Here is a 56,526-nt window from a genome sequence, read left to right on the forward strand (position 1 = left end):
AGGGAAGACCGGGTGCGCGCTGCACCCGCGGTCTCGCGTGCGGTTTGCACAAAACAAAATGCACACGAGCATACAGGTCCAGCGGAGAACACCCGGCCTTCCCTGCGCAATGGCTTTACGGCTTATATCGTGCTCTCCCTGGTGAACGGGCTTTCTTGCCACCATTGCCCGCAAGAAGCGTTTGGCTCCTCACGGACGTGACGCCAGCAACGGGGCGCCAGGACCACACGACTTCGCCGTACGCGTCAGTGCCGTTCGTCGCCAGCACATCAGCGTCCACCGCGACCCGCCCAACGTCCGTGACGACGGCCGACGCCCTCTGAGTGGGACGGGATGGGCAGATATATGACCCTGATTTGCCTTCGGGAAAAGCGAAATATTTTTTATTCTCGGGCTTGACACGATTTCCGGAAAACCGAATTGATTTGCCCGTCGGGTTAGTTTGTCGCACGCGGAATTGAAGATTGCGCTTGCGTGCGGGGCGACGCAGTTTGCAGGGCATAGCGGGATGCGGGCTGAACTCATAAATTCAAGCCGCCGATGGACGGACACGCTATTCAAAGCAGAGAGTGCGCCAACGCAGCCGAGATGGAGAACATTATGCGCCGCTTTAATTTCATTTTGGCTTTTTTGCTTGCCGCCGCGCCCGCGTTTGCACACGACACCAAAGGTCTCAACGGTGGCCGCGTTAAGGATCTTGGGCCGTTCCACGCCGAACTAACCGCCAAAGGCAGCACGGTTGAACTCTACGTGACTGATACGAAGAACAACGCTGTAGCCGTGGACGGATATAAGGGGCTCGCTATCCTGGCGATTGGCGGCAAGAGTGAACGCATCGACCTCGCACCTGCTCGCGGGAATAAGCTGACCGGAACATCAACTGTAGCCATTCCGCCGAATGTAAAGGCGTCGTGCGGCTAAACGGGCCTGACGGTAAGACAAGCCAGGCTAAGTTCGACTGAACGGCACAGAGTAATCTTGCCATTTGTCACGGCCGTGCTGCCAGCATGGATTATGCAAAGCCAGTGAGGCTAACGACGCTGGATCCCGAGTAGATCATTGAGAATCACCTTCAAAAGTCCAGTTTGGATTGAATCGCATCTATTCCTGCCTTGGCGCACGCTTCGTCGGCATCGCCTCCGGGCGCTCCCGAGACGCCAATCGCGCCAACCAGCGATCCGCCCGCCTCGACGACGAGTCCGCCTCCAATAACAACCACGCCCGGAAGATTGCGAATTCCCGCCTGCATCATGCCGGGCTGACTGACGGTGAACAGATTACTGGTGCTGCTGCGGAAGGTTGCCGCAGTCCACGCCTTACCCGATGCAGTCGCGGGCGTATGAGCCCCAGCATAGCGGTCGCGCAGTATCACTTGTGTTACGCCGAAGCGGTCGACAACGGCTATCGCGACCTGGTAGCCGCGTTGCTGACAATTCGCGAGTGCGGATTGCGCTAGTTCGAGGGCGATTCCGGGCGCCAAGGATTTGTAGGTAACGAGCGAGTCCTGTGCCGGACACGGCGTCGAAATCAGCAGAGCGAAACTTGCCAGCAGATGTACAAGGCTTTTGCTGTCCATAACTGATCCTGTTCAGTCGGCCGGGGCCGCTGCTTGATGTTGCATTTGTTGCCCTGTTGAATTACCAAGTGCCTAGGGGAAGTACAGTCTCCCCTTGAGGCTTCGGTCCAAGAACTGTGCAGCACTCGACTCGTCGAGGCGACATGCACGTGGACGGAATGCCTCCATTTTCCCAAAACGAACGCAATCTGCAGCCTGCTTCTGGCCGGATATCAGCCGTCGTCGGTTCCGCGCGCGTTGAGCTTACCGTGGCGCGATTCAGAGAGGCCATCATTGCGGCCACGCTTTTCCTCATGGGAGTGAATGATATGTCAAACCACGCGATAGGTTTCGAAGGCACCCCGATCGGTGTTGCGCCCGAGGGCTGGACGGTCACCCTGACAGGATCAGGCGATCCAAAATGGACGGTCGAAAGCGACGACACGGCACCGTCAAAATCGAAGGTGCTCAAGCAATCCGGCCGGGCGACCTATCCGCTGCTGCTGAAGAACGACACCAGCATCAAGGACGGCTTTGTCGAGATAAAATTCAAGGCCATCGCGGGATCGCAGGATCGCGCCGCCGGCATTGTCTGGCGGGCGAAGGACGCGAACAACTACTACGTGATGCGGGCCAATGCGCTTGAGGACAATGTCGTTCTCTACAAGACCCTCAATGGCGTCCGAAGCCCGCTCGACATTGTCGGCCGCAAGGGAGGTTACGGAACGGATGTCAAGGTTCCGGCCAACACCTGGCATAGCTTGCGTATTGACTTCAGAGGCTCGCGCTTCGGCGTATCCTTCAACGGCAAACAATTGTTCGAAGTCGAGGATTCCACGTTCGCCGATGCCGGCAAGGTGGGGCTATGGACCAAGGCAGACAGCGTCACCCTGTTTGACGAGGTAACCTACGGCGAGGCGAGATAGCTTGAAGGAACAGGGCACACAGCGTCGTGATACCGGATCGAGCTGCGGCTCTTGCGTGTGCATCGCACTCTCCTTAGAAACGGCTTCGGGGAAATGCAGACTCCCCATCAGACGGTCCCCGTCCAAGATCTGCGCAACGCTCGATTTGTCGAGAGGATTGCGCATGGACGACCGAAAACTGCCAATTTCTCTAACTTCTCTTTGTGGACAGACCGACGCCGACCCGGCGCCGATCGATTCCGTCCGCGAGGGCTCGTCCGTCATTTATTTCTGCAGTGCGGAGGAAATCAGCGAAGGCTTCGCCATTGCGTTACGCGCGATGGGATTCGAAACCGAAATTCTCCTGTCAGATATTATTCCGCAATCTGACACCCCCTCAAACCCGAAGGAGAGATAGATGAGTCTCAAACTTTGGCTCGTGGCTTCGATCTTCGCAGCCTCCCTCACGAACGCGGCAACCGCCCAGGAAATCGACTGGAAGAAGGTCGATGACACGTTCGGAAGAAAGCCCGCGGTTTCGGGTGACGTGCACCGCTACGGCTTTCCCCGCACCGATCTGACCGTGACGCTTGACGGCGTCACCATCAAACCGGCTCTGGCGCTCGGCGGCTGGGTCGCGTTCAAGCCAATGCACGGGGAGGCCATGGTGATGGGCGACCTCGTGCTGCTGGAGACTGAAATCAATCCGGTCATGCTCAAGATGATTGAAGGCGGGCTTGAGATCACCGCCGTCCACAATCATCTGCTGCGCGCCAGCCCGGCCACGTTCTACATGCATGTCGGAGGCCACGGCGATCCCGCAAAGATGGCTACCGTCATTCGCGATGCTCTGGCGGCGAGCAAGACCCCGCTCGCGACGCCTTCCGCAGCGCCTCCACCAGCGGTCGAACTCGATACGGCACAGCTAGATCAGATCATCGGCGTCAAGGGACAGGCGAACGGCGGCGTCTATCAATTCGCCGTGCCGCGCCGCGATCCGGTGACGGAAAACGGCATGCAGCTGAGCCCGGTCGGGCCGATGGGCGTGGCGATAGCCATCGGCTTTCAGCCCACCGGCAGCGGCAAGGCAGCAATCACCGGAGATTTCGTCCTCTCCGGTGACGAGGTGAATCCGGTGATCAGGGCATTGCGATCGAACGGCATCGACGTAACCGCCGTTCACAGCCATATGCTGGACGAACAGCCGCGGCTGTTCTTCCTTCATTTCTGGGCCAATGACGACGCGTTGAAACTTGCCCGCGGACTTCGCGCTGCACTCGACAAGACCGCCAGTACGAAGAGCTAGCAGGATTGAGGCTTTCATCGTGAGGTCGACATGCCGTTGAAAACCATCGGAACCATCGCCATACCAGAAGCCGCGGGCAGCGAGTTTGACCACGCCGCCTTCGATGCCAAGAGCCGGCGTGTCTTCATCGCACACACCGCGCGCAATTGCGTTGAGGTGATCGACCACGACGCCGGCAGGCATATCGCGACGCTGCCGGGATTTCCGGGCGTGGCCGGCGCTGTCGCTGACGACGGACAGATTTTGGCAACCAACCGCGGCAGCGCCAGCGTCGCCTTGCTCGATGCTGTCACGCTGGAAACCCGCGCCACCTTCAGGTCCGGCGCGCGACCGAACGGCGCTGTGATCGTGGCCCGGTCCAGCCTCGGGATCGCCGCCTGCATCGGCGACGACAAGGAAGCGCCGACGCTGCACATTTACGGATTGAGTGACCACAAACAGATGTCAATCGAGCTGCCGGGACGGCCGCGCTGGTGCGTCACCGATGCCGCCGCCGAACGGCTGTTCCTCTGCATCCGCGAGCCCTCAATGGTACTGGTGGCCCGCCTGCCCGACCTTGGCACGGTGACGCATTGGAAGATCCCGTCATCGGGTGCCCATGGTCTCGACATCGATCATTCCAGGGAACGACTTTACGTTGCCTGCGATGACTCAACTCTGGTTGAGATGAACAGCACCTCGGGCGAGGTCATCAAAGTCTGGCCGATCGGAGGTCCGCCCGATGTCACGTTTTTCAACCCGGCGACCGGTCTGGTTCACGTCGCCATCGGAGATCCCGGGCTTGTCGATTCCATTGATCCGCGCAGCGGCCATGCCATGCGGACAGTCACCGGCGCGGGCGCACATACGACGGCGCTGGTGGCGCCGGACCGGCTTTACGTCATTTCACCCGCGCATGGCGGAGTTCTCGTCCTCTCGGACGCCTGATAGGAGGCTCAGCATGAAATGGATCACCCGCGAAAACGTCAAAGTCGATCGCGTCGCATGCCCGTGGCTCATCAAGAAATTCGTCGATAAGGACGCCGAGTTCGTTTTTGTGCCGGGGGAGACGGTGATGGTTGAGGCTAAGCGCCTGGACGCCATTCCCTACGATGTCAAAGACGTCGAGCTTGGTCATCACGGCAAGGAATGCTCGTTCGAAGCAATCCTGAAGAAGTACAAACTGACCAGTGATCCAGCGCTGGTACTGCTGGGGCGGATCGTCAACGGAGCTGACACCGATAACACGCTGTATCATCAACCCGAGGGTCCCGGCCTCGAAGCCGTCGCCGAAGGCTTCCGGCATCTTGGGTTCAAGGACGATCACGAACACAATGCAGCAGAGTGGATCGTCTACGACGCGCTCTATGCGTATTGCCGCGAGATGGTAAAGCGCGGCAAGCCGCACGGCGACTTCATGCGTTGATGCTCGCTTGCCATCGCTTGAAGATTAGAGATGGGCATGGTACAGAAATCACTCGGGCCGTGACAACCGCCCGATGAGCTCCCGCAGCCAAGCGTTGTTTCGCTCCATTATGGAGGTGAAACCATGTCTTGCGGCAGCACTACCTGCAATTCAACCAATCCTCTCGACGCAGTCTCCCCCTCCTTTCCGGGCCTTGGATGGTCTTGGAGAATCCCGCTCGCGTGGCTGGATGAAATAGCACTGAGGTGGGAACGACGTCGCCAGTACGGGCAACTTCTCGAACTTGATGACCGGCTGCTCGCCGATATGGGCCTATCGAGGACGATCATTAAAGAAGTGCGCACGTCCCCCTTGTACGTCATCACGTGGCCCGACAGTTGTTAACGTTTCGATGCCTGCGATGGGGCAGATTGTAATTTAGCGAAGCGTGGGCGAAGGTGGTTAGTAGCCGTCGCCCGCGCAACACGTCTGATGCGGTTAGCCACCGCAAGCTTTGAACCATCGTCGGATCGCTGCCATTGCCAATCCGAAGCCAAATCCAATAGAGTATTGCCTGGGGACGTCGCAGCCTCCCCGTGAAGTGGGTGACCCCATGCAAGCGCTGCTCGCTTTCCTATGGAGCGAGCAACATGGATGGAAACCTTTTACTTCTCTTTATTCTTGCAACATTTCTTGGCGGCTTCGTCAGCGGGTTTTCCGGGTTTGCGATGGGCCTGGTCGTGTCCGGCATATGGCTGCACATTATCACGCCGATTCAGACCGCCGCGCTGATTGCCGGCTACGGGCTGCTCACGCAAGGTTACGGCATCGCGAAGCTGCGCCATGAGTTGAGCTGGCAAGACATTTGGCCGCTGACGCTCGGTACGGCAATCGGCATTCCAATCGGCGTGATGCTGCTGACACATTTCAACCCGACTTATTTGCGTTTTGGCGTCGGAGTGCTGCTCGTCCTCCACGCGACATACAGCCTTGCGCGCCCACCCATAAAGCCAGTGAAGATCGGGACGCCGGCCGACATTGCCATCGGCATTTCCAACGGATTGCTCGGAGGTCTCACCGGTCTCGGCGGCATCATCTCCACCATCTCCTGCCAGTGGCGCGGCTGGTCCAAGGACAAGCAACGATCCGTGTTTCAACCGGTGCTGTTTGCGGCATTTGTGATCATCTCGATCGCGCAACTCGTCGCAGGGTCGTACACGGTTGAAACCGTCAAATTGTACGGCATCGGGCTTCCTTTCATGGTTGCCGGCATATGGATCGGCTTCAAACTCTACGGGACCATCAACGACGAAACGTTTCGCAAGGCAGTGTTGATACTGGTTCTCCTGGCGGGCGCGTCACTGATCGCTTCGACGTCGGGGCTTATGCCTGTCTCCCAAAGTCGAAACTGAAGGAGATTTTCCATTGTGATCACAACGATACTTCACCTCCGCCCGGAAACGACAAAGCGATCGATCCGAAGTCGGTCCTGGCTGAGCCCGCCGCCGGTCTGATCGCGATAATCGACGGTTCGCGAATGTCGTTTATGCCGACAGCCGTCGCTCCAACGGCCCGCAGTTGGTGCGCTCGATTTTGCCTGACGGGCTGAAACGAAAATGCGCCCGCACCAGACTGGCTTTGTTGTTCCGATAATCAACCCAAATGCCGTCTTCCGTCACCGTGAGATCGTCGAGGGTAAAGGCAGTCGGGAGCTGGTTTTGCAGTTTGCCGGTCCAGTAAGCCGACAAGGACTCTCGTCCGGTCAGGCCCACACCCTCGCAATCGCATTCGAGCGTGGCGCGCTCGTCGTAGAGATCGAGCAAAGCGCTCAGGTCGCCTGATCGACATGCGTCGAGCCAGTCAATAACAACGGCCAGCGGATCGAAGTCATCAGGAGCAAGCGACATAACGGTCCCGTCATAAACAGTCTGCCGCCCCCGGCGCTGAATAGGCGGTTCATGATGAATGCACCTTGAACGGCCCAAGCCTCGCACCCCGTAGAAATACGGTGTGCCCCCTCTCCTCTTCCTAATGCGAAGTCTTCACCGCGCCGCGAACGAAGCCGTGTTTGTGCGTGCGCGCAGGAGAAGCGATGACTGGCCAATGCCGCTCTGGCCAAAAGCAGACTGCGCCCAACGCAAGGCTTGTTCCCCAGGGAACAGCGCGGGGCGGCAGACGGGGGCATTGTCCTGCTCACCGATGAAACGGAGCGATGATCGCCCCGGTCGGACACGAAGGAGCAAACCGATGACCAGCAATACCGGACTTCTGAACGACACCGAGCTTGCGACCGCTTCAGGTGGCGTCACTTCCTTGATTGGCACCAGCACCATTGCGCATCCGCACATTCCCCGGAATCACGACCTGCTGACGCCGCAGCAGATCGCGAAGCTGCTTTCGTTCAACGGCGGCTTCAGCCCGCCGATCCCCCGCAGCTGATTTCAGCAAGCCGAGAGCTGAATTGCCTGATCTCGCCTCCCGTGGCCAAGGAGGCGAGGTCTTTCCTGGCCCGCAGATGGCGCGGGAGCCCCACATCGAGAAGTTGGCTGCCGCGACTGGCCGCTTCAGAACCTCACCTCGCGGCCGCTTGCTTCGTGTCGCGCGTCAGGAATGGCTTGAGCGGACGCTTGATCGCGCCCGCGCAGGCACGGGTGACGGTCTTGCCGCCGCCGCTCCAGGTCTGCGTACCCTTCAGCCTGGCGCTGCGCCGCACGAAGCTGCCGCCGTATTTCGCCTGGTACTCACGGCTGCCGCTTTTCCAGGTGCCCTGAAGGTCGATTTTCTGGCCGTCGATTTTTCCGGTGCCCTGCTCGGCGGTTGCCTCGACGGCGGCGTTGCGCAGCCGCACCACATGCGTGTAGCGCGCGGCGCCGCCGCTGATCGCGACCTCGATGGCCTCGCGCATCTTGTCGCTGGTAAACGGCAGCTTGTCGCATACCATGGTGCCGCGATAGGTGGCGTCGAGCACTTCCGCCGCGACGGGTGTGCCCATCGCCGCCATCATCGCCGCCGCCAGCACCGCATGTTCCAGCCGCACCATTGCCGCCCCTTGTGAAATCCCCTTGGCCACCGAGCGGTCTTCCGCCGCTTCGTTCAATCCGCATCGTACTGCCCAACCGGGGACGTCGATAGGGGTTGAGTCCCGCTTCGCTGCTGCAACATGGCCGCGCAAACCGAGACCCGGGATGGGCGAAAAAAGCCAGGAGCGGAAGCGCCGAAAGGCAAAGGGGGTGCGTACCTCTCAACCCTCCGGCAGTCAGCCTTGGCCTGGTCTGGTGTCGGTCGCGATGAGGTTATGCTGCGACCGTTGGTCCCGCGAAATCAAGTTTGACCGCTGGGCCGCCATGGAACAAACTGTCCTTTCTTGATCACTTTTTAAATGGGAGGCGGACATGAAGAAACTCGTTGCGGCGGCAGCCATTTCGTTCTTTGCCCTTGGATCGTCATTGGCGTTGGCTCAGACCACGCCAATGATGATCGGAAAAGACACCAGCAAGACAGGCGCCACTCCACCCAACTCGGGCGGCAGTGCGCCCATCGCGGTTGATCCAAAAGCCAAGAAACCGGCTCCTCTGCCAGGCGCCGACACCAGCAAAGCAGGCGCCACTCCGCCCAACGCAGGCGCCAGTGCGCCCGTCGCGGCGGCCGCGCCCGCGCCCAAAGGAAAGAAGTAAGAAGAGAGCAGTTTTTGTGCGTCTGAAGGCCCCGTCCCCACGGGGCCTTCTTCGTTTGCTGTGAGGTGCTCGCTGCCGCGCCAGTCCAGCTTTCCGGCGGCGCAAAATGGACATCGGTCAGCTCGGCGTGACTGGCGAGTTGAACAGCAGAAAATATTTTTCCGGCCTCTCCGGCCCTATGACACGACGCGCGCCAGCCCCTTCCAGTCGAAGGTAATGCCATGGCCAGGTCGCGTCGGCGCCAATGCCATGCCCTGTTCGAGGACGAGCGGCTGCTCGATGTAGCGGTCGAGCCCGAAACCGTGCGCCTCTAGATAGGAGCGGTTTGAGCAGGCCGCGAGCAGGTGGACGGTAATGTCGTGTGCGCCGTGGCTGGTGACCGGAAGATTGAACGCTTCCGCGAGCCGCGCGATCTTCATAAAGACTGTGACGCCGCCGCAATTGGTGACATCGGGCTCGGGATACGACACCGCACCGGCCGCGATATAGTTCTTGAACTCCCACAGCGAGCGCAGGTTTTCGCCCGCCGCGATCGGCACGCCGCCGGCGGACATGATGCGGGCGTGACCGGCAACATCATCGGGAATGATCGGCTCCTCAAGCCAGGTCAGGTCGCAGGGTTGCAGGGCGCGCGCGGCGCGGATCGCCTCCTCGACCGTCCATTTCATGTTGGCATCCGCCATCAGCGGAAAGCCGTCTCCAAGATGCTTGCGCATCGCCTGCACGCGCGTGACATCGGAGGCGAGATCGGGCCGGCCGACCTTCATCTTGATGGCGCGAAAGCCCTTGGCGAGATTGTCGTCCGTTTGCCGCAGCAGTGCCTCCACGGAAAGATCGAGGTCGATGCCGCCGGCGTAACAGGGCACCCGCGCGTCGAAGCCGCCGAGCAGACGAAACAGCGGTACCTTGGCGCGGCGCGCCTTGAGGTCCCACAGCGCGATATCAAGCGCCGACAGCGCGAGCACGGGCGGCCCGCCGCGGCCGCCATAGTGCAACGCCCACCAGACATGATGCCAGATCGCCTCCGTGTCGTCCGCCTCGCGGCCCTCGATCAGTCCGGGAATTTCCCGCCGGAGCGTATCGGCAATCGCGCCGCCATTGCGGCCGACCGTGTAGGTATAGCCGACACCTTCGGCCCCCTCGGAATCGCGGACGCGGCAAGTTATCAGTTCGAAGGCGTCGATTTGGCCGTGCGTGCTGTCGGAGAGGCTAACGGTCAGCGGGATCCGATAGAGCCCGGTGTCGATCGTCCTGATAAGCGCCATGGTCCGCCCTTTTTTGGCCATCCTAGGCTGAGCCCATGAGCAGAGCAATTGCTTCGGCATTTCATGATAACCACCGGGCTCATTCAGCTTCCTTCATCCAGCGCACAATCCCGGGCCAATACTCTTCAAGCGTGCGCCTCCCCATGAACAGACTTAGATGGCCGCACGGGGCGACCGCGTGGCGCAGAAATTCCGCCGGCGTTCCAACGAGCCGTTGCACTGCAAGCAATTGTTCCGGGGCGACCACGTCGTCGGCGCTCCCGGCCAGAAGATACATCGGAAGCAGCAGCCGCGAGAGGTCGATCTCTTGTCCCAGGGCGACGAAGTTTCCACTGGCGAGCGCGTTGCATTTGTACAGTTTGTCGACAACTTCGAGATAGTATTTTCCGGGAACGTCGATCGTCCAGGAATTCCAGTTCTTGAAGATGGCTTCGAGTCGCGTGAATTCCGGCGAGCCGATCGGCTGCACAGTCTGCAGAGAGTTTCTGATATCGTTCGGGTCAGTCTCGCTCCCCCAGAACGGCGCGACGTTGCGGCCGATGACGAGACCATCGCCTGACTTGACCAGGCTCTCAAACACGAACCGCGGGGTCGCCTCGGCGATAACAGACAAACCGGATTGCTGCGCGGCAATATCAATCGGCGCGCCGGCCATCACAAGCTTGCGTACCTTGGCCGGGAATCGTCCCGCATAGACCAGGGATAACCACCCGCCCTGGCAAAGCCCCACGAGATCGACCAGGCCGCCGAGATGATCGACAAGGACATTGAGATCGGCAAGATATTCGTCGATTCCGAGAAATCGCATGTCAACGCTGGCAGAGCGCCAATCGGCCATGAACAGCCGTTCGATTCCAGCGCCACGGAGGGCAGCAACGAGACTGTGGCCGGCTGCAAGGTCGGCGATAGCGGCTCCATGCAGCGCGAGCGGTGGGCACAGCAGGGCGGGAACGCCGCTTCCGCCCACAGTAAAGTCACGAAGCCGGACGGCATGCAGCTCCAGCGCGATCGTGCTTGGCGTGGCTCCTTCCGGCTCCTGCGCAGGACCGGCGCCACCAGCATCGGCGGACAATCCAAGAAGCTGCGCCGCGACGGACGAGGCGGTTTCAGCGGCCGATGCAGCGACGATCGCGGGCCAGAAGAACGCCGCATAAGGGAATTGATCGCCTGGATACCGATCCATTTGATAGATGTCCGGTGCGCCCCCACGCGATAACCTAGCACTTTTCGCCGGGCATCGAGCCGGGAAATGCCGTAACCGGGCTCGGCTATTGAGCCATGACTTCTCCTGGCGCAGTGCGGGACAGCGGGACATTCACCGAAAAGGCTGACGAAGCAACCGCCACCTGCGAGCGGCTACACGGCCGATCGCGCAACGGTCCAACAAAGCAAAACCGGACAGCCGGTCAGATTTGAATTTGAGCGGACAATATCCGTCAGGCAATCGACCGCTTTGCGGTGCGTCAACGTTAACCATGCGGGAGCGTGATTTCGCACGGGATGCACGCTTAATGAGCGCTTAACGCTTTTGCGCAACAGATAATTCCTCAGCAGTAAAATCAAGAAGTTGCGGCAAGAGTGCAATGGGAATTCCGCCCTCGAGGAGGGGAATTGCATGGGACTGCTTTTCATTGGCGTACTGGCTGGGCTCCTTATCGGCTATGGGCTTGGCCCGTCGCAGGCAAGCCTAAAGGAGTGCGCGCCACAAGGCTGCCTCGACGGAGCCCCGACCGGTCCGCCGATGGCGCAGAAGTCAACGGCGCTCAGGCCTGCAACAGCTGGAGCGAAGTCCGCTGCGGTCAAGTCCAGGAAACCATCATCGGCCGGGTCCCGCGGACGCGCCCACGTCGTCAAAACCGCGCACGCGCCGTCGAGGACCCCCGCCCCGCCAACCAATCGATCCGCCGAAAGCCCGGATCCCGTCCTGAACAAGGCAAAGATCTCAGTCGCAGCAAAGATGGAGGATCCGGCGTCCGCCGAGTTCGGCGACATGAAGCGGGCCATCAGACTGAATATGTGGGGGCGTCCGGTGGACACCATCTGCGGTCACGTCAGAGGGAAGAATGCGTACGGTTCAGATACCGGAGATAGGCCGTTTCTATATCTCGTGAAGGAGGATGATGCATACGTCGTCGCTGGCAAGGCAGATTCAGCGGCGGCGATCGCGTATCGTAACATCTGCAACTAAGGCATGATCCGGGATTGCGGATACCGGTTCTATCATGCTCAATCAGAAGCCAGAATGCGCGCGGTGCGATGAAATCGCATCGTGCCCGGCAGTGAAATTGTGTGGAAAGAATTTCCTCCTGCAACTGCAGCGTCATGGATATCCCTGAGACCCTTGAGCACCGATTGCTGAATCGGGCATCTCTCATGGACATGGCGCCAGGCGATTATGATCGGTGGAAATTTGGAATTAGTGGGGTGGCCCAACAGCTTTTTGAATTCGGGGTTATTATGGACCAAGTCGTCAACCACGCAGAACGGCTCAATGGATCGCCGCAAATGCCGGCCCTGGTGATCATCGAGCCTCTCACTTTAACGCGTACCTGCATTCTAAGCATTCTCCGGCGGGAATTGCCCGGGTTCGAAATCGTCGAGATGGCGACCACGGACGGTCTGAATCTCGTGTCGGGACGAGATGTTTGCCTGGTGGCGCTGAGTACCGGGGACAAGTCCATCGCCGATCCATCTGTCGAGGACGATCTTGCTCTCCTCGTGGACTACTGCCCCAATGCCTCCATCGCGCTCTTGTCGAACCGTGATGACGAGGCCACGGCATTGGCCGCAATGCACAGGGGAGTACGAGGCTTCTTCCCGACCTCGATCCCGGTCGAGGTCGCGGTTGCCGGCCTGCGTCTTGTTCTCGCCGGCGGGGTCTACAGACCACTTCCGATCATCGCGCAAAATGGCACGACAGCGCCGGAATTGCTCTCTGCCGCCGAGTTGCCGTCGGGATACTTGGCCGCTGACGCTGCGAAAGACGCGCCAGAAAAACACCTGATCGATTTCACGCCTCGCGAGCAGCACGTGCTTGCGGAACTGGAGCTCGGTCTTCCCAACAAGTTGATTGCGGCTAAACTGAATCTTTCGGAAAACACCGTTAAAATGCATATTCATCATATCATGCGGAAGTGTGCCGCTCGCAACCGCACTGAGGCGGTGCTCCGCTGGAGCGGCCGGCTGTCGGGTCATGAACGCGATACCAGCACAGGCGCATCTTGAGGCAACTCGTAGCTCAATCCTCCTTGAACGCGCCGTTGAAGCTGTCGAGCAGGGGCCTCAGGGCGTAGAGTGCCACGGTGCTGCGCCCGGTTGTGATAAACACCTGTGCCGGCATTCCGGGGATGATCCGGATGTCGTGCTCGGCGATCCGCGCATCCTGCACGCGAATTTTGGTTGCGTAGTAGGGCTGCTCGGTACGCTTGTCGACGAGGCGGTCGGCGGATACGTGCGTCACTGTCCCACTGAGACGCGGTGCGCGGCGCTGATTGTAGGGCAGCAATTGCACGTCGGCATTCAGTCCTGGATGAACTACATCGATGTCCTCGGGCTTGATGCGCGCGGTCACGATGAGGCGATCCTGCCGGGGCACCATATCCATAAGCGGGGCACCGGCCCCGATCACGCCGCCGGGGGTATGAATCCGCAGGTCGGTTACCACACCGTCCTCGGGAGCCTTGACCTCGGTTCGCGACAGCTGGTCCTCGGCCGCCCGCAATCGCTCGCGTAGCTGAAATATCTGGTTTTGTGCCTCGCGCAGCGACTGCGCGATTTCGTTTTGCCGGTCGTTCTCGAGCTTGAGCAGCGTCGCCTGCGATTCGCTAATGACCTGCTCGGCGCGCGAAATATGCGCGGCGATCTCGCCCCGCCGCCCCTGTATTTCAGCCACTTCCCGTTCGAGGTTCAGAAGGCGGGGCCGCCGTTCGAGCCCCTTGCTGACGAGGGTGGCCACCATGTCCAGTTCCTCGCGGGCGATTGCGGCCCGCTGCGCGACGGCGGTTTCCTGCGCCTTGAGGCCCAGGATTTCCTTGTCGACCTGGAGGCTTTTCTCCCGGACGACGGCGAGCTGAGACCGGAAGACCTGCCGGCGCGTTTCAAAGATGTTTCGCTGCGCGGTGAGGACATCTGCGGCCGATGAATTCTCTTTCCCCGCAGTCGCCATCCTGGCCGGAAACGACACATGCTCGTGCCCTTGCATCTCGGCCTGGAGCCTTGCTTCACGTGCCGTTGCGTCCCACAATTGGCCCTGAAGGCTCTGCACCTCGGCGCGGGCCCTGGTGTCGTCCAGCCAGATCAGCACCTGCCCGGCACGCACTGCGTCGCCGTCGGCAACCAGAATTTCCCTGACGATGCCGCCCTCAAGGTGTTGAATCGTCTTCCGGCTCGATTCCGTTTCCACGACGCCGGAAGCGATCGCGGCACTCTCGAGTGGCGCAAAGCCCGACCAGATTCCCAGGCCCAGCACAAAGCAGACGACCAGCAGATTGCCTGCCCAGGTGAAGCCGCGGAGTGCGGCGCGAGGTGAGGCTGGCGTCGGGGCCGTCCACCATGCAAACTCCAGAGGCTCGATATCGTCGATCGCGGTAATCACGACCTTGGTTCGCCGCTCCGGGACGAGGGAAGACGAATGCGGCGGCTTGTCTGGAGCGTCGGTCACGGGACAACTCGCTGCAGTGATACGTTGGCGGCTGCGGGCGTACTCTCGGGCAACGTGACCTGTGATGTGACTTGGGATCGGCTCAAATACCTCTCGAAAATCTCCTCGCTCTCGCCACATGCCGTGACGGCGCCGCCCTGCATGATGGCAATTCTGTTCGTGGCCGCGAGAATACCCATTCGATGGGTGATGATGATCACCGTGATGTTGGCCTTCTTCAGCTGCTCGATGGCATCGAACAGCACGCGCTCGCCCACGTAATCGAGGCTGGCGTTCGGCTCGTCGAGCACGACAAGGCGCGGGTCATCGAAGAAAGCCCGCGCAAGGCCGAGACGCTGGCGATACCCGCGCGAAAAAGCACAGCCGCCGCCGGGAATGACGGTGTCATACCCCTGTGGCAGCCCCACTATGGTGTCATGGATTCCGGCGAGCTTCGCGGCTGCGATGACCTTCTGCGGATCGCTATCATCCAGCCCTGCGATGACATCCGTTATTGTCTCCCCAAACAGGTTGATGTCCTGCGGCAGATATCCGAGGTGACGATCGCCCCCTGCCTCACGCAAGACCGAAACGTCGACGTTGTCGAGCAGGACGCGCCCCTGAGTTGGCGTCGCGATTCCGGCAATGATCTGGCCGAGCATTGATTTGCCGGAGCCGGACGGACCGATAATGCCAAGGCATTCACCAGGCGCGAGGCTGAACGAGACTTCTCTCAAAAGGAACCCGCCGGAGCCTGGCAGTACCACGCCGACATTTTCGACGACGAGACGGCCCCGGTTCGACGCAATGCCCGCGCTCTCCGGGACAGCGGGGACGACGACAAGGACGTCCGTGAGCCGCCGATAGGCGCTCAAGGCCGACGCGAAAGCTTTCCAGCCAGCAATGGCACCCTCGACGGGTGCGAGCGCGCGGCTGAACAGCAGTGTCGAGGCAAAGATAATGGCGGGGCTTCTGTTGTAGTCGAGTACCAGCCACGCGGCAGCTCCCATGATCAGGACCTGCGCCAATGCGCGTGCCGGCTTTGCGACAAGCATGATGATCTCGTATCGCCGCTGCGCCTCGTCGTGCTCGCTTCGCGCGTCCTGCGCGGCCTGGCAGATCAGGCGCGCGGCGCGGTCGCGCATCCCCATGGCCTGGATCAATTGAACATTATCGACAGCCGTCGCGAACCGGCTATGGCTTCTGGCCCAGGCAGTTCCGGACCTGGCCTGCGCATCCTCGGTGAGGACATCGCCGACAAGAGCGAGGCCGAACAGGAAGAGCACGCTGCAGGCTCCTATCACTCCCAGCAAAGGATGTACGAGAAAAAGCACACTTAGAAACAAAGGTACCCAGAGCGCGTCGAACAGTATCGGGCATGCATTGGATTCGACGAACTGACGCAGAACAGTGAGATCCCGATACGCCTGCGATGCCTGCGCCGGGTTGCCGCGGTTGGCGCATTCGAGGCTGGCCGAGAGCACGGAGGGACGAAGGCGATCTTCGAGCCAAGCCCCGAGCCGCCCCAACACGGCGCGGCGCAGCGCGTCAAGTACGCCACCAACCACAACGGTGAGCGCGACGATCAGGGTGAGCATCAGAAGCGTGTGGCCGCTCCGGCTCGACAAGACCCGGTCATAGATCTGAAGCAGGTAGATGGACGGAGCGAAGAGCAGCAGATTGTAGCTGCAACTGTATGCGAACACGATGCCAAGCGTGCCGGCGCAGGCCCAGAGCGCCGCCTGCAGCCTTGTCTGTGGCTGTGCTGCGAGGTGTAATCGGAGGGGCGGCATCAGCATTGTCGTCACCGCCAGAGCCCTGAGGATTCGACCTTCTCGTTCCACCGTCAGTCCAGCGTGGCGCCGGTTTGATCGGCGGCGAGTCGTGGACCGGCGGCCGATGCCGCCGGTCTTGCCAATCGGACAAGCTGCCGATCAGAAGGAAGTATCGAAATCGAAGTGGACGTCTCCACCCAGCGCGATGTTGCCGTTTCCACCGTCGCCGCCGATACCAGCCACCACTTCCTGATGCATGTCCGCCTTCAGCGAGTTTGACTGCTGCGCCGTCGTGTCGGCGTATACCTTGGAGGTATTATGGCCGCTGTCGGAGTCCTGGTTTCCGTTCGACGTGGCCTTTCCTCCCGCGGCCTTCGCAAACCACGAAGCCTTTCCGTTTGCGCCCCCGGCATCCCATTCCGCCTTTTGATTGACGTGATCGCCGGTTTTCACGTCCACGCTGGCGCCGCTCGCCTTGTTGTATGGATCGAAGCTGATGCTCGGTTGGTTGACGATTTTTCCCGAGAAGCTGCCGTCGCCGCCATTTCCGGCGTTGTTGCCCCCGGTGTTGATCGATTTGAATTCGATGGAGTCGGAAACGTTGATCAGTCCTTTTGTCTTGGCCATCATATCAGCCTCCGTCCTGTGTTTAGTTTCACGCACCATCCGTCCGGATCAAGATAGCGGATGTGTCAACAACTCTGGCCCCCACTTGCGTGAGCCGGATAGATGGCAAATGGAGTGCCATCCTGTTCGGTAGGCGTTACACACGAAAGGATTACATGCCTTGGCGCCTCTCGATGGCGACGCATCATGGTGAAGCTGCGAGCGCTCCTGGTCGATCAGCGGGACGCGAGCGGCTTCGGCCTCACCATCGGAGCCGGCAACGAATTCTCGCCCTATCCTATCAAATGAAGTTCAGACAGAAGATGCGTGGCGACATCGCCACCCAGCGCAAGATTGCCGTGGCCGCCGTACCCGCCGATTCCCGCGATCTGGACCGCGCTCTGGTCGAACATCACATTGTTGATCTGGTCCGCTTCGGCCGTCGAATTGGGGCCAGCGATCGCAATGTTGATCGGCGCATAAATCGCGATGCTGACATCAATCATGCTGCCCGTGAACTGGCCGCTGCCACCGTTGCCGGCAGCGTTGTCCCCGGTTGCGATGGCGTTGGAGCCACCTCCGAAGCCGGAGAAGACGTTTCCGCCCGCTGCGGCATTGCCGTTGCCCCCATTTCCTCCGAGGCCGGCCATCTGAAAGGAGAACTGATCCAGTTGCACGTTGTTTGCCTGGAAGGCATGCGCGTTGGAATTATACCCAGCCACCGCAATGTTGACCGGGTTATATATCGCGAAGGATGCGTGGACGAGGCCTCCATAAAAGTAACCGTCGCCGCCATTGCCCGCATGGTCGCCGCCAGTATGTATGAGCGAGTCAGTCCCGCCGTAGCCCGATCCGGAAGTGTGTCCGAGCATCGATACGTTGCCGCCGCCTGCTGCATTTCCGTTACCGCCATTGCCGCCGACACCGGCGATCTGGACCGCGGATTGATCGATCTCAACCGTATTGGACTGCGTAGCCTCGGCCGTGCCTCCAGCGCCGGCGACGGCAATATTTACTGGATGGTAGATAACGACAGGAGCGTTCACCAGGCTCCCGAAGAAGTAGCCGTCGCCACCATTGCCGGCGCCATTGCCGCCGGTCGCGATCAGGTCGGCGCCAGAAGAAGAACTGCCCACGTTTCCGCCCGATGCGGCGTTGCCATTGCCGCCGTTTCCCCCGACGCCGGCGATCTGAACGGCTGATTGATCGATACTCACATTGTTGGTTTGTTCAGCGTGGGCGCTGGAGCCATATCCAACCGCCACCGCGATGTTGATCGGCTGATAAATGAGCAAGGAGGCGTGGATGACGCCTCCATAAGAATATCCATCTCCGCCGTTGCCGGCCTGATTGGCCCCGCTCTGGATCATGATGGAATCAAGCCAGCTATAACCTGAGCCGGAACCGGAATGGAGGGCGGATACATCTCCGCCAGCCGTCGCGTTGTGGCTTCCACCATTACCGCCGGTGCCCGCCACCTGGCCGGCGTGTTGATTGGAGTGCACCGCATTGGACTGTTGGGTATCGGCCTTGCTCTGAATATCCCCGTGTCCGGCGTCAAGCCGATCAAAACTCGCGACAGGCGGGTGCATCTCCGCGCCGACGAAGGAGCCATAGCCGCCGTCGCCAGCGCCATTGTAACAGGTGCCGATCGCGGAATTCAGTGACGGATCCAGCCATGCCACGTCGCGAACGCCTTGGCCATCGTACCCGTCATGGTGAGGGGGCTGCTGATGATGCAGCCGGATTCCGTCGGACATCTGCCAAAAATTCATGGTCGCCTCCCTCGTCGCAATCGCACTGCACAACTCGACGGGACTCTCCCGACCTCGACAAGGAATGTCACCCTGCGCCAGTCAAAAGCCGAGTCGTCAATTCGGATTGCAGCGCTTCGGGTGATAGACGTCATAACGGCTATACCCTTTCGGGCGGAGGGTCCGCTCCAATAGCGGCGCGCGTCATTGCTGATCGAAGCGCCATATCCAGGAATGGGCTGGGTGCACGCGGGAACGCCGGTTGTTCAGGCATTGCTTGCGATACACGCAACCGGCTCTGTACCCGAATGTCAGCGCGGGACCGAGGCTAAATTCCAGCCCCCGGATAGTTACCGCCCATAGCCAACGTCTGCTCTTGGCGCACATTCGTTGCAAGCTTCAAGAACGCATCAGCAATCGTACGCTTCAGCCCGCAATTGCGATGCAGCAGGCCATCCATTAGACGCCAGATGCAAAAAAGCTTACGGTCTTGATCGGCGATTGGCGCAGCCCTTCGCTGGAAAACAACATGCGGGAGGGACCGATGGCTTCGATGATTATCCATCACAGAGTCCGCGACTACGCAGCATGGCGTCCGGGCTACGACGCCCACGAATCGAGCCGGACCGCGGCTGGAGTCACTAACTGCCGCGTCTACCGCAACACGGAAGACGCCAACGACCTTGTAATCGTTGCCAACGTGTCGGACCTGGCCAAGGCGCGCGCCTGGACGGCGAGTGATGATTTGAAGACTGCGATGCAAAAGGCCGGTGTGGAGGGCGCGCCGACAATTCATCTGATCGGCTGATACTCTCGGTAAGGCGACATCGGCGGGCGGTTAACCCTGTCGGCAAAGACCCTGTGCGCGGGTCAGGTTTTCACGCGGGCCGCCGCCAAGTTGCCCCATTAAATCGGAGAATTTGCACCGGCACTATAATGGCCGGAGAAGCATCATGATGAGAATGGTGTTGTTGGGCCTCCTCATCCCATTGGGCATAGGAGCACTAGCGGCGATGGAACTCAGAACTCCGCCGCGTACTGCAGCAGCGGTCGTTCAGCCTCTTGCCGAAACAACCGTCGACATTTCCGATTCACATGGTGCGTTGGCGAAGGCTGATAAGCTTGAAGTTAACTATGCGAAAACCGAGACGCCAGCGCAGCCTGCTCTGGTCAACGAACGCGCTCCTCCTTCGCCTCCTTCGGAAGCCACCGCCATACGGCCTTCGGAGGCCCCGAGGATTAACCGCCACCGGCACGATCCCAAAGCAAAGAAGGTCACTACCACTGCCCTTCCCAAGCCGAAGGCGAAGGCCACCGATATCAGGCGAACTACCGATATCAGGCGGACTACCAGTTCCGAGCGTTCAAAAGCCGCCGCCAGCGAGCCCCTGCACTGTCGGCTAAGCGCGTTTGGTGGCTTGCGTAAGGCCTTGAATACAGCCGGCTGCGAAATCTAGTTCAGCGAGCCGGCAATCCCCGCGGCGCCGGCGATCAGTTCGAAGGAGCGCAGCCGCTTGGCGTGATCGTAGACATCGGACACGATCATGAGTTCGTCGGCACCGGTTTCCGTAACGAGCGCATCGATGCCGGCGCGAACCGCATCGGGCGAGCCGATGATGGAGCGTGCGAGCATGCCCATCGCCTGCTGCTTTTCCGCCGGCGACCAATAGCTCTCGATATCGTCGATCGGAGGCTGGCTGAGGCCGCGCGCGCCGCGGAAGATGTTGGTAAAGGCCATCTGCTGCGTCGTCGCCAGCCGGCGCGCTTCGTCATCGCTGCCGGCGGCGATGATGTTGACGCCGACCATCGCGTAGGGACGGTCGAGCTGCTCGGACGGTTTGAAGCGGCTGCGGTAGATCTGCAGCGCCGGTATCAGGAGCTCGGGCGCAAAGTGCGAGGCGAAGGCATAGGGAAGCCCGAGTTCGCCCGCCAGCATCGCGCCAAAATTGCTGGATCCCAGAATCCATAGCGGCACTTCCGTCCCTGCCGCCGGCACCGCCCGGATGCGCTGATTGGGACCGGCCGGCGCCAGGAAGGCCTGCACCTCCAGAACGTCCTGCGGGAAGTTTTCGGCGGCTTCGGGCGTGCGGCGCAAGGCGCGCAGCGTGAGCTGGTCGGTCCCGGGGGCGCGGCCGAGCCCAAGGTCGATGCGGCCGGGAAACAGCCGCGCCAGCGTGCCGAACTGTTCGGCGATGACGTAGGGTGCATGGTTCGGGAGCATGATGCCGCCCGCGCCGACCCGGATGGTCTTTGTTCCAGCTGCAATATGGCCGATCACGACCGAGGTCGCGGCGCTCGCGATGCCGGCCATGTTGTGGTGCTCCGCCACCCAGATGCGGCGATAGCCCCAGGCCTCGGCATGAACCGCGACATCGCGGGCGTTATAGAGCGCGCCGCGCGCATCGGTCTCTTCGGTGACGCGGACGAGATCGAGGATAGACAGTGCAGTCATGAAAACTCCCGAACGAAACCATTGAAATGACGCCGCCCGAGCTACAAGGCCGCATGCGTGCTAGTCCGAAACGGCAGGCTTCATCCGATTCTTGCTTCCCATATGGATATTGTCGCCGTGCCGGTCAATCTGCTGAAATCGAATGGCGACCAACCGCCAGCGCCGGGCGCGGCGCCGACGACCGCTAAAGCGGCCGCTCAGTAAATGCGGTGCTATTGATTCCGGCGGGCCGCGACGACATCGCGATACAGGGCGGCGTAGCGGCTCGCCCGATTGCGCCATGATACATCCGTCGACAGGCCATTGTACTGCAACCTTCGCCAGGCTTGCTGGTCGTGCCACAGCATATTGGCTCGTTGCAGGGCGCCAGCGAGGGCTTCGGCCGTGACGGGCCCAAACTTCAAGCCGGTTGCAGCGCCACCGGCCTCACCTACGTCAATGACGGTATCCGCAAGGCCGCCGACCTGCGATACGATCGGAACAGCGCCATATCGCAAGGCGCAAAGCTGGGTCAGGCCGCATGGTTCGAAGCGTGACGGCACGACGAGGGCGTCCGCGCCGGCTTGAATGAAATGGGCGACAGCTTCGTCGTAGCCGATCAGAACCGCTATCCGGCCCGGGTGCGCTTTTGCGGCGGCCTGATAAGCATGCTGGAGACCCGCCTCTCCGCTTCCGAGCAAGACGAGCTGCATCCCTTCGCCGAGGATGGTCGGGAGGTTCTCGAGGAGGATATCCAGTCCCTTTTGCCAGGACAGCCGACTCACCACCCCGAGCAGCAGGGCGTTTGGGGATTGATCGAGACCAAACCGGCGCTGCAGGGCCAGTTTATTCACCGCACGGGGATCCAGCTCGTTCGCGCTGAAACGCGCGGCGATGTCGGGGTCGGTTTCCGGGTTCCAGACCGACATATCGATGCCGTTGAGGATGCCGCTCAGGACCTGTGACCGTTCACGCAGCAAGCCACCCAGCCCCATACCTCCCTCGTCTGTCTGAATCTCGCGCGCATAGGTCGGCGAAACTGTGGTGATGCGATCGGAGAATTGCAGGCCCGCTTTCAGGAAGCTGATCTCACCGTAATATTCGACGCCGTGAATCGAGAAAGACGCGGGCGGCAGGCCGAACACATCGAGCATGTGGTGCGGAAACTTGCCCTGGTAGGCCAGATTGTGGACCGTCATCACGGTGGCGGGCCGGCGCTGATGCGTAAGGTGCAAATAGGCAGGCGCGAGGCCAGCCTGCCAGTCATGGGCATGCACCACATCAGGCACGAACGACGGAATGGCGCCCTGGCCGATTTCGGCCGCCATCTTCGAAAGCGCGGCAAAGCGCACGCCGTTATCAGGCCAGTCCTTGCCATCAGGGGTGACGTAGGGGTTGCCGGGCCGCGCAAACAGATGCGGCGCGTCGAGCACGAGCAAGTTGAGGTTGCCATGCACGCGACCGAGCAGGCGGGCCGGTCCGCCAAAAAACTCCGGCACATGGAGGAACTCCTCCGCGACCGCAAGCGCCTTGATGACATCGGGATATCCCGGCACCAGGGTCCGCGTTTCGATGCCATACGCTTGTAGCGCAACCGGGAGCGCGCCGACGACGTCGGCAAGACCTCCTGTCTTGACGATCGGATAGATTTCAGAGGCGACCGCAAGGACGCGAAGCTCGCTCATGCATCGAGCCTGTCGATCATCGGCTGCGTGATCAGCGTGATACCCTGCGCCGTGGTTCGAAACCGTTTCGCATCGAATTCGGGATCTTCGCCGACCACGAGACCTTCCGGGATTCGAACGCCGCGATCGATCACGACATTCTTCAACCGCGCATGCCGGCCCACATTCACGTAAGGCATGACGACGGCATTTTCCATGTTTGCATAGGAATTGACGTGCACCCCGGTGAACAGCAGGGAGCGGCGCAATGCGGCGCCGGATATGATGCATCCTCCGGAGACCAGCGAAGTCACCGCCTGGCCGCGCCGGTCGTCCTCATCGTGAACAAATTTGGCGGGAGGCGTGATCTCGGCATGGGTCCAGATCGGCCATGCACGGTCGAAAAGATCCAGCTCCGGGACGACGTCGGTGAGATCGATGTTGGCGGCCCAGTAGGCGTCGACGGTCCCGACATCCCGCCAATAGGCCCGCGGATCATCGCCGGACCTGACGCAGGAGGTGGAGAATTGGTGCGCCACCGCCCGGCCGTTCTTGACGAGGTAGGGAATCACGTCCTTGCCGAAATCGTGGCTCGAATTCGGGTCGTTCGCGTCACGCCGCAACTCGTCGAACAGGAATTTGGAATCGAATACATAGATCCCCATGCTGGCCAATGAGGTGTCAGGCTTGCCGGGCATCGGCGGCGGGTCGGCCGGCTTCTCGAGGAAGGATTTGACGATGCCCTCGTCGTCCACGTGTATGATCCCGAAGCCGCTGGATTCCGCGCGCGGCATCTCGAGGCAGCCGATGGTGACGTCGGCGCGTTGCTCGACATGCTGCTTGAGCATGCGCTCGTAGTCCATCTTGTAGATGTGATCTCCGGCGAGCAGCACGATGAATTTGGCATCGTGCGATTCGATGATGTCGATGTTCTGATAAACCGCGTCCGCCGTTCCGAGGTACCAGTTCGTCTCCGAGACGCGCTGGCTCGCCGGCAGGATATCGAAACTCTCGTTGCGCTCCGGACGAAAGAAGTTCCAGCCCATTTGCAGATGCCTGATCAGGCTGTGGGCCTTGTACTGGGTTGCAACCGCGATCCGGCGAATTCCGGAGTTCACCGCGTTGGAGAGGGCAAAATCGATGATGCGCGATTTTCCGCCGAAATAGACCGCCGGCTTGGCGCGCCGGTCGGTGAGCTCCAGGAGGCGGCTTCCACGACCGCCCGCAAGAACGAAGGCGAGCGCATGGCGTGAAAGCGGTTCGTTGACGATGGCCATTTTTGTCCTCCCTGGGAACCACAACGCATGCCCCCGACGCCTTCTCTTGTCCGGAGGGCAGATCGAGGGCCACGGGGCCGATAGTAGCGGGACGATTGGTTGATCGGAAAGTGGTATGTAAAACGGCCGGGTTCTGAAGTTTGTTCCTTCCACGGAAGTCGGAGGTTCGGCGTTCCACCGGGCCGAATGGCCGGCTGCTGGCTGCCATGAACGGACATGCGCACACTGAAATGAAGGCATCAGCGACCGGAGCGTATTACGGTCTGGGCCCACTTCTCATGGATGCCAGTCAGCCACCGAACGCACCATATGCCATCCCAACATATCAAGAGCGGCGGTCATGTCCCGGAATTTGGGCCGCGTGTTGGTAAACGCGGACCAGCAAAAATCGCTATTTGTTCGTACAGAAAGGGTTTCTGTTCCAGGCAACGAACCGCCATGCCACCAATTATTGGCCGAATTAACGAACAGGCCTTTGGCATAACGGGGATTTGCGGCGGTAGGGGTGCTCATTGTACGGAGCGTGTCGTCGGTCAGCAGTTGTTTCGTAGTCTTGAACCCATCGATATGAACGAAGAACGTTGTCATCTCGCTCGGTGTCGCAATCCAACCACCGTGAGAATCCATTCGGGCGACGTTCATCCCGTAAGGATCGCCCCCGGCCGGACTATAGTATTTTACCTCGTTGATCGCTCGGTCCGTCAACCTGTTTCCGGCAATCTGCATGTCGGTTATTCCACAGCGCTTCAGAATGTTTTCCTTGATGAATTGTTCGTAGGTCTGACCAGTAAGTTTCTCAATCACGCGCCCAAGTAGGCAGTAGCCGAAATTGGAATAGGCAAAGGATGTCCCTGGAGGGACGGCAAGAGGCATCTGCTTCAATGTCCAGGTAATTAATTCCCGATGGTTCAGTTCCTTGTTCAAAAACATTGGATCGCGAGCATCGTTTTTCCAGCCACCGGTGGTGTGAGTTAGCAGATGCTCAATTGTAATTCGTGTTTCAGATCCATCGGCCGACCACGGGTAATCATCATCAAAAATGGAATTTGGTCCAAAAATGCGCTGATCCAGCTGCAATTTTCCTGCTTCGACGAGTGTGAAAATTCCGGTGGACGTGATCGGCTTCGATATGCTCGCTACGCGAAATCGATGTTGCGGCGTTAATGCTTCGCCGGTGTCACGATCTGCAACGCCGAACGCCTCAACGTAGGCTGGCTTTCCCTTGATTGCGATCGCAATCGAGAGACCCGGAACCTCATAGGTTTCCATGAAAGCGGCGGCCAACCGAGCCAACCTCTTGCGCTCATCCGGCGTCGGTGCCGGGGCGGGCTCCTGAGAAAGAGCCGGGGACGATCCGTGGACCATTCCTGCGGCACAAAGTAACGAAGTCTGAAGCAACTGCCTGCGTGAAATGGACATCGCGGCCTTTCTCAACGGAGAGCGGTGTCCCTAGCGTAGATTGTTTTTTTGTACTTTGCACCTGGTCCCAAAACAGCGTGAAGTCTCCAGGGTCAAAAAGGACCAGAGGGGACGTCTGCTGCCGGCGCGCCCGGCGGGCGTTCGCTGCAGCAATCAAGGCGCATCATGAATCGCACGATGGCGAGGAGTTCGGCGCGCCGCGCGATGAAAAGAAAAAGGCCGGCGGGCATTACGCCGCCGACCTTGTCTTGCAACTGCCGGCTCGGGGGTCCGGTTCCGTTGCTTTGCATTCCGTCGTGCTGGATTGGTAGCGCGGCGCGTCGGCGGACACCATTGCACGCGGGTATGGTTCGGCCGTCCCGAGGTAGCTTCCCCCTACGCAATTGGGATGGAGCGGGCTATCCCTTGGTTTAAGGCGCATATCGTGCGAACCGGACTGACATCGTCATTTCCGGCGGGGGTCGCCTCGCCGCTGGTTCTGGAATAACCGCTCCGGGCTCCAAGCGGCCGTTCGTCGCTGACCCGTTACGGGCCGCCCGCCTTCAACACTTCGAACACCGCGGCCGTATCCTGATCGCCCAATCCCATCGCCATGGCCTGGGTGTAAACCGGCTGCGTCATTGCAAAGAGCGGCGTTTCACAGCCGACCTCGCTGGCGAACTCCGCGATAATGGCCATGTCCTTTTTCCAGGTCGAAATCCGCATCGTTGCCGGTTCATAGCTGCGGCTTACCATCATCGGGGCCCGCATCTGAAACATCCGCGAACCGCCCGCGCCGGGAGCAATCATCTCGATCACCTGATTCAAGTCGAGGCCGGCCCGTTCCGCGAGCAGCATCGCTTCCGCCGAGGCGACGTTGTGAATGGCGACCAGGTGATTGGCGACGAACTTCATCCGGCTGCCATTGCCGTAATCGCCGAGATCGGCACTTTGCTTGGCAAAGTCGGCAAACAGACCGCCACAGCGCGCGATCGCGGCTTTATCGCCGCTCGCATAGACGACGAGGTCCCGGACCACGGCCTGGGCGCCGGTGCCGCTGAGCGGACAGTCGAGCGCGATATGACCTGCAGCCTCGAGAATTTGCTTGAAACGCACCTTGTCGGCGATGGTGAACGTGCTGAGTTCGACGACGATGCGCTCACCCTGCGCACAGGCGGCGATTTCCATCGCGACGGCATGGGCAGCCCCGGCGTTGGGCAAGCTCGTCATAATCGTCGAGGTGCGGGCTGCGACAGCGCTGGTGCCATCGACGATATCAACGCCGGCAAGCGCAAGCTCGCTCCTGCGCGCCGGTTCGGTGTCGAATCCGACGACGGTCCAGCCCCGCGCGACGAGGTTGCGGGCGATGGCGCCCCCCATGATGCCCAGTCCAATGATACCCACTGTCCGATCTGTCACGTGACCTCCAGCCTGTTGTCGCCTGCCAACGACCAACTCGCCCGGCGATTCTCAGCCAACCGCGGGAAATCATATCACTGGCGGTGCTTCGCGGTCCGGCTCAAATCCGAATTCCTCCTCGGACGGCCGCCGTTGGCGCGCAGCAGACGTTCGGCCAAATGTCGATGTCCGTTAAGTGCCTGCCATAAGGCGACATATGCGCTGCAACAAAAACCTTGGGGAGGCGCCGCTGTAAGCCTTCGTTGAACTGCAGCTACCAGGCTCGCGCTACTTTGCAGCAACGATCCGGATGCCACCAAGCTTGCGCTGCTGAATAAGCTCCACAAATCGAATGTAGGACTGATGAAACGCATCATGTCCCATGGGTGTTCCAGCTTGTCGGGCTTCCTCGCGAAGCCTTTGATACATCGCGAGTCGCTCCTTAAGGATTGGTCCCCACTCGTCGGTCAAATCAGTTGCTGATAGCAGCTCTAGGCCGCTGCTCTCAACCAGTCGACCATATTCCGTGATCGAGCGGAGGGGTTGGATGGCCATGCCATCCCACATGAGTTGCGCATCTTCGGCTGACAAAGGCTCATTTGCGACCCAATCCGTGAAGGCCAATCTACCGCTTCCCCGCAAAATCCTGGCAGCCTCGACCAACGCTTTTCGCAGTTCGGGTACGTGACAGAACGCTTCCTGGCTGATGACAGCATCCACGCTGGCATCAGGAAGCGGGACCTCCAATACATTTCCTTCAATGACACGGGCCGTATCCTGAAGGCCAACAAGCCTGGTCAGTTCCAGGGCTCCGACGACGCGGGATGGAGTCAGTTCAATTCCGACAACATTGGCTCCGTACCGATGTGCCAGATATCGCACCGTGCCGCCAAGGCCCGCGCAGAAATCGGCAACGCGAGACCCGTTCTCAATCTGCGCCCCTTTGGCCAACTCGTCCGTCGCTGCCGTACCGCCATAATGATCCTGGTCATGTGGAAACAATTCTTCCGGACGCACCGCGTCGAGGTGGCCGCGACTAGCCCGTAGCTTCGCCATGATGATGTCGCAAGAAATCGGATGCCGATTGAAGAAAAAGGTCGTCTGCGAGGTTGCATCACTCATGGCGCCTTCCCCAAGACTCAGAACTACACCAAACGGTACTTTGCAACGAGGCAAGCAAAGCAGGAAATTCGGACCCACGGAAGGGGACCGGGCGCCATATTGCGCCGCAGGGCCTAACTCTCAGCATGTCGCAGGTGAGTCAAAAGCCGACGTCGGCTGCGATCTCGGTCATGTTGGCTAAGGGCCAAAAACAACATTACCGCGCGGTGGGCCGGCCGAGTTCAGGCCGGAAGTCCCGCGCGATGCAACCCTTCCCTGTACTTCTCCACCATCGCGGCGTGCTGGTACGGCCCCAAATAGTCCGCGAGACGCGAAACACTGAATGCGGGATCAACGGACCGCAAGCGCTCGGCCAACTCATGCGCCGTGTCGTGGCGGCCGGCAAATGCAGCGCTGGCCGCTGCGATGCGCAAGGCTGGATGCGCGTCAGGATTGCGGTGGAGCTGTTGCTCGGCTTGAGCCAAAGCGTCCTCATGCCGGTCCAGGAAAAAACATGCGTGCGCTCTCGCTGACATCAGCGTCGACGTATAGGAACCGGGATCAAGCCGGGCAGCACGATCAAGGTGCGCCATTGCGACCTGGGGCTGTCCCAGCCAAAGGTTGATCCAGCCGCTGCTGGTCCACGCACTGGCTAAATTCGGGTTCAGCTCCAAGGCCCGATCGATCAACGGCTTTGCCGATGAGAGATCACGGAGCACATATGCCGAAGCCCATCCGGCCTGGCCCAAGGCTACGCCATCGTCATTTCCCTTTTGCATGACGACGTGCAGAAGGCGCTTCACTTCAATTTTCTCGTGCGTAGCATATGCGACCCCAAATCCAACTCGATTGGCATGGCAGAACATTGCCATGCCGTAGGCGGATGCGTAGTCAGGGTCGAGAACTGTCGCCTCGATAAACAGCTTCAGTGCCTGTTCGTTGCTCTCCACCGTCACGGGGAAAATGCATGCCAGCCCCCTCAGGTAGCATTCATAGGCATCGGTGCTACCGGCGGGCCTTCGCTTCGCGCGGGCCATCTCAGCCCGTTCCATGCGCGGCGCAATGGCTACTACCACCTTCTCCGTCACCTCATCCTGAAGCTCAAAGATGTCCTGCAGTGCGCCTTCGAATCGGTCGGCCCATACATGGGCGCCGCTGACTGCATCGATTAATTGAGCCGTAATTCGCAATCTGCTCCCGGCTTTTCGTACGCTCCCTTCAAGGACATATCGAACGCCAAGATCGCGCCCCACCTGCCGTATATCCGGAGACTTTCCCTTGTAAGCAAAACTGGAATTGCGTGCGATCACGAACAGAGACGTAAAACGCGACAGCGCGGTGATAACGTCCTCGACCATGCCATCCGCAAAGTACTCCTGCTCAGGATCGCCACTCATGTTCTGGAACGGCAGTACCGCGATGGAAGGCTTCTCCGGGAGCGCCAGCTTCGGGCCCGGCGCGGAAGAAGTCCGGTCTAGAGCCGCCGGTCCCGAAGCGTTGCCAATCAGCGTTCGCCATGCCCGCATCGGCTGGGCAATATTCTTCAGGATCTGCACACCGCAATCCTCGAAGGTAATATCGACCTTGCCTCGAACCTGCCGATAGGCGTCGTCTGACATGCAAACGCCGCCCGGCTCGGCAATGCCCTCCAATCGCGCCGCGATGTTGACACCGTCGCCAAAGATATCGCCTTCATCGATGATGATGTCGCCGACATGGACCCCAATCCGGAATTCGATCCTGGCATCCTGCGGCACATCGGCGTTCTGCACGGCCATGGCGCGCTGGACTTCGATCGAGCAAAGGGCGGCATCGACGGCGCTGGCGAATTCCACGAGCATGCCGTCACCGCTGGTCTTGACTATGCGTCCACGATGGGAGGCTATCGCGGGGTCGACGAGCGATTTCCGGGTGGCCTTCAAGCGGGCTAGCGTGCCTTCCTCGTCGAAGCCCATCAAACGGCTATACCCGGCGATATCCACCGCAAGCACCGCCGCCAGCCGCCGCTCTACCCGGTCGCTCGCCAAAGGAGCCCCCAAGCGCTGTTGCCCGATCCATCAAAGCATGGCGAGTTGTTCGTAGGCTAGGGGCAATGTCGGTCTTGGGGTCAAAAGCTGACCTGGAGGGTATGTCCGCTTCTGCGCAAAGCGGGCTTTCGCCAATTGAGCGATGCCCGAAATAGTGACTTGTTGCCAGTGGTGCTGGACGCTACCTTCGTTTGCCCGATTTTTCCGATTACCCGATTTTTCCTGGAAGCTGAAATGATCTGCCCGGGTTGCCAGCACGAAAACAGCGCGCAGGCGAAGTTCTGCGAGGAATGCGCTTTGGCCCTGGCCCCTGTCTGTACGAGTTGCGGCAACCAGTTTTCGCCCACGGCCAAGTTCTGCTCGCATTGCGGTCACCCCACGGGCCGGAGCGTGCCGACGTTTTTGTCTTCGCGCTCCCTGGCGCTGAGACCGCCGACCCCGCGCCACCTAGCCGAAAGAATCCTCACGGCCAGAGCCGAAGTCGAGGGCGAGCGAAAGCAGGTCAGCGTGCTGTTCGCCGATATCACGGGGTCATTGGAGCTGATATACGGCCGGGATCCCGAGAGTGCGCAGGCGATCCTCAATCCCGTGCTCGAGCAGATGATTGAAGCCGTCCATTACTATGAGGGGACGGTCAACAGGCTTTTGGGTGACGGGATCATGGCGATCTTCGGCGCGCCATTGGCGCACGAGGATCATGCCGTGCGCGCTTGCTACGCCGCGCTGATGATACAGGAATCCGCCGCCGAACTGGCGGACCGCGCCGAACAGCCGCTCAAGATTCGCGTCGGGATCAACTCCGGGGAAATTGTCGTCTGCGCCATCAGTAAAGATCTCGATATGGAATACACCGTCGTTGGCGAGACCGCGCATCTGGCGGCTCGCATGGAGCAGATGGCGCGGCCCGGCTCGATCCTGACGACGACGCAGACCATCCGCCTGGCGGAAGGGTACATCACCGCGCGGTCTCTCGGCCCGATGCCGATCAAGGGGCTTGCCGAGCCCGAGGAGGTCTATGAACTCGTTGGCGCCGGCCCCGCCCGCACCCGCTTGCAGGCGGCAACCATTCGGGGCCTAACCCAGTTCGTTGGCCGCGAGACCGAACTGGATCAGCTCCGCCGGGCACAGCAGCCGGTGGCCACCGGGGCGGGCCAATTGGTCGCTGTTATCGGCGAAGCCGGTGTTGGCAAATCGCGTCTGCTTCATGAGTTCACCCACTCGCACCGGCTGCTCGGCTGGCTGGTTCTCGAGACCACGGCGATCTCGCTCGGACGAGGAACGAGCTATTTGCCCGTGGTCGCGCTTCTCAAGAGCTACTTTGCGATCCAGGACCGGGACGAGCAGCACGAAATACGCCGCAAGGTCGTCGAGAAGACAATCGCGCTCGACGAAGGGCTTGAACCGACGCTTCCGGCGCTATTGGCGCTGCTCGACATCCCCGTCGATGACGCCGGCTGGCACGCGCTCGATCCGGCTCAGCGCCGGCGTCGCTATCTCGACGCCGTAAGAGGCCTGATACTGCAGGCAGCTCGCAAGCAGCCGGTTCTCCTGATCTTCGAAGACCTTCATTGGGTGGACAACGAGACGCAAGCATTGCTCGACGCCCTGGCGGGCGCGCTCGGCTCGGCCCGGCTGCTGCTGCTGGTCACGTATCGTCCCGGCTACCAGGACGTCTGGGGCTCCAGGCCAAACTACCGTCAGGTCAGGTTAAGCGCGCTGCCGACCCATGACACCCATGATCTGCTGGAGGTGCTGCTTGGCCGGGACCCCGAACTTGATCCGCTCAAGCAGCTTCTGATGGGGCGCGGCGGCAATCCGTTTTTTCTCGAGGAAACTGTCCGTGCCCTGGTGGAAACACAGGCCCTGTCGGGAGAACGAGGTCATTATCGGCTGATGCGCCCGATTGCAAATATTCAGGTTCCACCCACGGTACAGGCCATCCTGGCGGCGCGCATCGATCGGCTTCTCCCCGGCGACAAAAATCTGCTGCAGATCGCGTCCGTGGTGGGCCGGGAGATTCCGTTGGCGGTGCTTCGACCCATGGCCGATTTCACCGAAGAAGCACTTGATCATGCGCTCGAACATTTGCAGACGGCCGAGTTTCTCTTTGAGACCGGACTTTACCCGGACGTTGAATATTCATTCACCCATGCGCTCACGCACGAAGTGACCTACAATGGGCTGCTGCGGGCACGGCGGAGCTCGCTCCATGCGCGACTGGTCAATGCGATAGAGACCTTGTATCGGGATCGGCTCGGCGAACACATCGAGCGTCTGGCGCAGCATGCCGTTCGTGGTGAGCTGCTGGAGAAAGCTGTTCGATACCTCCGGCAGGCCGGACAGAAAGCGCTGTCGCGCTCGGCGCTCGAGAACGGACGGGTCTGGTTCGAACAGGCACTCTCCATCCTCGAGAAAGTGCCCGAAACCAGGGAGAATATCGAACTTTCCATCGATATTCGGTTTGATCTGCGCAACTCGCTTCACCCGCTGGGCCACCTCGAGCGATGCCTGGATCACCTTCAGAAGGTGCAGGTGCAGGCCACGCAGCTCGGCGACAAGCGAAGACTTGGTCAGGCTTCATCGTTCCTGTGTCAGTATTATCGCCTGATGGGGGAGCTCGATCCCGCCACCGAAGCCGGCGAACGCGCCATGGCGATCGCGGAAGAGCTCGACGAACTGCCGCTGCGGATGGTGGTGAGCGGACATTTTGCGGCCCTGTGTGCCGCCAGGGGAAATCACCGTCGCGCAGCAGAGATACTGGACGCGGCCGTTGAGCGCCTTCGCGGCGACATTGCCACCGAGATGATGGGCACCACGGGGGTTCTTGGCGTATTCATGCGCGGATATCTTGCGTGCTCGCTCGCCGAACTCGGCGAGTTTGAGCGCGCTGCGTATTTCGCCAAGGAGGCCGTCGAAATCGCCGAAAGCGCGAACCAGGTCTACAGCCTCGCCTTTTCCTATTACTGCAAAGGCACCGTTCTGGCGCTGCAGGGCGAAGTAGCGCAAAGCATCGCGGTCCTCGAGCAGGCCCTCAATCTCGGCCGCTCGTGGACGCTTCCCTTGGTGCTACCGCTGATCGGCGTAGCGCTCGGGCACGCTTATTGCCTGGCGGATCGCGCGGACGAGGCGATCGCGCTGCTGGAGGAAACCGAACGCGAGGGAAACACCATGCATCGCCTCGGTGGCCACGCCATGATTCTGGTCCGCCTGGGCGAAGCCTATCTTCGGGGCGCCCGCATGGCCGACGCAGAGCGAACCGCCCGGCGAGCGCTCCTGATTGCGCGCAAACAGGGAGAATACGGTTATGAAGCCTACGCGCTCCGGCTCCTTGCCGAGCTTGGACTGAGTGACCCCTCCCCCCTCGACGAGAGCGAAACCAATTTTCACGAAGCCCTCCGAAAGGCCGAGTCGTTCGATCTGCGTCCCTTGGCGGCTCAATGCCACCTCGGGCTCGGAAAACGCTACAGATCGGCCGGCCAGAGCGGCAGCGCCGAGCAGCATCTCAATGCGGCCGCAGCCCTGTTCCAGCAACTTGGCATGCAATTCTGGCTGGAGCAGACGCAGTCGCAGCTTGCTTCATTGTCCTAGTCCAGGGTCGAAGAGAAGGACCAGAAAAGGAAGACGCCATATCCAGCGCAAAACCCCCTTGCGAGGGATTTGTTGATGGTTCGGTAATCTTCTGCATTCAAGATTCGGGCAGTTGGTTGCGTTGGAGTACCGCTTTGGAAAATTTTGACGAGCTGCGCGACCTCGCAGCGGACGTTCGCACATTCATTGAAAGTTCAAAAGACCCGGCCGCCGCATTGAGGGATGTGGTCGCGGCCTATGATGTTGTTTTGGGTATCTTCCCCTCGGAAGAGGGAATGGGCCTGCACGTCGTCAAGGGCAGCAGTTTGCTTGACCGCCTCGCTACCCTTCAGTCGAATGCCCTCTATAGTCACACCGCTATTGCCGTGCATAACCGGGAACAGGCGGTAGAGCTTCAAGCGCTGGTGGCTTAAAGGCGCCCCTGGAAGGGGGCCTTTTCGTATCAGTTATCCTTTTCCTCTTTCAATTCCTTGAGATCATTCAAACTGTTTTGACGTGCGCCGCATCGTGAACGCATCATGTCCTAGCGGCGCTTCGCAGCCTTGGCTTCCGGGGCTGCAACTTCCAGGGCGGTGACCGCCAGTCCGCAAGCGCTGGCAAGCGCTCGCAGCTCGAGTTGAAGGGCCTCGAGCTCATGGCTATCGAGGCCCCCATCGATTGCGAGCGCGGTGACGACCGGATCCCGGATCTCGGGAGACTTACTTCTTGGCGGCTTTCTTTTTCTTGGCGGCTCTCTTCTTGGCTCTTGCTTCCCTTGCAAGACGGTCCTTTTTTGCGGCCGCGGTCGCTTTCCACTTTTTCTCAAAATCCTTCACTCCCGCGACGAACTGACGAAGCATCGCCTTCCCTTCGGCGCTCTTCGGCGTGACCGCCACCCGAATATAGGTACGGCCTGTGGTGCTTATCTTCTTGTTGACTTGAATGTACGCCATCCGCTTTTGCCCCTTCCCGTTGTTTTCAGGCGGCCCCGACCCGAGGCTGCCCCTTGCCAAGTACTTCGAATGTTATCAGCGAATTGGGAGGCGTGGAAGATGCGCGGCACGCCGTCGAGGTCTCGCATCATGTACCAGTCCGGCGTGGCCTCGTAGCTGTCTTCGATTTTGACCTTCAGGCCTCGCGCCAGCTGAACGAAGGTCCTGGCCATGTTGTGCTTTCCGACCATATCGAAAATGTTGGTCGAAGACGTAAACCGGCCGACGCCGATTTCCGTGATGCAGGGAATGCCGCGCACATCCTCCTTGAGATCCACACTGAAAACGCCGGACGCCCTTGCATCAAGCAGCTTGATGGCCCGCACGCAGGTGTCCACGACTTTCGGTTCGAAGACCGTCTTTGCCAGCCCCGCCACCGAGGAGACCCGCGACGGCTGGCTGCCCATGCCAAGATAGGAAAGCCGTTCGTAGGTCTTGATGAGCACCAGTTCGCCGTCCTTCCAGACGCTCTGGCAGCCGAAATCCCGGCCCGGCAGATACTCCGACAGCAAAAACGCCGCGACCGGCACGCCGCGCATCTCCTTCCAGTACCTGATCCAGCTCTGTGCCTGCTCGGCGGTCTGGACCGGCAGCGCGCCGAACGCGCCGGCCCCGCTCCGGACGCGGCACCATAATGGTCTGCCGCCTTTGAGCTGCTGGAAGATTTTGGTGACGTTCTTCAGGTCCCGCACCGGATAGGTTTCGGGAGCGTCGATGCCGTTGCGGCGCAACAGTGAAACGAGACGGTACTTGTCGCGGGAAACACTCAGAACGGCTTCGCTTGGCAGGAACAGATATTCGCCGAGGGTCTTCCGTGCGCGCGACAGGCTCTCAACATCGGAATCAACGGTCGGAATAATGAGATGCAGGCGTTCGGTCTTCATGATCCAGCGCAGCACCTCGCTCCATTCCGGGTGATCGGCGGGCGGGACGAGGTAATTCCTGTCGGCGTCGGATTTCTTCAGCGCGAACTGGTCGTCGTTGCAGCCAACGATAAAGGAAGAGCCGGCGCCGGCCCGGATGCTGCGGACCAAATTGTTACTCGAACCGTTACCCGCGCTCGTAAACAGCAATCGCGCAGCCACCCACTTCTCCCGTATCGCCTAAATTATGATTTCGCCTGAAAGGAAGCTAACGATGAACCTCACGAGGGTATGCAACAAATCTTGCTGAAGCAACCAGGCATGGGCCGTATCCCACAGCGACAAGCATTCGCGAATGCTCGCAACGCGGCACGGTGGTCAAGCCTGTGAAACCGCACAGGAGGCATTATTGTTGGACCGCCTGATGGAACGCATTAGAGGGGACCGAAGTTGTCAATCAAACGTGCAGGAGAACCTCTCATGTCCTACCGAAGCAGGCGCGAACTCCGTGTTGTTCTCTTCGGCATCGCCTCCGCTGCGAGCCTCGCCGTCTCTCCGGTGATGGCCGGAAGTCAGTCATCGAACTCCTCATCCAACTGCTCAAACGGCCGCTGCAGCCGCGTCGACACGCTGGTGATTGAGGACGGCCGCGGCCGTAGCCGCGGATGGCAGCGTACCGAGGCCTGGGAGGAGCGGCGGAGCCGCTCGATCCGTGTCCGACCGCCGTACCGCTATCGCGACGACTGACTTATCGAGACTGCAGTCTACACGGTGGCGCCCCTGCCCTGCGGGGAATATCTAGCGATGGTATCGCACGGCTGGTGCCACGTCGATCACGCCCAGATCGACCAGGGTACGGTGAAACCGGCGTTTCCGTTCCGACGATGATGCGAAGTAGGCGCCGCCGCACTGTTCAAGCAGGCTCGCGCGCGTCGCGAAGATCTCATCCAGCGGCAGACCGGCATGCTGCAAGGCCACGGTGCCGAGAAAGGCGATATCCAGGTCCGGGCCGCGCCCACGCGGAATTCGATCAGGGAAGTCATTCAAGGTTTCCATGGCGTAGAACGTACGAAACTGCCGCCTCGCGTCCGAGCCGAGCTTGAGTTTTTTCTCGATCCGCCGGGTCATGACGGGCTGATGATCGCCATAGTGCACAATGAGTGTCGGACGCTTGGGAAAACGGGAGGAAAGCTCGGACTTGAGTTTATTCCAGGTCACGGCAGTCTCGACCAGACGCGCGTAATACTCGGCATAATGTGCATCGGGAAGGCTCGCGGCAGCAAACGCCCGCTCGCCTTCAAAGCGCCCGGGGGCAACCAGGTTTCGGTTGTGCGGGCCGTGATTGAAGTTGGTCAGCGCATATAGAAAGCGAGGTGAGGCATCGTCGGCAATGCCTTTCATATGCGCATTGAGCGCGGCGTCCAGAAACAACGCATCGGAATTTGTGGTTTCGAAACGATCGACGTCGAAGGGCGGCTCAAAATCATCCGTGAAGAGACGCTCGTTGATGCCTATTGAACGGTAGAATCTGTCATAGCTGAGAAAGCTGCGGCGGCAGCTCGAGGTGAGCATGGTTCTGTATCCGAGCGCCGAGAGCGTCCCTGGAAGACTGCTGTGGAAGCGGCCGGCCCCGCGCTTGAATAGAAAATAGGCGTTCGAACCGAAGCTCGCGCTTGAAAGTCCCGTCAGCAGGCTGAATTCCGATTGCCACGATCCTCCCCCGAAAATATCCACGTTGAGGCTGCCATGGAGTCCGTCTTTCGGTGACAGAAACGATTCGACAATCGGCTCAACCGGGAGACCAAACAGGCGCGGATCGAAGATCGACTCGTGCTGGATCACGATGATGTCGGGATAGTCGAGGCTGCGCGCCGGTACGGCCGCCATCAGCGGCAGCGGGTCTTTGGCGATATCGCTCAGCGCGAGCCCGCCGGACGGCCGCCAGGAAAGCGGGTTGAGCAGCGAAGCGATGAAGCTGGAAAGAAAACAGCGGCGGAGCGCCACATTGCGCTGGAAAGGTACCGGCCCGCCGCTCGCTTTGTAGGCTGCCACCAGGCCAATACAAGCCATGCCGAAAAACAGGATCTGGAGTTCAAACGGCACTGGCGGTCCGCGCACGTAAATCAGGGTCGCCACCGCGGCCAGCATGAGCGTGATGCTTCCCGCCAGAGCAGCCGTCAGTGCGAGCGGATACTGCACCAATAAAAATGGAACTGTTCCCGCAAAAGCCAGCGGCAAATCGCTTGCAATGAGTTTGATCCCGCTGTGATTATATTTGACTCTCGACGCTCCGAAAATTGCCGCCGCGACGATGGACGACAACAGGATCGCGCGTTCCAGATCGCTAACGACAAACAGCAACATTGCGGTGCACAAACACAGCGCGGCCGCAGCCAATGCAAGGTGCTCAAGGCTGCGTTCCGCAAACCAAAGAACGGCGAGAGCGATCAGGATGATCAGGGCCAACGACATCTCGATAAGATGCCAGAGGAATGAATCGACGTCCACGATCGCGAAAGCGGACATTCGCGAAGGGCATTGAAATCTGCTAGGGGTCACCAAGATGGAGGAGACATGACCGACCCCGTCGACATCAACCGCCGGAACTGGGACGAGCGCACCGCCATTCATGCGCGCGATAGCACCGGCGATTATATGCTGGACCGGTTTCGGGCGGGCGAGGATGCGCTGAGTGCGATTGAAGTGGCGGAACTCGGCGACATCAGGGGAAAGCGCGTCCTGCATCTGCAGTGCCATATCGGCCGCGATACGCTGTGCCTGGTGCGACGCGGTGCAATAGCGACCGGGCTGGATTTTTCCCCGGCCGCGCTGGATGTGGCGCGGCGCCTGTCCGATGAGACCGGCCTGAAGGCCGACTTCGTCGAGGGCACCGTCGATCAGGCCCCTGCCCTGAAGCCGGGCCCGTTCGATCTCGTCTTCACCACCTGGGGCACCATTTGCTGGCTGCCCGATATGAAGAAATGGGCAGAGACGATTGCGTCCGTGCTGGCGCCGGGTGGCGAGCTCTATTTCGCCGACGCGCATCCCACCTTCACGGTGATGGAAGAATTCGACGGCAGGTTTGTTCCCACCTACGATTTTCAAACGCCTGCCGACCGGCCGCTACAGTTCGCAAATGAGACCACCTACACCGGCGATCCCACGATCATGTCGCATCGATCGACCCGCGAGTGGATCCACTCGCTCTCGGCCGTGCTCGGCGGTCTGATCGATGCCGGACTGACGATTACGATGTTCAGGGAGCACGAGGTGTTACCCTGGCGCGGCCTGCCAAGCCTGGTGCCGGCGTCGGAAAGGCTGTGGCGGCTTGCCGATGGCGTGCCGCGCATGCCGCTGTCGTATTCGGTCAGGGCCAAAAAGGGTTCGTGAAAATCGGGTCAGAAAGTGGTGAGGCATCCAGCCTCAGGCGCTCCTGGCTTCAGGCACTTGTATCAAGCGCTGTTGTATCAAGCGCTTTTGGCATCAGGCCAGGCGACGACTTGTCCTGACATGACCAGCCGATCGCGTCCTCCATTCTTGGCCGAATAGAGCGCCCGATCCGCTGCGGCAATCAGAGCCGCGTGCTCGGTCATGCTCTGGGCCGGGACATTCGTCGCACCGCCGAGACTGACCGTAATGAGTTTGGAAGGCGGGTTGAGCGCATGCAGCATGCCGAGTTCAAGAAGCGCTTCACGCACCCTCTCGCCGACCTGCATGCAGCCTTCCGAATCGGTGTTGGGCAGCAGCAGCACGAACTCTTCGCCGCCGTAGCGGGCTGCCAGATCTGCCGGCCGGCGAATTTGCGCGTCCAGGATCCGCGCCAGCGCGCGCAGGCAGGCGTCTCCGGCCTGGTGACCATAGTGATCATTGAATTTCTTGAAATGGTCGACGTCGATCAACAACAGCGATAGCGGTGTGCCATCGCGCTTGGCGCGCGCCCATTCCTCCGAGAGGCGTTCGTCGAAATGCCGGCGGTTGGCCAATCCCGTCAATCCATCGGAAGTGGCAAGCGCCGCCAGCTTGTTCTGCAAATCCTGTTGCTCTGTCATGTCGCGCGAGATGGCGACCACGCCGTCGATCTTGTTGGTCTCGGCCGCGCGCGTCACGCGCAGAGCGGTCTCGACCCAGATTTCGTTCTTCTCGCGGTGACGGACGCGGTAGATGAGCCGCGCCTCTTCGGCCTCGCCGTTTTTCAATGCCGCGATGGCTTGCTCAACCCGCGGCCGGTCCTCCACGTTGATCGCCGCAAGGGCCGGCGCTCCCAGCAACTTGGCGGGGTCCTGGCCGAAAACGCGGGCGCAGGATGGCGAAACGTAGAGAATCCGCTCATCCAGCCCGACACGCATCACCACATCGCTGCACTGTTCGGCCAGCAGGCGAAAGTCCGCCTCCTTGGCCACAAGGGCTGCCGCCATGCGCTGGCGCTGCAGCAGGTAACGCACGAAAGCAAAGCCGGTCAGCGCGATCACCAGCGTAAGGCCTGCGACGACAGCCAGCCGTATGAACGATTGCTGGCGCCATGGCTCCAGCACATCGTCCTGCGCCTTGGTCGCCAGAACCATGATGGGATATCGGCTGCTCAGCTGGTAGAAGCTCAAGCGCTCAAGTCCGTCCAGCGGCGATTTGAAGTAATAGACGCTGGCACTGGGGCGGTCTTTCAGGGTCCGGAACAATGGCGCCTTGGACATATCGCGTCCGACATTGCTGCCGTCTTCGTCACGGCTGCGCGCCAGCATGATGCCATCGGCATTCAACAGCGACACCGAGCCGTTCGGCCCGATGTCAAATCGCCGGTAGAACTGCGTGAAATAGGCCACGTCGATGCTGGTCAACACCACGCCGGCAAAACTGCCATCGGGATGATTGAAGCGACGGGACAGGGTGATGATCCACTGTCCTCCCGAACGACTCTTGACCGGCCGGCCGATCAGCGTCCCGCGGTCGGTGGAGGCGCGATGGTGTTGGAAGTAGTCGCGATCGCCGTTGTTGAGACCGGCCAGATTGACGTCTTCGGTGGTTGCGAGCCAGCGGCCGGTTTCATCGTAGACGAAGATGCCGCGGATACGCTGCCGGTTGTACTTGCGCGATTGAAGAAACGTCCGGATCTTTTCGACCGCTGCGGGGCTGGTTCCGCCGGTCTCCATGCGGTCAACCATTCCGGTTAGAATGGTGTCAGCCAGGTCAAAAGTGTCGTCGGCATGCTGCGTCAGCGAACGGGCAAGGTTGGCCATGTCCACTTCCGCGTTCTTCAGGTCGACCTGCCGGGACTCCCATTCGCGCCAGCCGCTCAGCGCGAGAATTGCAACGCAAGCCAACGCCACAAATCCCGCCGCCCACAACGGGATATGTGCTTTGCCAATTTCCCGGCGGCTGGTGATCATCTGGGGCTGCTCCGATACGGGCAAACTTCCATGGAGGGCTTAACGCCGCGTTGCCTCTACAACAGCAATGGCAGAGTGGGTGAGCGCTTTACCCTCGCGCCGGATCGGATGTTACGTAATGCGATCGTACTTCATTAACCATGGAGGTTGCTTTGGGCCGGCCCGCGGCAAAGCTGACCCAGAGGATCCTCGTCCCCCCGGTACGAGCGGGCATCAGGCGAGGCACACAGCTACGCCGCGTTCAAGGCCTGCGCGATATCGGCGATCAGATCGGACGGGTGCTCGATGCCGATCGACAGCCGGATCGTGGAGTCGAGCACGCCGATTTTCTGGCGGATGGCGGCTGGAACGCCGGAATGGGTCATGCTCGCCGGCAGGCTGGCCAGCGACTCGGTGCCGCCGAGACTGACCGCCAGCTTGAAGATCTGCAGCGCGTTGAGGAATTTGAAGGCGGCGGCCTGGCCGCCGACGATGTCGAACGAGAACGTCGAGCCGGCGCCGGTGCATTGCCCCGCGAACAGACGCCCGGCCGGCGAGTTCGCATCGTGATGGCCGAGGTAATGGACATGCGCCACCTTGGCGTGGTCGCGCAGAAAATCCGCCACCAGCCGTGCGTTTGCGTCGGCCTTTTCCATGCGGATGCTCAAGGTCTCGAGCGACCTGGAAAGCATCCAGCAGGAATGCGGGTCGAGCTGGGTGCCGATCGCGCCGCGCAGCGCCTTGATGTCCTTCATCAGGGCTTTCGAGCCGAGCGCAGCGCCCGCGATCAGGTCGGAATGGCCGCCGATATATTTGGTCAGCGAGTACAATGACAGATCCGCGCCGTGTTCGATCGGCCGCTGAAACACCGGCCCGAGCAGCGTATTGTCGCACGCGACGATCGGCGTGTGATCCTGCGCCTCGCCGATGTTCTCGGCGACGCGGCGGACCATCGCGATATCGACCAGGCCGTTGGTGGGGTTGGCCGGGGTCTCGATGAAGATCATCGAAACCCGTCCCTTGCGCATGGCGTCCTCCGCCGCCAGCTGCACCGCGGCTTCGTCGATGCCGTCGGCAAAACCCACCGAGCCGATCGAGAGGCCCGCAAGCGTTTTCGTGAACAGGGTTTCCGTGCCGCCATAGAGCGGTTGCGAGTGCAGGATGACATCGCCGGGGCGGACGAAGGCGAGGATCGCGGTCGAAATCGCCGACATGCCGGACGAGAACAGCGCGCATTTCTCGGTGCGCTCGTAGACCGCAAGCCTGTCTTCGACGATCTCGCTGTTGGGATGATTGAACCGCGAATAGACCAGGCCCGCGCCCATCCCCGCGGGCGGCTCGCGCCGGCCCGAGACGAAATCGAAGAAATCCTGACCGTCTTCGGCGGTCCGGAACACGAAGGTCGAGGTCAGGAACACCGGCGGCTTGACGGCGCCTTCCGACAATTGCGGATCGTAGCCGTAGTTCAGCATCAGCGTTTCCGGATGCAGCATGTGGTTGCCGATGTGGGTCTTGGACGGAAACGGTTTCACCATGGCCTGCCTCGCTGGCTGCATTCAGAAACGTTCCCCTTTGTGGGGGTCGTCGGCAAAGACGATGCGCCGGTCGCGTTGGATGCGACGGCATCCAACGACTCGCCTCACCGATCTCTGGAGCAGCCTAGCAACATCCGGGCGTGAATTCACTGCGTTCGAAACAGTTTCCAGGCGAGGCGGTCACGTCGCCCGTGCGAGATGCTGTCGCAGCTGGGCCGGCAAAACCGGGGCGAGGCAAGAAATATCGTTCATCTCAGTCTGGTCAGCGCTCGGACCGCATATACGGGCTGCGCTCAGTCACATGCTTGAGTTCCGGCGCAACGTCCATCGTCTGGGTCACGTGCTGCGCTACATTGGTTCGCTTTGTGCTGGCCGGATTGCCCACGAATCCCCACATGATCACGCCAATTGCGAGCGTCGCGCCGCTTATCACCCCGATGTCTCGCTTCATTGCGATCTCCCGTTTTGTTTTCGGGTGTGCGCAAATCAAGCCAGCGGCTCGTGGTCGAAGTATGGCTAATGCAAGATAGGCCGGCCTATCCCGGCAATGTGATGGCTGAACCGCGGCAGCGCTCAGCTCTTGCTTGGCGTGGCCGCGTCCGCAGACAATCTGCCGAGCATGGCGGTGAGTTCCTCATCGGCGCTGATGACCGTCTTGTTGCGGTCTTCCTCGCCCGGTGCAGGATCCACTGCAGTTGGCGGCTCGACGGGTGCGCCAAAAGCTTCCTGTTTGGCCGGTTCGACCGGCGAGGACACGGAATCGGGCGATTTTTCGGAAAGCTTTAATGTCGACTCCGGCAAAGGCCTAGGCGGCCGATCCGGCCGACGGGCCGCCGTCGCGCTGCCAACCGGATTGGGCGGCCTGGCGTCGACAGCCAGCCTGCCATTGCCACGCGGCGCAACACTCTTGCTTGCTCTTCCGATGATGCCGTCAACGATGGCGGGAAGGCGCTGCTTGTCGATGTCAGCCATGTATTCGCCGGCTAACTCGTCGACATATTGCTGGCCGTAGTCGGCCAACACGGAGGTTATCCGCGCGAGATCGACATCGCCTTCAACAAGCTGACGCCATGCCTGCCTGTCATAGGAAACCGCCGGTGGGCTTATCGGCTTCGGGGGTTCGTGAGAGACGACCGGTTCAGGAACCGGAGGTTGCGCGAAGCGCTCATCGGCTGGCGCGCGGCTCACGGTAGCGACACTCACCCGCCGTCGCTTGTTCTCTGCCACCAGGAGTGACAACAGGCCGACGCCCATCAGCAGGAACCCAACCGTCGCCCATACCAGAGTGGCGCAAAGCAGAGCCCCGGCAATCAGCAATATCCACCCGGCAACGCGCACTAACAGGCCTTCTCTGCGACAAGGGCCAAATTCAATTGCTAAACATGAGCGCTAATTCTCAACGCTTCCGGCAAGCTGCGCAACAAAAGATTACCGCCACATCCCGTGACGGCCGGCCGGCGCTTTCTTCGCCGATCCAGCCGTCGCGAGCAGCTCAGTTCTGCTACGCGCCCGTGACGCGCCAGATCACATCGCCGACATCGTCCGCCATCAGGAGCGACCGGCCGTCGGGACCGACCACCACCCCGACCGGTCGTCCATAGGATTCCTTCTCGTCGGGTGCGAGGAAGCCGGAGAGAATATCCCGCGCCGGCCCTGACGGACGCCCGTTCTCGAACGGCACAAAAACGAGCTTGTAACCGCTCAGCGTGCTGCGGTTCCAGGAGCCGTGCTGGCCGATCGCCATGCCATCGGGAAAACCCGGCAGCGTGCCAGCGGGCACCCAGCAAAGACCGAGCGAGGCGGTGTGACCGCCGAGCGCATAGTCCGGCGTGATCGCCTTGGCCACCGCGGCCGGATCCTGCGGCACCCGATCGTCCACCGTCTGGCCCCAGTAGCAATAGGGCCAGCCGTAGAAGCCGCCATCGCGCACCGAGGTCAGATAGTCCGGAGGCGTCTCGTCGCCGAGGCCGTCGCGCTCGTTGACCACAGTCCAGAGCACGCCGGTCTGTGGCTCCCAAGCCATGCCGACCGCATTGCGCAGGCCGCCGGCAAAGATGCGGCTGGAGCCGCCGGCGAGATCGAGCTCATGGATCGCGGCACGGCCTTCTTCCACTTCCATGCCGTTGTCGGCAATGTTGGTGAGCGAGCCGACACCTGCGTAGAGCTTCCTGCCATCCGGGCTCGGCAGCAGGCTCCGCGTCCAATGCCCGCCCGGCTTGAAGGTGACGAGTTTGCGCCCTGTCGCCGTGATGCGATCGGCGTTCGCCACATAGGGGAATGCCACCACGCCGTCAGTGTTGCCGACATAAAAGGTGTCGCCGAGCAGCGCCATGCCGAACGGCTGGTTCAGCCCCTCCATGAAAACCCCGCGCGTTTCGGCGACGCCGTCGCCATCCGCATCGCGGAGCAGCGTGATGCGGTTCGCGCTTTCGCCAAGCGCCGCGGCCCGCCGCATCGTCGCCTGCATCGCATAGCCGAACACGTTTCTGACCGGACCTGCGACCTGGTTCGACTCCGCAATCAGGACGTCGCCATTGGGCAGCACGTTGATCCAGCGCGGATGTTTCAGGCCGGTCGCAAATGCATTGACCTTGAGCCCCGGTGCTGCCGTCGGCTTCTGCCCGTCGTCCCAGCCCCTCGCCGACGGCATCTTGAGCGTCGGAATGGCGCCCTGCGGCTTCGCTTCCGGCACCACAGGCGTGCTGCCCCAGGCAGGCGCGGGTGCGGCGCCCTGCAAATTGCGCCAAAACAGCGCCCCAGCACCGATTAGCGCGACGATGCGCGCAAAAATTGCAGAAAAGTTCATGTCATTCCCCATTGGATCGCGCGCACACTATCTGACGTCTCTGTGCGTTGAAACCTCGCGCGCTGAACTGCAAGTCTGGATTGCGTCGAAAAAGCAGATCGTGAAACACCGCTTGATGCTGTAAAAGCCGATCCGCTGTCAAAGCTCAATCTGCGGAGGGTCACGCTCGGCGAGGAACCCGCGAATCATGAACGGGATTTATCGATGAGCGTCGGACTGATCGCCCTTCTCGACGATATCGCGGCGATCGCAAAGGTGGCAGCGGCTTCCCTTGACGATGTGGTCAGCCAGGCCGCCAAGGCGGGGGTAAAGGCCGCCGGCGTCGTCATCGACGATACCGCGGTGACGCCAGGTTACGTGATCGGATTCGCGGCCAAGCGCGAACTGCCGATCGTGGGCAAGATCGCGGCGGGATCGCTTCGCAACAAGCTCCTGATCCTGCTTCCCGTTGCGCTGGCGCTCAGCTACTTCCTGCCCTCGGCGATCACGCCGCTTCTGATGTTCGGCGGGGCCTATCTCTGCTACGAAGGCGTTGAAAAACTGTACGAAGCCGTCATGCCGCATCATGCGCACCAGCATGAGGCCGAGCTCGGCACGGTGGCGTTGCAGGCGCAGACGCTCGAGGACCAGAAGGTCGCGAGCGCGATCAAGACCGACTTCATCCTGTCGGCGGAGATCATGGCGATCACACTGGCGGCCCTCCCCGCCGGGAGCATCCTGAAGCAGGCCATCGTGCTGGCGGTTGTCGCAATCGGAATCACCGTCGCGGTGTATGGCCTGGTGGCCCTGATCGTGAAGGCGGACGACGCCGGCGTGGCGCTGGCGCGAAACGACAATGTCTCGGTCATCGCCAGTATCGGCCGCGGATTGGGACACGCCCTCGTCCGGGGCATGCCCGTCTTCCTGATATTTCTCAGTGCCGTCGGCACCGCCGCCATGATCTGGGTCGGTGGCGGCATCATCTTGCATGGCATCGAGGCGTACGGCCCGCCTTCGATCGGTCACGCCGTCCACACCGCGACCGACGCTGCGGCTCACGCCCTGCCGGCGGTCGCCGGTTTGCTCAAATGGATCGTCGAGGCGGCCATCTCAGGCGTGATCGGACTGGTGGTCGGCGCGGCGTCAATCCCGGTCATCGGATATGCCGTGGCGCCCGCCTGGAAACGAGTGAAGAGGCTTCTGCCGGGCTGACGGCAAGCGCTTCGGATCTGGGGCCGAAAACTAATCGGGCTTGCTGGTCTCTTGCACCGGGTTCGCCGCAACCGCAGGTCCGCCGCCGAGCAGCCTTGCGAGGCTGCGGGCGCGCCGCGTGTCGATGCTGACATAGGCGGTCATGCCGGCGCGCAGCGGCGGTTCGCCGGGCCGCGCAACCAGCTGCAGCCGCACCGGCAGGCGCTGCACGACCTTGACCCAATTGCCCGAGGCGTTTTGCGCCGGCAGGATCGCAAACTCCGCGCCTGTCGCCGGGCTGATGCTTTCCACCACGGCGTCCCAGGTGACGTCGGGATGCATGTCGAGCACAACCTTGGCCTTCTGCCCCACCGTCACATAGGTCAGGTCGGTCTCCTTGAAGTTCGCCTCCAGCCAGGGCCTGCGGTCGGTGACCAGCGCGAACAGCGGTGTCTGCGCCTTGACCTGCTCGCCGAGCTGCAGCTTGAAATTGACCACCACGCCCGCCTTGGGCGCCTTGATCTCGGTATAGGCAAGGTCGAGCGCGGCGCGATCGCGTACCGCCAGTTTTTCGCGCACCGCCGCGAACTGATCCGTGGGCCGGTCAGGCTTGCCGCCCAGGGCTGCCTCGACGCGCGCGATGCGCTGGTGCAGAACGGCGACACGATCTTCGCCTTCCTGCTCCTCGCTGTTGGTCTGCTCGACCTTCGCGGTCGAGGCGACGCCGCGTCCGGACAATTCACGCTGCCGCCTCGCCAGGGACTGGAGATACGACAGCTTGTTCTCCGCCTCCTTTGTCTCGGCCCGGATCTCGCGCAGGCTGGCCTTGAGCTGCTCGACGGCGGCGCGCGCGGAATCAATTTCCGCTTCGGCCTTGGCGAGCGCCAATTGGTAGGGCGTCGGATCGAGGCGAAGCAGCACGTCGCCGGCGGCGACGGCCGAATGATCGTGGATCCGCAACTCGGTGATGCGCCCCTGAACCTCGCTGGCGATCTGGGCGATGTCAGCCTTGACGAACGCGTTCTCGGTCGCGATGTGGCGGCCGCCCTGCAGCCAGAACGCCAGCGCGCCAACCAGGACCAACAGGGGCACGCCGACCAGCGCCAATCGCTTCATCCGCTTGGTCATGGCGCGGCCCTGCCGTTAAGCCGGCTTGTCGCCAATGAAACTCGCTTTCGCGGGGCCGTCGCCAACTCGCCCCGCGCGGCCTCGCCGTCATCCGCCGACACCAGGGTTTTCTTGATGCGCTGCAACAAAGCCATCAGCTGTTTGCGTTCGGGCCCGGCGAGATCGGCGAGCCCGGCATCGACCGTATCCTCGGCGATACGCCAGATCCGCTTGTGGACCCGCTCGGCCTCCTTGGTCAGATACACGCGCTTGACGCGGCGGTCGTCCGCTTGCGTGCGGCGCTCGACCCAGCCATTGGCCACCAGCCGGTCGATCATGCGACCGGCGGTGGCCTTCTCGACCTCCATCATCTCGGCCAGTTCGGAATGCGAGGCGCCGGGGCGGCGGTGCAGGCGGGTCAACACCAGCCATTGCGCCCGCGTGATGCCGAGGCGGCGCACGCGGCGATCGAACTCGGTCCGCAACAGGCGGGCAACGTCCGAAATCACAACCCCAATATATTCGTCGGTATTCGGCATGGCGCTGTTGTAGCCGCCCTGAAATTAGTAAGCTAGGTTAGTATCTGACAACAGCTGCCGCAAGGGACATCACCCTGAGTTCCACCAGCATGGAGGCCGAGGACCCTGCCGGGACCATGTCCACGGCGCAGCGATATTTGACGCTGATGACGGTCGTGCTCGGCTCTTCGCTGTACGGCACGGCGCTGCTGACGACGTCGACCATCCTGCCGCAGATGCAGGGCGCGCTGTCGGCGACCCAGGACGAGGTCGCCTGGGTGATGACCTTCAACATCCTGGCGACCGCGGTCGTGACGCCGATGACGGGCTGGCTGGTGTCCCGCTTCGGCAGCAGGCGCGTGATGGTGTGGTCGGTCGGATGGTTCACCCTGGCGACGCTGCTCTGCGGAATGGCGCAATCGCTCGAGGTGCTGGTGCTGTGGCGCATCCTGCAGGGCGGCGCCGGGGCGCCGCTGGTACCGCTGTCGCAGTCGATCCTGTTCGCGACCTTCCCGCGCCGCCAGCACTCCATGGTGATGTCGATCTTCGGCATGGCGGTTGCGATCGCACCGGTGTTCGGCCCGGTGTATGGCGGCTATCTCGCCGAGGCGCATAGCTGGCGCTGGTCATTCTACATGCTGGTGCCGATCGGGATTGCGGCCACGATCGGCATGGCCTGGACGCTGCCTTCCGACAACCAGTTGACCAAGGTCCGCTTCGACTGGACCGGCTTCATCGCGCTGGCAACCGCGCTGGCGGCCATTCAGCTGGTGCTCGCGCGCGGCGCACGGCTGGACTGGTTCGACTCGACCGAGATCGTGGTCGAATGCCTGATTGCGGGCATCGCGTTCTATGTTTTTCTCATCCACAGTCTCGGCGCCCGCAATCCGTTCGTGAACCTGAAACTCCTGACCGACCGCAATTATGCGATCGGGCTGGCGCTGGTGACGATCTACGGCATGCTGAACTTCACGCCGATGGTGTTGCTGCCGCCGCTGCTGCAGCAGCAGGCCGGTTATCCTGACGCACTGGTCGGACAGGTGATCGGATCGCGCGGCCTCGGAATGCTGGTCGGCTTCATGATCGCCGGCTTGATGAACCGGCTCGATCCGCGCCTCACCATGGCCTTCGGCTTTGGCCTGCAGACCGTGGCGGGGCTGTGGATGCTGACCTTCGACCTCAACGTCACGATGGAGATCCTGGTCTTCAACAGCATGATCCAGGGATTTGCCGTCGGCGTCGTCTGGGTGCCGATCACGGCGGTGGCGTTCGGCACGCTGGACGCCAAGCATTATGCGGAAGCGTCCGCGATCTTCCATTTGCTGCGCAATATCGGATCGAGCTTCTTCATCTCGCTGTCGATCGCCGAAATCGTGCGTACCTCGGGCGCCAATTACAGCCGGATGACCGAGATGATCAGTCCCTATAACCGCGCGCTGACGACGCCGGGCCTGACCGGCGGGTGGAATTTCGACACCGTGCCGGGCCTTGCCAAGGTAGCCAAGGAGATCGCCCGCCAGTCGATGATGATCGGCTATCTGAACGCGTTCACGATGTACACGGTGACGTCGGGCCTTGCCGTCCTGTTCGTCCTGATGGTCCGGGGCCGCAAGACGGCGGCTTGATGCGAGGCAAGATCACCGGGTTCTTACGGGCGCCGGCTGTCGCGTTTCCGTGATAAGTGTTTCGCAAACAGGCTTTGATGAAACAATTCTGTCCACCGACGAAGCCATTTTAGTGATCTGGCGAACACTTCCTGAAACCATTGTCAGGCATACTGACGCGTTACTGAAGACGTTAATTTCACCAGACTAGCGGTGGCATCCTCAATGAAGTGGAACAGGCCATGCTTTCAGAAAAATTCTTTCTGCTGTTGGAAACCCTCCGGAGCGAGGCCGAGCGAAGCCCGACCTATTCGGACGGCAGCACCCGGGTGATCAGCACCTCGCCGCACGTCCCGGTCCAACTGCCTGCCGCCGACCGGAAGTAGAGCGCGCTTGCGCCAGTCGCGACGTCTCGCGACGTTCAAACGCACGACGCCGCACCTGTCCGGCGCGGCGTCGCTTCGCGGCAACCTTGGCTGACCGATCAACCGACGTTCTTGGGGCCGATCGGGAAATCACCCTTCGGGCCCGGCTTCGGGTCGAGCGTCCCGTCCACGATGCAGTAGCCGATTCCCAATGCAACGCCCAAGGCGATGAAGGGAAACCAGCCGCCGCTGACCTGGTCCAGCTTGGCATCCGGCAACGGCGCAAGGCCGTCGGCATTCAGAGTTGCTTGCGTGTTGGCCATCATTGTCTCCTTCAACAGGCCGTCCATCCCTCAACGCCCATCCAAGGGACCGAGATCGTCGAGGGTCGGCATCGAGGCTGACCAAAACCGGATGTTTGTGCTGTGACCGGAATCACGGTGTCATGGAGCGAGTGCACTCGACCCGAGGGCAAAGCAAAAACGCGGCGCCGAGGGCACCGCGTTTTGATTCTTTCATTTCACTTGTCGTCATTCCGGGGCGATGCGAAGCATCGAACCTCAGGTGCGCAATTGCGCACCGGGGAATCTCGAGATTCCGGGTCTGGTCCTTCGGACCATCCCGGAATGACGGGATAATCAGCTCGCCACGGCCGACGACGGCATGTCGCGCTCGCGCTTCATGACGATCTTGTTGAGCGCGCCGAGATAGGCTTTTGCCGAAGCCACCAGCGTATCCGGATCTGACGCCTTGGAGGTCATCGAGCGGCCTTCATGGGCGAGCCGCACCGAGACTTCGGCTTGCGCGTCGGTGCCTTCCGTGACCGCGTGGACCTGGTACAGCTCGAGCTTGGCCTCGTGCGGCACCAGCGCCTTGATGCAGTTAAACACCGCATCGACCGGGCCGTTGCCTTCGGCCTCCTCGATCTTGGTCTGGCCGCCAACGTCGAGCTTCATGGTGGCGCGCTGCGGCCCATGGGTGCCCGCGATCACCGTCAGCGACGTCAGCTTGATGCGGTCATGCGAGTTGGCGATTTCCTGGTCGACCAGCGCCTCGATGTCCTCGTCGTAGATGTCCTTCTTGCGGTCGGCCAGCGCCTTCATCCGCACGAACGCGTCTTCCAGCTGGTTGGCGCCGAGCTTGTAGCCCATCTCCTCCAGCTTGTGCACGAAGGCATGACGTCCGGAATGCTTGCCGAGCACCAGCGACGACTTCTTCAGGCCGATCATCTCGGGGCGCATGATCTCGTAGGTCGAGGCGTCCTTCAGCACGCCGTCCTGATGGATGCCGCTTTCATGGGCAAACGCGTTACGGCCGACGATCGCCTTGTTGTACTGCACCGGGAACGAGGTTGCCGCCGACACCAGTTTCGAGGCCCGCGTCAGCATTGTGGTGTCGATCTTGTTCCACCACGGAAACACGTCGTTGCGGACGTTCATCGCCATCACGACTTCTTCCAGCGCGGCGTTGCCGGCCCGCTCGCCGATGCCGTTGACGGTGCATTCGATCTGGCGCGCGCCGCCGGCGATACCGGCCAGCGAATTCGCCACGGCCATGCCGAGGTCGTTGTGGCAGTGCACGGAGAAGACCGCCTTGTCGGAATTCGGCACCCGCTCGATCAGCGTGCGCATGAAGCGGGTGTATTCCTCGGGCGTGGTGTAGCCGACGGTGTCCGGAATGTTGACCGTGGTGGCGCCGGCCTTGATCACGGCCTCGACGATGCGGCAGAGATAATCCATCTCGCTGCGGGTGGCATCCTCGGCCGACCATTCGACGTCGTCGATCTGGTTGCGGGCGCGGGTGACGTTGGCGATCGAGAGCTCCATCACCTGCTCGGGCGTCATGTTCAGCTTGACGCGCATGTGCAGCGGCGAGGTCGCGATCACGGTGTGGACGCGGCCGCGCCTCGCGAATTTCACCGCTTCGGCGCAGCGGTCGATGTCCTTCGGATTGGCGCGCGACAGACCTGCGATGACAGAGTTCTTGGAGCGGCGGGCGATCTCGCTGACGGCCTGGAAGTCGCCTTCGGAGGTGATCGGAAAACCGGCCTCGATGACGTCGACGCCCATGTCGTCGAGCATCTCGGCGATCTCGATCTTTTCCTCGAACGTCATGGTGGCGCCGGGGCACTGCTCGCCGTCGCGCAAGGTGGTGTCGAATACGATTACGCGGTCCTTCTCGGACTTATTGGCTGTGGTCATCTGCAACTTCCTTTGGGTGGTGCGCCGTTTTTGGGCGCTGAAGGGTTCCTTGATCTCACGCAACCCCTGAGTGCCCAGGCGCAATCGCCCAGACGGCCCTCAGGGGCCGATAAGAAGCAGAAGCCCGCCAATAAGGAGGGTGGGCAAGGACGCAGCCGGAATCGCGGGAGCACGAACGGCCGAGGCCGATCCACCCTGAACTCCAACATTTTCGCTGCGAATCAGCATTGCCAGACCCTTGAGGAGACGAAATCCTTAGCCAAAACCATTGACAGTTCGTTGCCGGGACCACGTTCCATGGCCGTTCTAGACGAGAAATATGGCCGGCCGCAATGCCAAAAGATGGTCAGGATGGATGACCTAACGGGGCAAAAGCGCCGCAGGGTAAACGGCGTCCTGCCCTCAGCATCCCCCCCGGACACGCAGCCGTGAGGGGTCGGCCTCCCCTTCCCCGTCGTCGCGCCGGGTTGAAAGCCAGGCCCCGCGAACCATCTCTAGCCAGGGGGAGATTTGTAAAATGGAGCGGCGCATGGGCCCTCGGTTTCTCCTGCTGACCTTGCTGGCGGCCTTTGGCCTTGCGGTTCTGTTTGCAACGCTCACAACGGTCCGGCAGCTGCACATCCAAACGTCCGCGATCACGCAACCGCTGCACCGGGGTTGAGCGCGTCGGCTACGCGTTACGCGGATGCCACATTTGTTCCACCTTCCTGCAGCGCTTAAAGCCGCATGGCGATGCGCGAACGCCAATTGTATGAACGGTGATCGGTTCATGGACGGGGCGCGCGGTTGGACAGGTTTCAGATCGGTAGTCACTTCATTGCGCTGGCCGCCGCCTTCGCGCTCGCGGTGCCGATCGGCTGGGATCGCGAGAAGCGCGCACGAAGCGCCGGCTTAAGGACGTTTCCGCTCGTCGCCCTGGCCAGTTGCGGCTTCGTGCAAGCCAGCGAAAACCTGCTCGTGCACTCCCCCGACGGCATGGCGAAAGTCATCGAAGGGCTGATTACCGGCATCGGCTTCATCGGCGGCGGCGCCATTCTCAAACAGGGCACCTCCGTTCACGGCACCGCGACCGCGGCAAGCCTGTGGGCGACCGGCGCGATCGGCGTTTCCGTTGGCCTCGGCAGTTATGACGTCGCCATCACGGTCGCCGTGTTTACCTTCCTGACGTTGCGCCTTCTGACGCTCGTCAAGGACGAGAGCGATGAAGGCGAAGGCGGCAAGCCCGATCGGACCTGACGGGGCTGACCGCGCAAAGGTGCTTTGCTGCGCGAGGCCCCTGCCTCAACTTTTGCGTAAAGCCGGTTTATGGACGTAAGCTGCCGGGTACCGATCCGACAGGAGGCTGTCTCATGCCAAAGAAGGGGGTTACGGGCCATGACGAGTGGGTGGTGACCCAGGCACTCGCCACGGCTCTGGTCGCGCTCGAACAGCTTCCGGAGAAGATTCAGCCGCGACCCCATATGGAGGATCTTCGGAAACTCCTGATTGCCGGCTGCGCTCCGGGAAGCGAGGGTCTGCATCTGGCCCAGGCGAAGTGCCGGTTGTTTCCACAAACCGACCCGGAGACGATCTACCGGGAGTATGGCCTGGAGGGCGGTCGGGACTGAACGCCGGGCGGCGTATCAAGAATCGTAGGGTGGGTTAGCGTAGCGTAACCCACCATCTTTTTTCGCATCAGCGGTGGGTTACGGCTTCCGCCTTCGCTCTGCGAGCTTCGGCGGACAGGTCGCCTGCCCCTACCTCTTCGCAACCTTCCCCTCGCCCTTCTCTTCGGCCAGCAGCGCCTCGCGAACCTGCTTGAACTCGCTGCGGTCGGCCTTGTCGACCTCGGGGAAACGCAAATCCAGCCTGTCGAGCGCGCTGACGATGGTCGAGCCGATCACGACGCGGGCGAACCATTTGTGGTCGGCCGGCACCACATGCCATGGCGCGTGGCGCGCCGACGTGTGACGGATCATGTCCTGGTAGGCGGCCTGGTATTTTGCCCACAGCTTGCGCTCCGCAATATCGGCCAGCGAGAACTTCCAGTTCTTGGCGGGCTCGTCCAGCCGGGCGAGAAAGCGCTCGCGCTGCTCTTCCCTGGAGATGTTGAGGAAGAATTTCAGGATCACGGTGCCGTTGCGCGCGAGGTAACGCTCCATGCTGGAGATATCCTCGAACCGCTCGCGCCAGATGTTCCTGGTCACCAGCTTTTTCGGAATCTTCTGCTTGCCGAGAATCTCGGTGTGCACGCGCACCACCAGGCATTCCTCGTAATAGGAGCGGTTGAAGATGCCGATCCGGCCACGCTCGGGCAGCGCGATCATGCTGCGCCAGAGAAAATCGTGGTCGAGCTCCTTGGTCGACGGCTGCTTGAACGACGTGACTTCGCAGCCCTGCGGGTTGATGCCGTCGAACACGCTCTTGATGGCGGAATCCTTGCCGGCGGCGTCCATGCCCTGAAACACCAGAAGCATCGACCAATTGTCCTGCGCGTAAAGCTTTTCCTGACAATCGCTCAGTCGCTTGCGGTTGGCCTCGATGATCTTCTCGCCCTTGTCCTTGTCGAGACCGCCCTTCTCGCTGGTCTTGTGCGATTTCAGGTGAAATTCGCTTGTCCCGTCAACGCGAAACGGGGCGACAAAGGGCTTCAGGGTATCGCCAAGCGGTTGCTGTGATTTCTTGCTCATGAGGCTACGGGCTTCTTCTTGGGTTGCGTCTTGAACCGATCCATGACGCTACCAAGAATGCCCTTGGGAAGGAATATGATGAACAGCACCAGCAGCACGCCGTAGACCAGGTTGTCCCAGCCCACCGCCTTGGTCCCGAACCAGATGCGCAGAAATTCGGCAAGCAGGATCGTGATGATGGCGCCGACCGTCGGCCCGAACGACACGTAGACGCCGCCGACGATGACGGCAAACACCATCTGCAGCGACACCGCTATGCCGCTGACCGTGTCGGGCGAGATGAACATCTGGTACTGGCAGTACAGCGCGCCCGCCAGCGCCGTCATCAGCGCACTGATGATGGTGATCCTGAGCTTTTCGAAGGTCACGTTGACGCCGGCGGCGGCCGCCGCGTCCTCGTCGTCCGAGATCGCCTCCATGGCGTAGCGGCTCATGCTGCGGTCGACCCATTGCCAGATCAGAAGTCCGACCACCCAGACGAACAGCGCGATCAGATACCACGTCGTCTTGTCGTCGAACTGCAGCGCCAGCAACTGGCTGCCCTTGGTGCGGTTCGGCGTGTAGCCGAGCGAGCCGCCGGTGTAGTCGCGCGTCGCGGTGATGACCTGCAGCACGATGCCCGACAGCGCCAGCGTCACCAGCACGAAATAGTGCCCGGTGATGCGGTAGCGGAAGCAGGGATAGGCGACGATGACCGCGAGCAAACCCGCGCACACCATGCTGAGCGGAATGCCGATCCACGGCGAGATGCCGAGATGGTTCCACAACAGCGCCGTGACATAGGCACCGACGCCCATGAAGCCGCCATGGCCGAGCGACACCAGGCCGAAACGGCCCATGATCGACCACGACGTATAGGCGAACGACCAGATCAGGATCAGCACCAGGATGTGCAGATGATAGGGCTGGCGATAGACGAAGGGCAGCGCGATCAGCACCGCAAGCGCAATGGCCCAGGCAATGGTTCGCGCGTTCACGAGCGCCTCGCGAATAGGCCCGCGGGCCGGATGAACATCATGACGATGAAGAAGGCGAAGGCGAGCACGTAGCCCCATTCGAGGTCGGAGAACAGGCCGCCGAGTGAGATGATCTCGGCGAACACGAACGCCGCGATGAAGCCGCCGACGAAGTTGCCGAGCCCGCCGAGCACGCAGATCAGGAAGGTGATCGGCCCGAACGACAGGCCGACAAAGGGATGCACGTCGTATTGCAGCACGAGGAGACAGGCCGCCAGGCCGGCGAGCGCGCCGCCCAGCGCCGAGGTGACGAGGTAGATGCGCTTGGTGTCGACGCCCATCAGCGACATGATCTGGCGGTCCTGCGAGATGGCGCGGATCGCGGTGCCGGTATAGGTGCGGGTCATGAAGAAATAGACGCTGACCATGCCGATCAGCGCGGCGGCAAAGGACAACAGCCGCGAATAGCTGAAGTGCATCTCGCCGAGCGCCAGCACCGGCAGGCGGATGCCGAGATTGCGGAAGTCGATGCCGAAAGCGACGGTGGCAAAGCTCTGCAGGATGAACAGCACGCCGCCGGTGGCGAGCAGCTGGTTGATCGGTGGCGCGGTGAGCAGCGGCGCGATCACGATGTAATGCAATGCTGCTCCCAGC

General features: G+C 61.2%; 55 protein-coding genes (1 of these 55 only partly in view). 23 read left to right on the plus strand and 32 right to left on the minus strand.

Features of this window, described 5'->3' with window-relative positions:
* The first annotated feature begins 600 nt into the window (after positions 1-600).
* Positions 601-921, plus strand: coding sequence for a hypothetical protein (locus JQ567_RS12450; protein ID WP_212439080.1), 321 nt, complete (start codon positions 601-603; stop codon positions 919-921).
* 151 nt (positions 922-1,072) lie between these two features.
* On the opposite strand, the gene JQ567_RS12455 is transcribed toward JQ567_RS12450, so the two are convergent.
* On the minus strand, positions 1,073-1,576 hold the full coding sequence (locus JQ567_RS12455; protein WP_212439081.1) for a heme-binding protein: 504 nt from the start codon (positions 1,574-1,576) through the stop codon (positions 1,073-1,075).
* Positions 1,577-1,884: 308 nt separating this feature from the next.
* On the opposite strand from JQ567_RS12455, the gene JQ567_RS12460 reads away from it, so the two are divergent.
* The 7 genes from JQ567_RS12460 to JQ567_RS12490 all read left to right on the plus strand — a co-directional run bounded on the left by JQ567_RS12460 (position 1,885) and on the right by JQ567_RS12490 (position 6,562).
* Positions 1,885-2,481, plus strand: a complete 597-nt coding sequence (locus tag JQ567_RS12460; RefSeq protein ID WP_212439082.1) for a family 16 glycoside hydrolase — start codon at positions 1,885-1,887, stop codon at positions 2,479-2,481.
* A 163-nt stretch (positions 2,482-2,644) separates the two neighbouring features.
* Positions 2,645-2,878: a hypothetical protein gene (locus JQ567_RS12465; protein ID WP_212439083.1), complete on the plus strand. Its 234-nt coding sequence runs from the start codon at positions 2,645-2,647 to the stop codon at positions 2,876-2,878.
* Positions 2,879-3,766, plus strand: coding sequence for a DUF1259 domain-containing protein (locus JQ567_RS12470; RefSeq protein ID WP_212439084.1), 888 nt, complete (start codon positions 2,879-2,881; stop codon positions 3,764-3,766). It abuts the gene before it with no gap.
* Positions 3,767-3,796: 30 nt separating this feature from the next.
* The gene (locus tag JQ567_RS12475; protein ID WP_212439085.1) at positions 3,797-4,693 is read left to right on the plus strand and encodes a YncE family protein; all 897 of its coding nucleotides are present in this window, start codon (positions 3,797-3,799) and stop codon (positions 4,691-4,693) included.
* Between the two features lie 13 nt (positions 4,694-4,706).
* Positions 4,707-5,171: a chromate resistance protein ChrB domain-containing protein gene (locus tag JQ567_RS12480; protein WP_212439086.1), complete on the plus strand. Its 465-nt coding sequence runs from the start codon at positions 4,707-4,709 to the stop codon at positions 5,169-5,171.
* A gap of 123 nt (positions 5,172-5,294) precedes the next feature.
* Complete coding sequence (locus JQ567_RS12485) at positions 5,295-5,555, plus strand: DUF1127 domain-containing protein (RefSeq protein WP_212439087.1); 261 nt, start codon at positions 5,295-5,297, stop codon at positions 5,553-5,555.
* Between the two features lie 245 nt (positions 5,556-5,800).
* Complete coding sequence (locus JQ567_RS12490) at positions 5,801-6,562, plus strand: sulfite exporter TauE/SafE family protein (protein WP_212439088.1); 762 nt, start codon at positions 5,801-5,803, stop codon at positions 6,560-6,562.
* Positions 6,563-6,694: 132 nt separating this feature from the next.
* Here the strand turns inward: JQ567_RS12490 and JQ567_RS12495 are convergent, their stop codons facing one another.
* On the minus strand, positions 6,695-7,057 hold the full coding sequence (locus JQ567_RS12495; protein WP_212439089.1) for a nuclear transport factor 2 family protein: 363 nt from the start codon (positions 7,055-7,057) through the stop codon (positions 6,695-6,697).
* Positions 7,058-7,397: 340 nt separating this feature from the next.
* Between JQ567_RS12495 and JQ567_RS12500 the strand changes: the two genes are divergently transcribed.
* A complete protein-coding gene (locus JQ567_RS12500; protein WP_192738773.1) occupies positions 7,398-7,589 on the plus strand; it encodes a hypothetical protein in 192 nt (63 codons plus the stop codon).
* A 133-nt stretch (positions 7,590-7,722) separates the two neighbouring features.
* On the opposite strand, the gene JQ567_RS12505 is transcribed toward JQ567_RS12500, so the two are convergent.
* Positions 7,723-8,247 carry a hypothetical protein gene (locus JQ567_RS12505; protein ID WP_212439090.1) on the minus strand — a complete coding sequence of 175 codons (525 nt, stop codon included), beginning with the start codon at positions 8,245-8,247 and terminating at the stop codon, positions 7,723-7,725.
* Positions 8,248-8,542: 295 nt separating this feature from the next.
* Between JQ567_RS12505 and JQ567_RS12510 the strand changes: the two genes are divergently transcribed.
* Entirely contained in the window at positions 8,543-8,824 is a 282-nt protein-coding gene (locus JQ567_RS12510; protein WP_212439091.1) for a hypothetical protein, read from the plus strand.
* Positions 8,825-9,000: 176 nt separating this feature from the next.
* On the opposite strand, the gene JQ567_RS12515 is transcribed toward JQ567_RS12510, so the two are convergent.
* Positions 9,001-10,089 (minus strand): mandelate racemase/muconate lactonizing enzyme family protein, encoded by a 1,089-nt coding sequence (locus JQ567_RS12515; RefSeq protein WP_212439092.1) that lies wholly within the window; start codon positions 10,087-10,089, stop codon positions 9,001-9,003.
* Positions 10,090-10,168: 79 nt separating this feature from the next.
* On the minus strand, positions 10,169-11,161 hold the full coding sequence (locus JQ567_RS12520; protein ID WP_212439093.1) for an alpha/beta fold hydrolase: 993 nt from the start codon (positions 11,159-11,161) through the stop codon (positions 10,169-10,171).
* A 543-nt stretch (positions 11,162-11,704) separates the two neighbouring features.
* Here JQ567_RS12520 and JQ567_RS38120 point away from each other — a divergent pair.
* The gene (locus tag JQ567_RS38120; protein WP_249165425.1) at positions 11,705-12,277 is read left to right on the plus strand and encodes a hypothetical protein; all 573 of its coding nucleotides are present in this window, start codon (positions 11,705-11,707) and stop codon (positions 12,275-12,277) included.
* A gap of 185 nt (positions 12,278-12,462) precedes the next feature.
* Positions 12,463-13,314, plus strand: coding sequence for a response regulator transcription factor (locus JQ567_RS12530; protein ID WP_249165426.1), 852 nt, complete (start codon positions 12,463-12,465; stop codon positions 13,312-13,314).
* A gap of 13 nt (positions 13,315-13,327) precedes the next feature.
* On the opposite strand, the gene JQ567_RS12535 is transcribed toward JQ567_RS12530, so the two are convergent.
* The 4 genes from JQ567_RS12535 to JQ567_RS12550 all read right to left on the minus strand — a co-directional run bounded on the left by JQ567_RS12535 (position 13,328) and on the right by JQ567_RS12550 (position 18,884).
* The gene (locus tag JQ567_RS12535) at positions 13,328-14,749 is read right to left on the minus strand and encodes an HlyD family type I secretion periplasmic adaptor subunit (protein ID WP_212439283.1); all 1,422 of its coding nucleotides are present in this window, start codon (positions 14,747-14,749) and stop codon (positions 13,328-13,330) included.
* Positions 14,746-16,527: a type I secretion system permease/ATPase gene (locus JQ567_RS12540; protein WP_212439094.1), complete on the minus strand. Its 1,782-nt coding sequence runs from the start codon at positions 16,525-16,527 to the stop codon at positions 14,746-14,748. Before JQ567_RS12540 ends, JQ567_RS12535 begins: the two co-directional genes overlap by 4 nt.
* 135 nt (positions 16,528-16,662) lie before the next feature.
* Positions 16,663-17,133 (minus strand): hypothetical protein, encoded by a 471-nt coding sequence (locus JQ567_RS12545; RefSeq protein ID WP_212439095.1) that lies wholly within the window; start codon positions 17,131-17,133, stop codon positions 16,663-16,665.
* Between the two features lie 269 nt (positions 17,134-17,402).
* Positions 17,403-18,884 (minus strand): hypothetical protein, encoded by a 1,482-nt coding sequence (locus tag JQ567_RS12550; RefSeq protein WP_212439096.1) that lies wholly within the window; start codon positions 18,882-18,884, stop codon positions 17,403-17,405.
* Between the two features lie 469 nt (positions 18,885-19,353).
* Between JQ567_RS12550 and JQ567_RS12555 the strand changes: the two genes are divergently transcribed.
* Together JQ567_RS12555 and JQ567_RS12560 are read left to right on the plus strand one after the other, a co-directional pair.
* Positions 19,354-19,671 carry a cyclase gene (locus tag JQ567_RS12555; RefSeq protein ID WP_212439097.1) on the plus strand — a complete coding sequence of 106 codons (318 nt, stop codon included), beginning with the start codon at positions 19,354-19,356 and terminating at the stop codon, positions 19,669-19,671.
* 145 nt (positions 19,672-19,816) lie between these two features.
* The gene (locus tag JQ567_RS12560; RefSeq protein ID WP_212439098.1) at positions 19,817-20,320 is read left to right on the plus strand and encodes a hypothetical protein; all 504 of its coding nucleotides are present in this window, start codon (positions 19,817-19,819) and stop codon (positions 20,318-20,320) included.
* On the opposite strand, the gene JQ567_RS12565 is transcribed toward JQ567_RS12560, so the two are convergent.
* The 8 genes from JQ567_RS12565 to JQ567_RS12600 form a co-directional block, all read right to left on the minus strand.
* Entirely contained in the window at positions 20,317-21,315 is a 999-nt protein-coding gene (locus JQ567_RS12565) for an LLM class flavin-dependent oxidoreductase (RefSeq protein ID WP_212439099.1), read from the minus strand. The genes JQ567_RS12560 and JQ567_RS12565 overlap by 4 nt on opposite strands.
* 212 nt (positions 21,316-21,527) lie before the next feature.
* Positions 21,528-22,979: a glycogen synthase GlgA gene (gene glgA, locus JQ567_RS12570; RefSeq protein WP_212439100.1), complete on the minus strand. Its 1,452-nt coding sequence runs from the start codon at positions 22,977-22,979 to the stop codon at positions 21,528-21,530.
* The gene (glgC, locus tag JQ567_RS12575) at positions 22,976-24,235 is read right to left on the minus strand and encodes a glucose-1-phosphate adenylyltransferase (RefSeq protein WP_212439101.1); all 1,260 of its coding nucleotides are present in this window, start codon (positions 24,233-24,235) and stop codon (positions 22,976-22,978) included. The genes glgA and glgC overlap by 4 nt, the downstream gene beginning before the upstream one ends.
* A 276-nt stretch (positions 24,236-24,511) precedes the next feature.
* Positions 24,512-25,654: a serine hydrolase gene (locus JQ567_RS12580; RefSeq protein WP_212439102.1), complete on the minus strand. Its 1,143-nt coding sequence runs from the start codon at positions 25,652-25,654 to the stop codon at positions 24,512-24,514.
* Positions 25,655-25,746: 92 nt separating this feature from the next.
* On the minus strand, positions 25,747-25,908 hold the full coding sequence (locus JQ567_RS12585) for a hypothetical protein (RefSeq protein ID WP_212439103.1): 162 nt from the start codon (positions 25,906-25,908) through the stop codon (positions 25,747-25,749).
* 271 nt (positions 25,909-26,179) lie between these two features.
* The gene (locus tag JQ567_RS12590; protein WP_283816492.1) at positions 26,180-27,088 is read right to left on the minus strand and encodes an NAD(P)-dependent oxidoreductase; all 909 of its coding nucleotides are present in this window, start codon (positions 27,086-27,088) and stop codon (positions 26,180-26,182) included.
* 231 nt (positions 27,089-27,319) lie between these two features.
* On the minus strand, positions 27,320-28,153 hold the full coding sequence (locus JQ567_RS12595) for a class I SAM-dependent methyltransferase (protein ID WP_212439105.1): 834 nt from the start codon (positions 28,151-28,153) through the stop codon (positions 27,320-27,322).
* A gap of 221 nt (positions 28,154-28,374) precedes the next feature.
* The gene (locus tag JQ567_RS12600; RefSeq protein WP_249165427.1) at positions 28,375-30,159 is read right to left on the minus strand and encodes an adenylate/guanylate cyclase domain-containing protein; all 1,785 of its coding nucleotides are present in this window, start codon (positions 30,157-30,159) and stop codon (positions 28,375-28,377) included.
* Between the two features lie 135 nt (positions 30,160-30,294).
* On the opposite strand from JQ567_RS12600, the gene JQ567_RS12605 reads away from it, so the two are divergent.
* Both JQ567_RS12605 and JQ567_RS12610 read left to right on the plus strand, forming a co-directional pair.
* On the plus strand, positions 30,295-33,747 hold the full coding sequence (locus tag JQ567_RS12605) for an AAA family ATPase (protein WP_212439106.1): 3,453 nt from the start codon (positions 30,295-30,297) through the stop codon (positions 33,745-33,747).
* A 134-nt stretch (positions 33,748-33,881) separates the two neighbouring features.
* Entirely contained in the window at positions 33,882-34,160 is a 279-nt protein-coding gene (locus JQ567_RS12610) for a hypothetical protein (RefSeq protein ID WP_212439107.1), read from the plus strand.
* Between the two features lie 285 nt (positions 34,161-34,445).
* Here the strand turns inward: JQ567_RS12610 and JQ567_RS12615 are convergent, their stop codons facing one another.
* Both JQ567_RS12615 and JQ567_RS12620 read right to left on the minus strand, forming a co-directional pair.
* Positions 34,446-34,679, minus strand: a complete 234-nt coding sequence (locus JQ567_RS12615) for a hypothetical protein (RefSeq protein WP_192737929.1) — start codon at positions 34,677-34,679, stop codon at positions 34,446-34,448.
* Entirely contained in the window at positions 34,649-35,803 is a 1,155-nt protein-coding gene (locus tag JQ567_RS12620; protein WP_212439108.1) for a hypothetical protein, read from the minus strand. The genes JQ567_RS12615 and JQ567_RS12620 overlap by 31 nt, the downstream gene beginning before the upstream one ends.
* Positions 35,804-36,061: 258 nt before the next feature.
* Here JQ567_RS12620 and JQ567_RS12625 point away from each other — a divergent pair, with 258 nt between their 5' ends.
* The gene (locus JQ567_RS12625) at positions 36,062-36,328 is read left to right on the plus strand and encodes a hypothetical protein (protein ID WP_212439109.1); all 267 of its coding nucleotides are present in this window, start codon (positions 36,062-36,064) and stop codon (positions 36,326-36,328) included.
* 51 nt (positions 36,329-36,379) lie between these two features.
* Here JQ567_RS12625 and JQ567_RS12630 read toward each other — a convergent pair whose 3' ends face one another.
* Positions 36,380-38,047, minus strand: coding sequence for a sulfatase-like hydrolase/transferase (locus JQ567_RS12630; protein ID WP_212439110.1), 1,668 nt, complete (start codon positions 38,045-38,047; stop codon positions 36,380-36,382).
* Between the two features lie 108 nt (positions 38,048-38,155).
* Between JQ567_RS12630 and JQ567_RS12635 the strand changes: the two genes are divergently transcribed.
* The gene (locus JQ567_RS12635) at positions 38,156-38,971 is read left to right on the plus strand and encodes a bifunctional 2-polyprenyl-6-hydroxyphenol methylase/3-demethylubiquinol 3-O-methyltransferase UbiG (protein WP_212439111.1); all 816 of its coding nucleotides are present in this window, start codon (positions 38,156-38,158) and stop codon (positions 38,969-38,971) included.
* Between the two features lie 77 nt (positions 38,972-39,048).
* Here the strand turns inward: JQ567_RS12635 and JQ567_RS12640 are convergent, their stop codons facing one another.
* The 5 genes from JQ567_RS12640 to JQ567_RS12660 all read right to left on the minus strand — a co-directional run bounded on the left by JQ567_RS12640 (position 39,049) and on the right by JQ567_RS12660 (position 45,282).
* Positions 39,049-40,962: a diguanylate cyclase gene (locus tag JQ567_RS12640; RefSeq protein ID WP_212439112.1), complete on the minus strand. Its 1,914-nt coding sequence runs from the start codon at positions 40,960-40,962 to the stop codon at positions 39,049-39,051.
* A gap of 230 nt (positions 40,963-41,192) precedes the next feature.
* The gene (locus JQ567_RS12645) at positions 41,193-42,476 is read right to left on the minus strand and encodes a cystathionine gamma-synthase family protein (RefSeq protein ID WP_212439113.1); all 1,284 of its coding nucleotides are present in this window, start codon (positions 42,474-42,476) and stop codon (positions 41,193-41,195) included.
* 262 nt (positions 42,477-42,738) lie between these two features.
* Positions 42,739-42,927, minus strand: a complete 189-nt coding sequence (locus JQ567_RS12650) for a hypothetical protein (protein ID WP_212439114.1) — start codon at positions 42,925-42,927, stop codon at positions 42,739-42,741.
* Positions 42,928-43,049: 122 nt separating this feature from the next.
* Complete coding sequence (locus JQ567_RS12655; RefSeq protein ID WP_212439115.1) at positions 43,050-43,814, minus strand: hypothetical protein; 765 nt, start codon at positions 43,812-43,814, stop codon at positions 43,050-43,052.
* A 163-nt stretch (positions 43,815-43,977) separates the two neighbouring features.
* Entirely contained in the window at positions 43,978-45,282 is a 1,305-nt protein-coding gene (locus tag JQ567_RS12660) for a sorbosone dehydrogenase family protein (protein WP_212439116.1), read from the minus strand.
* 204 nt (positions 45,283-45,486) lie between these two features.
* Between JQ567_RS12660 and JQ567_RS12665 the strand changes: the two genes are divergently transcribed.
* Entirely contained in the window at positions 45,487-46,473 is a 987-nt protein-coding gene (locus tag JQ567_RS12665) for a DUF808 domain-containing protein (protein WP_212439117.1), read from the plus strand.
* Positions 46,474-46,503: 30 nt separating this feature from the next.
* Here the strand turns inward: JQ567_RS12665 and JQ567_RS12670 are convergent, their stop codons facing one another.
* Together JQ567_RS12670 and JQ567_RS12675 are read right to left on the minus strand one after the other, a co-directional pair.
* Entirely contained in the window at positions 46,504-47,580 is a 1,077-nt protein-coding gene (locus JQ567_RS12670) for an HlyD family secretion protein (protein WP_212439118.1), read from the minus strand.
* Positions 47,577-48,098, minus strand: a complete 522-nt coding sequence (locus JQ567_RS12675; RefSeq protein WP_212439119.1) for a MarR family winged helix-turn-helix transcriptional regulator — start codon at positions 48,096-48,098, stop codon at positions 47,577-47,579. Before JQ567_RS12675 ends, JQ567_RS12670 begins: the two co-directional genes overlap by 4 nt.
* A 116-nt stretch (positions 48,099-48,214) precedes the next feature.
* Here JQ567_RS12675 and JQ567_RS12680 point away from each other — a divergent pair, with 116 nt between their 5' ends.
* Both JQ567_RS12680 and JQ567_RS12685 read left to right on the plus strand, forming a co-directional pair.
* Complete coding sequence (locus tag JQ567_RS12680) at positions 48,215-49,702, plus strand: DHA2 family efflux MFS transporter permease subunit (RefSeq protein ID WP_212439120.1); 1,488 nt, start codon at positions 48,215-48,217, stop codon at positions 49,700-49,702.
* A gap of 221 nt (positions 49,703-49,923) precedes the next feature.
* Positions 49,924-50,067, plus strand: a complete 144-nt coding sequence (locus JQ567_RS12685; protein ID WP_212439121.1) for a hypothetical protein — start codon at positions 49,924-49,926, stop codon at positions 50,065-50,067.
* 98 nt (positions 50,068-50,165) lie between these two features.
* Here the strand turns inward: JQ567_RS12685 and JQ567_RS12690 are convergent, their stop codons facing one another.
* Positions 50,166-50,396 (minus strand): hypothetical protein, encoded by a 231-nt coding sequence (locus JQ567_RS12690; protein ID WP_212439122.1) that lies wholly within the window; start codon positions 50,394-50,396, stop codon positions 50,166-50,168.
* A gap of 288 nt (positions 50,397-50,684) precedes the next feature.
* Positions 50,685-52,247 carry a 2-isopropylmalate synthase gene (locus JQ567_RS12695; RefSeq protein ID WP_212439123.1) on the minus strand — a complete coding sequence of 521 codons (1,563 nt, stop codon included), beginning with the start codon at positions 52,245-52,247 and terminating at the stop codon, positions 50,685-50,687.
* A 786-nt stretch (positions 52,248-53,033) separates the two neighbouring features.
* On the opposite strand from JQ567_RS12695, the gene JQ567_RS12700 reads away from it, so the two are divergent.
* Both JQ567_RS12700 and JQ567_RS12705 read left to right on the plus strand, forming a co-directional pair.
* The gene (locus tag JQ567_RS12700; RefSeq protein WP_212439124.1) at positions 53,034-53,483 is read left to right on the plus strand and encodes an MgtC/SapB family protein; all 450 of its coding nucleotides are present in this window, start codon (positions 53,034-53,036) and stop codon (positions 53,481-53,483) included.
* Positions 53,484-53,596: 113 nt separating this feature from the next.
* The gene (locus tag JQ567_RS12705) at positions 53,597-53,854 is read left to right on the plus strand and encodes a hypothetical protein (protein WP_192737945.1); all 258 of its coding nucleotides are present in this window, start codon (positions 53,597-53,599) and stop codon (positions 53,852-53,854) included.
* Positions 53,855-53,983: 129 nt separating this feature from the next.
* Here JQ567_RS12705 and JQ567_RS12710 read toward each other — a convergent pair whose 3' ends face one another.
* The 3 genes in view from JQ567_RS12710 to JQ567_RS12720 are tightly spaced (each overlapping or abutting the next) and all read right to left on the minus strand, a layout consistent with a single transcriptional unit that may run on beyond the window.
* Complete coding sequence (locus JQ567_RS12710) at positions 53,984-54,916, minus strand: polyphosphate kinase 2 family protein (RefSeq protein WP_212439125.1); 933 nt, start codon at positions 54,914-54,916, stop codon at positions 53,984-53,986.
* Positions 54,913-55,893, minus strand: a complete 981-nt coding sequence (locus tag JQ567_RS12715) for a branched-chain amino acid ABC transporter permease (protein ID WP_312017389.1) — start codon at positions 55,891-55,893, stop codon at positions 54,913-54,915. The genes JQ567_RS12710 and JQ567_RS12715 overlap by 4 nt, the downstream gene beginning before the upstream one ends.
* Positions 55,890-56,526, minus strand: partial view of a branched-chain amino acid ABC transporter permease gene (locus tag JQ567_RS12720; protein ID WP_212415532.1) — the 3' portion only. 245 nt of this gene lie beyond the right edge of the window; 637 of the gene's 882 nt are visible here — the last part of the coding sequence; its start codon lies off the right edge, out of view; its stop codon occupies positions 55,890-55,892. The genes JQ567_RS12715 and JQ567_RS12720 overlap by 4 nt, the downstream gene beginning before the upstream one ends.

This window comes from Bradyrhizobium sp. AUGA SZCCT0431, assembly GCF_018131065.1.
In the GTDB taxonomy this organism is placed as follows: domain Bacteria; phylum Pseudomonadota; class Alphaproteobacteria; order Rhizobiales; family Xanthobacteraceae; genus Bradyrhizobium.

Excerpts from the sequence above, each read along its gene's own strand:
- JQ567_RS12450 (WP_212439080.1), top strand. The coding sequence starts at position 601 with ATGCGCCGCTTTAATTTCATTTTGGCTTTTTTGCTTGCCGCCGCGCCC.
- JQ567_RS12455 (WP_212439081.1), bottom strand. The coding sequence starts at position 1,576 with ATGGACAGCAAAAGCCTTGTACATCTGCTGGCAAGTTTCGCTCTGCTG.
- JQ567_RS12460 (WP_212439082.1), top strand. The coding sequence starts at position 1,885 with ATGTCAAACCACGCGATAGGTTTCGAAGGCACCCCGATCGGTGTTGCG.
- JQ567_RS12465 (WP_212439083.1), top strand. The coding sequence starts at position 2,645 with ATGGACGACCGAAAACTGCCAATTTCTCTAACTTCTCTTTGTGGACAG.
- JQ567_RS12470 (WP_212439084.1), top strand. The coding sequence starts at position 2,879 with ATGAGTCTCAAACTTTGGCTCGTGGCTTCGATCTTCGCAGCCTCCCTC.
- JQ567_RS12475 (WP_212439085.1), top strand. The coding sequence starts at position 3,797 with ATGCCGTTGAAAACCATCGGAACCATCGCCATACCAGAAGCCGCGGGC.
- JQ567_RS12480 (WP_212439086.1), top strand. The coding sequence starts at position 4,707 with ATGAAATGGATCACCCGCGAAAACGTCAAAGTCGATCGCGTCGCATGC.
- JQ567_RS12485 (WP_212439087.1), top strand. The coding sequence starts at position 5,295 with ATGTCTTGCGGCAGCACTACCTGCAATTCAACCAATCCTCTCGACGCA.
- JQ567_RS12490 (WP_212439088.1), top strand. The coding sequence starts at position 5,801 with ATGGATGGAAACCTTTTACTTCTCTTTATTCTTGCAACATTTCTTGGC.
- JQ567_RS12495 (WP_212439089.1), bottom strand. The coding sequence starts at position 7,057 with ATGTCGCTTGCTCCTGATGACTTCGATCCGCTGGCCGTTGTTATTGAC.
- JQ567_RS12500 (WP_192738773.1), top strand. The coding sequence starts at position 7,398 with ATGACCAGCAATACCGGACTTCTGAACGACACCGAGCTTGCGACCGCT.
- JQ567_RS12510 (WP_212439091.1), top strand. The coding sequence starts at position 8,543 with ATGAAGAAACTCGTTGCGGCGGCAGCCATTTCGTTCTTTGCCCTTGGA.
- JQ567_RS12515 (WP_212439092.1), bottom strand. The coding sequence starts at position 10,089 with ATGGCGCTTATCAGGACGATCGACACCGGGCTCTATCGGATCCCGCTG.
- JQ567_RS38120 (WP_249165425.1), top strand. The coding sequence starts at position 11,705 with ATGGGACTGCTTTTCATTGGCGTACTGGCTGGGCTCCTTATCGGCTAT.
- JQ567_RS12530 (WP_249165426.1), top strand. The coding sequence starts at position 12,463 with ATGGACATGGCGCCAGGCGATTATGATCGGTGGAAATTTGGAATTAGT.
- JQ567_RS12540 (WP_212439094.1), bottom strand. The coding sequence starts at position 16,527 with ATGCTGATGCCGCCCCTCCGATTACACCTCGCAGCACAGCCACAGACA.
- JQ567_RS12545 (WP_212439095.1), bottom strand. The coding sequence starts at position 17,133 with ATGATGGCCAAGACAAAAGGACTGATCAACGTTTCCGACTCCATCGAA.
- JQ567_RS12550 (WP_212439096.1), bottom strand. The coding sequence starts at position 18,884 with ATGAATTTTTGGCAGATGTCCGACGGAATCCGGCTGCATCATCAGCAG.
- JQ567_RS12560 (WP_212439098.1), top strand. The coding sequence starts at position 19,817 with ATGATGAGAATGGTGTTGTTGGGCCTCCTCATCCCATTGGGCATAGGA.
- JQ567_RS12565 (WP_212439099.1), bottom strand. The coding sequence starts at position 21,315 with ATGACTGCACTGTCTATCCTCGATCTCGTCCGCGTCACCGAAGAGACC.
- glgA (WP_212439100.1), bottom strand. The coding sequence starts at position 22,979 with ATGAGCGAGCTTCGCGTCCTTGCGGTCGCCTCTGAAATCTATCCGATC.
- glgC (WP_212439101.1), bottom strand. The coding sequence starts at position 24,235 with ATGGCCATCGTCAACGAACCGCTTTCACGCCATGCGCTCGCCTTCGTT.
- JQ567_RS12580 (WP_212439102.1), bottom strand. The coding sequence starts at position 25,654 with ATGTCCATTTCACGCAGGCAGTTGCTTCAGACTTCGTTACTTTGTGCC.
- JQ567_RS12595 (WP_212439105.1), bottom strand. The coding sequence starts at position 28,153 with ATGAGTGATGCAACCTCGCAGACGACCTTTTTCTTCAATCGGCATCCG.
- JQ567_RS12615 (WP_192737929.1), bottom strand. The coding sequence starts at position 34,679 with ATGGCGTACATTCAAGTCAACAAGAAGATAAGCACCACAGGCCGTACC.
- JQ567_RS12625 (WP_212439109.1), top strand. The coding sequence starts at position 36,062 with ATGTCCTACCGAAGCAGGCGCGAACTCCGTGTTGTTCTCTTCGGCATC.
- JQ567_RS12635 (WP_212439111.1), top strand. The coding sequence starts at position 38,156 with ATGACCGACCCCGTCGACATCAACCGCCGGAACTGGGACGAGCGCACC.
- JQ567_RS12640 (WP_212439112.1), bottom strand. The coding sequence starts at position 40,962 with ATGATCACCAGCCGCCGGGAAATTGGCAAAGCACATATCCCGTTGTGG.
- JQ567_RS12645 (WP_212439113.1), bottom strand. The coding sequence starts at position 42,476 with ATGGTGAAACCGTTTCCGTCCAAGACCCACATCGGCAACCACATGCTG.
- JQ567_RS12650 (WP_212439114.1), bottom strand. The coding sequence starts at position 42,927 with ATGAAGCGAGACATCGGGGTGATAAGCGGCGCGACGCTCGCAATTGGC.
- JQ567_RS12660 (WP_212439116.1), bottom strand. The coding sequence starts at position 45,282 with ATGAACTTTTCTGCAATTTTTGCGCGCATCGTCGCGCTAATCGGTGCT.
- JQ567_RS12665 (WP_212439117.1), top strand. The coding sequence starts at position 45,487 with ATGAGCGTCGGACTGATCGCCCTTCTCGACGATATCGCGGCGATCGCA.
- JQ567_RS12670 (WP_212439118.1), bottom strand. The coding sequence starts at position 47,580 with ATGACCAAGCGGATGAAGCGATTGGCGCTGGTCGGCGTGCCCCTGTTG.
- JQ567_RS12675 (WP_212439119.1), bottom strand. The coding sequence starts at position 48,098 with ATGCCGAATACCGACGAATATATTGGGGTTGTGATTTCGGACGTTGCC.
- JQ567_RS12680 (WP_212439120.1), top strand. The coding sequence starts at position 48,215 with ATGTCCACGGCGCAGCGATATTTGACGCTGATGACGGTCGTGCTCGGC.
- JQ567_RS12685 (WP_212439121.1), top strand. The coding sequence starts at position 49,924 with ATGCTTTCAGAAAAATTCTTTCTGCTGTTGGAAACCCTCCGGAGCGAG.
- JQ567_RS12690 (WP_212439122.1), bottom strand. The coding sequence starts at position 50,396 with ATGGACGGCCTGTTGAAGGAGACAATGATGGCCAACACGCAAGCAACT.
- JQ567_RS12695 (WP_212439123.1), bottom strand. The coding sequence starts at position 52,247 with ATGACCACAGCCAATAAGTCCGAGAAGGACCGCGTAATCGTATTCGAC.
- JQ567_RS12705 (WP_192737945.1), top strand. The coding sequence starts at position 53,597 with ATGCCAAAGAAGGGGGTTACGGGCCATGACGAGTGGGTGGTGACCCAG.
- JQ567_RS12710 (WP_212439125.1), bottom strand. The coding sequence starts at position 54,916 with ATGAGCAAGAAATCACAGCAACCGCTTGGCGATACCCTGAAGCCCTTT.